This is a genomic window from Arthrobacter sp. 754, assembly GCF_040548695.1.
Taxonomy (GTDB): Bacteria; Actinomycetota; Actinomycetes; order Actinomycetales; family Micrococcaceae; genus Arthrobacter.
Genome location: NZ_JBEPSC010000010.1, coordinates 1 through 56,854 on the forward strand (window position 1 = coordinate 1; position 56,854 = coordinate 56,854).

A 56,854-nucleotide genomic window follows, 5' to 3' on the forward strand; every position below is an offset into this window, starting at 1 on the left:
GATGAATCCCAGCAGCCAGGGCAGCAGGAAGGTGTAGCCGGCGCGGGCGTCCGCCCCGCTCCGCTTTGACTTGCGCGGAGCGGGAGCGGACGGCGACGCCGAACGCCTGCTCAGGGTTGGGCTTTGAGTCACGAGTTCATTCCGTCAGTTGTGAAGGCCTGGCAGATAATCTGCTGATCAGGCGTTCTGCTTGATGAGGTCTTCAGCTTCCTTGAACCACGCGTCCGCAGCGCCGTCCACGGTGACCTTGCCGTAGTTCAGCTCAGAGCTGATGCGCTTGAAGGAGGCTTCAAGCGTGCCGAAACCGACGATGGGCGGCTCGGGAGCGTCCTTGAGATACTTCTCGATGGACTTCTCGTAGTCAACAACCAGTTTGTCGGTGCCCTCGAAGGTGGTGCCGTCACGCTGGGTCTTGGAGGCCGGAACACCGCGGGAGGTCTTGAAGATCTGGCCCACCTCGGGATCGTTCACCATGAAGTCGATAAAGCGGGCAGCCGCATCCTTGTTCTTGGTCTTGGCGCTGGCCACCATGAGCATGGACGGCTTGAGGAACAGGCCCAGATTGTCCTTGTCATCCGAGGGTACGGGAACGAGCTTGAGTTCCTTCGCGCCGCTGTCGGCAAGGTATCCGGCCATGAAGTTATCCCAGGTGACCTCCGTGGCGGTCACGTTGGAGCCGAACGGCGACTTCGGGGCGAGCTGGGTGGCGCGCTCCTCGGAGATTAGGGCCGGGGTGCCGCGCAGGCTTGCCGTGGTGTTCCACCACTTCTTCAGATCGTCCTTGCTGAAGCCGAGCTTGCCGTCCTCGGTGAAGGCTGCGATGTTGTTCTGGCGCAGCCAGACGTTGAACATCCACCACACGCCGGTGTAGTCGGTACCGCCGAAGAGTGCGCCGTTACCCTTGGCTCCAACCTCGGTCAGGAAGGTGTTGAACTCCTTGTAGTCCCAGCTGCCGTCCGGTTCAGCGATGCCCAGCGACTTAAGTTTGGCGGGGTCGTAGTAAACCGCGAAGGCGTTGGTGCTGGTGGGGATGCCGAAAGTCTTGCCCCTGATCTGGCCGGAGGGCAGCAGGGACTTATCGAAGGCGTCCGTGTTGATCTTGACGGTGCTGAGGTCCAGGAGCTGGTTCCGCTGGCCGTAATCGCGGAGGTAGGAGAGGTCCCACTGCATGACGTCGGGAAGGCCGCCGCCGGCTGCCTCGGTGGCACGCTTCTGCCAGTACCCGGCGAAGTCGGTGAAGTTGCCGTTGACTTTGATGTCTTTGTTCTTGGCTTCGAAGAGTTCAATGGCTTTGCGGGTGCGGGTGGCGCGGTCATCGTTGCCCCACCAGGTGTAGTTGATAGTGACCGGGTTCTCAGCCGAGCCCGTCGCTCCGCCGCTGGTGGTGCTGGCCCCTGTTCCACAGGCCGCCAGCGCTGCGGCGGACGCGGTGCCGATAGCCACCGTGGTGAGGAAATTCCTTCTGTTGATCATGAGAGCCTCCTTGCTCGTTTGTGCAAGCCGCATCGTTCCGATATTCACAACGTGTGCTGTGAGCTGGCTTACACATCTTCTGAATCGATACAATATCGGCAATTCCTGATTTGGGCAAGCGTTTTCCCAAACGCCTGTTTCCTGTAGGTTGGGTCCGTCCCCAAGACCCTCGACACGTTCTTCTGCACAGCCCATGCCACAACCACGCCACGACCGCGCCACGACAAAGGAGTCCCATGACCTTGCAGCAAAATTCCGGCCCCTCCAGCATCTGGAGCGAGGTGGAAGGGATCGCCTATGGCGGGGATTACAACCCGGAGCAGTGGCCGGTCAGTGTGCGGTTGGAAGACCTCGAGCTGATGAAGGAAGCGGGTGTCAGCTTCCTCAGCGTCGGGATCTTCTCCTGGGCTTTGCTGGAACCCGCCGAGGGCGAATATGATTTCGGCTGGCTGGACGAGGTCATGGACAACCTTTCCGGCGCGGGCATCAAGGTGGCCCTGGCCACTGCTACTGCTGCTCCCCCGGCGTGGCTGGTCCGCAAGCATCCGGAGATCCTCCCGGTGACGGCTGACGGAACCGTGCTGGGGCCGGGCTCACGACGGCACTACACGCCGTCGTCGGCCGTTTACCGCCGCTACGCCACGGGGATTACGCGCGTTATCGCGGAGAGATACAAAGACCACCCGGCGTTGGCCCTCTGGCATGTGGACAACGAGTTGGGCTGCCACGTCTCCGAGTTCTACGGCGAGGAGGATACCGCGGCGTTCCGCGCGTGGCTGGAGCGCCGGTACGGGAGCATCGAAGCCCTCAATGCCGCCTGGGGCACCGCTTTCTGGTCCCAGAACTACGGCTCATTCAGGGAAATCCTGCCGCCCGCCGTCGCACCTTCCACCCTGAACCCGGGGCAGCAGCTGGACTTCCAGCGGTTCAACTCGTGGGCACTGATGGACTACTACAAATCACTCGTTGCCGTCCTCCGGGAAGTCACGCCCTCGATTCCCTGCACCACCAATCTGATGGCCTCAAGCGCCACCAAATCCATGGACTACTTCGACTGGGCCAAGGACCTGGATGTCATCGCGAACGACCACTACCTCGTGGCCGCAGATCCGGAGCGGCACATCGAGCTGGCGTTCAGCGCGGACCTCACCCGTGGAATTGCGGGCGGCGACCCGTGGATCCTAATGGAACATTCGACGTCGGCCGTCAACTGGCAGCCGCGCAACCAGCCCAAGATGCCCGGCGAAATGCTGCGCAATTCGTTGTCGCACGTGGCCCGCGGCGCGGACGCTGTGATGTTCTTCCAGTGGCGGCAGAGCTTTGCCGGGTCCGAGAAGTTCCACTCGGCGATGGTGCCCCACGGCGGCCGCGACACGCGGGTGTGGCGCGAGGTGGTGGAGCTGGGGTCGGCACTGAAACAGCTCGCGCCGGTGCGTGGCTCGCGAGTGGAATCCAGGGCCGCCATCGTGTTCGATTACGAGGCATGGTGGGCCAGCGAGATCGACTCCAAACCGAGCCAGGATGCGAAGTACCTGGACGTCCTGCGTGCGTTCCACCGTTCCCTGTTCCTGCGCGGGATCTCCGTGGACATCGTGCACCCGTCGGCTTCGCTGGAGGGCTACGACTTGGTGCTGGTGTGCACTTTGTACTCTGTTTCCGATGACGCCGCCGCCAATATTTCCGCGGCCGCCCACGCCGGGGCGACTGTGCTGGTCACGTATTTCAGCGGGATCGTGGACGAACAGGACCACATCCGGCTTGGCGGCTACCCCGGCGCTTTCCGCGATCTGCTGGGGATCCGGGTGGAGGAATTCCACCCGCTGCTGGCCGGTGCCCGGCTGAAACTGAGCGACGGCGGCGTGTCCACCGTGTGGAGCGAGGATCTTCGCCTCGCCGGCGCTGAAGCGGTGCAGACCTTCACGGAATACCCGCTTGAGGGTGTGCCCTCGCTGACCCGCCACGCCGTTGGCTCCGGCGCAGCGTGGTACCTGGCGACGTTCCCAGACCCAGACGGCATCGAAACGGTGGTGGAGCGGCTGCTGGCGGAATCCGGAATCACTCCGGTGGCCCAGGCTGACGCTGGAGTGGAACTTACCCGCCGCCGCACCTCCGACGGCAGGTCCTACCTCTTCGCCATTAACCACTCGCGCTCGTCGGCGTCGGTGCAGGCCTCCGGGACGGACCTGCTGAGCGGAGAACCCTTTGCTGGAACGGTGGCCGCGGGCAGCGTTGCGGTGATCGCCGAGGCGTAAGGCTCTTCGGGTGGCCCCGGGCTTCTTATCCGGTCCGGGGCCATTCTCCTTTATCGTCGTACCCCCTTGGCAGGGTGTTTCCGTGGAAGCTTTGGGGTCAGCTCGCGATGTTTAGCGGTTCTGCCGCCGTGCTGAGGCGCGCGGTTCCGCGTGTTGGGAATCCGCCTGTTGTAGATCCGCCTGTTGGGTCGCTTCCGGTCGCAGGACCTCCGACGCCGACGATAATGTCAGACCCTCCGGGAAGACTGTTCCCATGGAAGCTTTTGGGGATCAGCTCGCCGCGTCCGGCGGTTCTACCGCCGTGCTGACGCGCCCGGCCCCGCCTGCTGCCCACGCCCCTGTTGGGGATCCGCCTGTTGGGGGCGCTTCCAGTCGCGGGGCGGTCGACGCCGGCAATATTGTCGTACCCTCCGGGAAGACTGTTTCCATGGAAGCTTTTGGGGATCAGCTCGCGAGGTTCGGCGGTTCTACCGCCGTGCTCAATCGCGCCGTCCCGTCTTGTACCCAAGCCCCTGGTGGCGCTGCTTCCAGTCGCGGGACGGCCGACGCCGGCAATAATGTCAGACCCTCCGGGAAGACTGTTCCCATGGAAGCTTTTGGGGATCAGCTCGCGAGGTTCGGCGGTTCTACCGCCGTGCTGACGCGCCCGGCCCCGCCTGTTGGGGGCGCTTCCAGCGGCGGTACCGCCGACGCCGGCAATAATGTCGTACCCTCCGGGAAGACTGTTCCCATGGAAGCTTTTGGGGATCAGCTTACGGAGCACGGCGGTAGCACGGCCGTGCTGACGCGCCCGGCCCCGCCTGCTGCCCATCCCCCTGTTGATGCTGCTTTCACCGATGGGACGGCCCCCGGCGCGCGGCTCGCCGCGTTGCTGGCCGCGGCGAACGCCGTCGCCGCCGCAGCGCCCGACCGGCTCTCGATGGCCTCCTACGCAGAAGCCGCCGATTTCGCCGGCACCGTGGAGGACATCTCCCGGACCGTGGAGTACCTCCAGATCCTCGCCGCCGGGACCGTGGACAGGACCCGCAACCAGGCCATCACCGCCGCCGCAACAGCACGCACCCACTCAGGCCGGGGATGGATCACCGGCTGGGACAACGGCACCGAAACCCTCAACGAAACCGACACCACCTGGCCCGCCGGACCCACAACGCCGCCTGTTCTATCCTCGCCGGCGGACGACGGGTGCGCGAACACCGCCGAGTTCCTCCGCGTCCGGCTCCGGATCGGCAAGAGCGAAGCCCACCGCCGGCTCCACCTCGCCCACGCCACGCTGCCCGCCACCACCCTCACCGGCGACACCACCCCACCACCACGCGAACACCTCGCAGCAGGACTCACCCCCACCACCGGCCCCGACACCGACGACGCCGCAGACGGCGCCTCGGGGCCCGCGCTGGCCTGCCCTGCCGTGTCCTCCCGGGCCGGGACCATCATCAGCCTCACCCTGGACCGGCTCCAACACCGCACCACCCCCGAAACCCTCACCCTGATCGAGACCGACCTCACCCGCACCGCCGCCACCACCGACCCGGACTTCCTCGCCCGCGTCGCCCGCCGCTGGTCCGACACCCTCGACGCCGACGGCACCGAACCCAGCGAAGAAGCACTCCGCCACACCCAGGGCGCGTTCATCCGCAAACCACGCCACGGCCTGCACCACCTCGAAATCTTCGCCACCACCGACCAATACGAACCACTCCTCGCCGCCATGAACGCCGCCACCAACCCCCGCACCACCACCCCCACCACCGGCGGCAGCAGCACAGACAGCGGCACGGATGACAGCACCGGCGGCCGCACCGCTGGCAGCACCGGCCAGGACGGCTGGGCGGACCCGGGCCCCGACATGGACCTGGACCGGCGCACCCGCTCCCAAAAACAACTCGACGGCATCATCGGCGCCATCAAAGCAGCACTCACCACCAACACCCTGCCCACCACCGGCGGAAACCGCCCCCAAATCCTCGCCACCATCCACTACCAGGACCTCCTCCCCCAACACCACAGCCCCGGCACCGCAGAACCCGCCAACGGAACCGGCACCGGAGAACCAACCAACGGAACAGGGAACTACGCCTTCACCGGCCCCGTCACCGCCGCCACCCTGCGCAAACTCGCCTGCGACGCCGACATCATCCCCGCACTCCTCGGCACCCACAGCGAAATCCTGGACCTCGGCCGCAAAACCCGCCTCTTCACACCCGCCCAACGCCTCGCCCTCACCGCCCGCGACCAAGGCTGCACCTTCCCCAACTGCACCATCCCCGCCCCCTGGTGCGAAGCCCACCACATCACCTACTGGTCACACAACGGCCCCACCAACACCAACAACGGCACACTCCTCTGCTCACACCACCACCACCTCATCCACAAAGAACAATGGACCATCACCACCCACAACGGCACCCCATGGTTCACACCACCACCCCACATCGACCCCACCCAAAAACCCCAACAAAACCACTACTTCAAACCACCACCCCCACCACAAGGGGACGTCGATGAAGCTCGGCCGCTGAGGTTATCGCCTTAGTAGTTCAGTGTCTTCCGATCGACAGTTCAGCCGCCGGCTACGGAATCAACAAACACGGCTACTGCGACGACATGCACTTCCGCGAGGCCAACGTCCGGTGTCGGCTTCTCCAGCAACACCGGCCGCGTGTAGCCGTGCGCCCACTCCCGGGCGTCTGCCCCGAGCACGTCATCGATCCAGACGACGGAGTCCCAGTCGGCTTCGCCGAGGGCATCCATCCTGGCCAGCCATCTGGTCACGGACCGCAGCTTGGGGGTCGGCTGGTCATCGTCGTCCGGTCGCAGGACAATCACGGCGCGCAGGGGTTCCACCTCAAGGTGCAGCTGCGACTCCAGCCCCGCCACCAAGTCCGCCGGCCAGGTCGACACCCAAGCGATCCTGCCCAGGGCTGCGAGCTTTCGGACCAAGGCGCTCTTTTCCGGATCGAGGGTCAACTTCGGACGGTCCCCGCCGTCGTCGGCCGGGCTGGCGACCGGGTTGAGGACCCCGTCGATGTCGAGCAGGATGATCGGCTTCATCTAGCCTCAGCCCACACCACGGTCAGAAGGTCACTGTGTGAGACGTTCCCGTGCCGCGTGCTCTACGAGGACGGGAACGAAGTCCCTGACTTTCCCGGCATCCAGCGCACGGTGCTGTTGCTGGACAACCTCCTCGATGATGTCCCTGCGCACTTCCGGAAACTTTTCGGCGAGCCGGTCAACCACGACTGTCAGCGCCCGCAACTCTTCACAAACTCCCATCGGGAGAGTGTCAGCCACTGGATCAATAAGATCAAGGCTTGACTAAGTAAGGCTGAGGCGCAGGAACTGCCGCCGGAATTCCTTAGGTCTTAAACAGCTCCGTCCCGCCGGGAACCCAAGGTTCCTGCCGGGACGGAGCTGCCACCCGCCGTCGGACGCTTCTGCGGAAGAGGTTTCCGCGGAAGGATCCGGAGCCGCGTGGGCGGTGCGGGGACGCGCTGTTGTGAGGACTACTTGCTGATAGCCGACTTCATTTCGTCGTGGGCCTTCTTGCCGGCCTCTTCAGTTGAGAGCCTGTTGAAAAGGACCTCGGAGGTGTAGCGCTTCACGATCTCCTGGATTGCACCGGCGCCCTTCGGCGGCGGAGCCGGAGCCTCGCCGAGTTCGCCCTTGATCTGATCGATGAACTTGACCACCTTGATGTCAGCGGGGGTCAGCTTGGGCTCAATGGCCGCCCGGACAGCAGAGTTGGGGTACACGCCGCGGTCTGCCAACAGCGCCGCTCCGGCCTTTTCATTGTTGGCCAGGAAGTCGATGAACTTCGCAGTCTCCTCAGGGTGCTTGGTGCGTGAGGATGCCGACCAGAACTGTGAAGCCTTGTACCAAAGCTGCGAGTCTGCCGCCTGTCCGGTCTTGGACGGGAAGCGCAGGATCTGCAGGTCGGCACCGGCTGCCTTCTCAAGCGCCGGCAACTGGTTGGACCACCAGAAGGCCAGGCCGTTCTTGCCGGTGGCGAGGCCGCTCTGGTCGAGCGGTGCAGCTTCGGCTTCCACCACTTCCGATGCCGACGGCACAGCCTTCTTCTCGCTGAGCTGCTTGAGGAATGCCCACCACTCGGCGATGTCCTTCGGTTCGAAACCAAGCTTGCCATCGGAGGTGTAGAGGGACTTGCCATTCTGCCTGAGCCAGACACCGAGCGAGGCTTCGTCCGTGCCGTAGGCGGCAGCGCCGTAGGTCCCCTTCGGGGACTTCTCGGTAACATCAGCGGCAATGCGCCCAAAGTCCTCCCATGTCCAGGTCTTGTCGTCCGGCAGCGCCACACCCGCCGCTTTGAACACTGCCGGGTTCGCGACGATCGTGGCAGCGTTGATACCCGCGGCGATACCGGTGAGGCCGTCCTCACTCCTGCCCGCGTTGAGCGCGGCCTCGTCCAGTTTGGACGTGTCAATCTTGTACTTGGAGAGATCCAGCAGGGCACCGCGGCTGGAGTACTCGGTGATGTACTTCTCGTCCATCTGAATGATGTCCGGCGCATCGTTGGCGGCAACCTGGGTGGCTAGCTTGTCCCAGTAACCGCTCCAGTCACCGTACTCGGGCTTGATCTTGATCTTGGGGTTCTCGGCCTCGAACGCTGCAATGGCTGCCTGGGTCAGCTGGGCGCGCTTGTCGCTGCCCCACCAGGAGAACCGCAGCTCGACGGTGCCATCCGCGCTCTGCGTCGAGGCACCCCCGCCGCAGGCACTCAGGGCTAGAACCGCGGCGGCTGCAGCTGCAACAACGCCCGTCGAGCGGAAGCGCCGTCGGGCGCTGCGGGAAGTTGTCTCCGACGGTTGACTGGCAGCAGACTCAGAGCGGGGGAAAAACGGCACTGGGTACTCCGATCTTCTTTGATCTTGTTATTTGGGTAGAAGCGAGAAAGCGCTTTCTTGATTCTGATACTACAAGTATGAAACTTGTAATACAAGAGGATATCGCGGTCGAAATTGACGTGGTAGCTGACGACCCGCGCGGGGCGCCAGGCCGACGTCGTTCGTCGACGCCCGAGTAGCTCGAGGCGCCCGATGCCGGGCACCGGGCCGCCGTCCTTCTGGCGCCCGACCCCAGGTGTCACGCCCGACGACGGTCGAGGCGCCGACGCCGGTTTTGTCGCCGCGCCGCCCCGCGCCGGCATAAATCCGAGGCCCGGGGTTTGGAACGGCCAACGGCCCGTCCTGCGGGACGGGCCGTTGGCGGGAGCAGTGAGCGCGGGACGAAACTGCGGGCCGGACCTATTTGATGCCGGTGGTGGCGATGCCCTTGATGAGGAACCGTTGGCCGAAGAGGAAGACCAGGAACACCGGAAGCAGGGACACGATCGACATCGCAAACAGCGATCCCCAACTGGTGGCGGACTGCGAGTCCACGAAGGCGCGCAGCGCCACAGGAACGGTGAACATGTCCGGGTCCGTCAGGTAGATCAGAGCGCCGAAGAAGTCGTTCCAGGTCCAGATGAAGGTGAAGATGGTGGTGGTGGCCAGGGCCGGGACCATCAGCGGCAGGATGACGCGCAGGAAGATCCGGGGGTGGCCGGCGCCGTCGATCCGGGCTGCCTCGTCGAGGTCCTTGGGGATGCCGCGGATGAACTGGACCATGAGGAAGACGAAGAACGCGTCCGTGGCCAGAAGCTTGGGCACCAGCAACGGCCAGAAGGTGTTCACCCAGCCGATCTGGGAGAACAGGATGTACTGCGGCACGATCACCACATGGAAGGGGAGCATGATGGTCAGCAGCATGATGCCGAAGAACAGCTTCTTGCCGGTGAACTGCAGCCGGGCGAAGGCATAGGCGGCCATGGAGCAGGAGATCAGGTTGCCCAGGATCGAGCCGATGACCACGATCGCGGAATTGAGCATGTAGTGCCCGAACGGGTGGGTCAGTGCCGACCAGCCGTCGGTGTAGTTGCTCATTTCCAGGCTGTTGAGCCAGAGTCCGGGATCGCGGAAGATCAGCTCGTTGGGCCGGAGCGAGGAGACCACCATCCACAGGAGCGGGTAGATCATCAGGGCTCCGGCGAGGATCAGGATGCCGTGCTTGGCCAGGGCTTTGGTCCGCTGTTTGCGGCTGAAGGCCAGGGTCCCGCGGGACTCGCGGGGCTTCCCGGGCCTGCGGCGGTTCGTTGGCTTGCCGGCGCCGGACGTGTTCTTGTCCGGGGCGGGCAGCGTCTGAAGCTTAGTCGTCATAGAACACCCAATACTTTGCAGCGATGAAGTTGATTGCGGTGAAGACGCCGATGATGACCAGCAGGAACCATGCCATGGCCGAGGCGTAGCCCATGTCGAACTGGCCGAAGCCCTTCTGGTAGAGGTACAGCGTGAAGAACATCGTCGAGTCCGACGGGCCGCCGTTGCCGCCCGAGACGATGAAAGCCTGGGTGAAGGACTGGAACGACCCGATGATCTGCAGCACCAGGTTGAAGAAGATGATCGGGCTCAACATGGGAAGCGTGATCCGCCAGAACTGCTGGAGGGTGCTGGCGCCGTCGACCTTGGCGGCCTCGTAGTACATGACCGGGATCTGCCGCAGACCGGCCAGGAAGATGATCATCGGGGCGCCGAACGTCCAGACATGGAGCAGGATGATCGAGCCCAGCGCGGTGCTGGGATCGGAAATCCAGCCCGGACCCTGGACACCAAAGATCGCCAGGACCTGGTTCACCAAACCCGTGGTGCCGAAGATCTGCTTCCAGAGGATGGCAACAGCAACGGAGCCGCCGAGCAGAGAGGGAAGGTAGAACACCGAACGGTAGAACGGCAGCCCGCGCAGGCCCTTGTCCAGGACCAGCGCGATCAGCAGGGCCACCCCCAACTGGAGCGGAACACCCACCAGGACGTAGGTGAACGTGACGCCCAGGGAGTTATGCAGGCGGGCGTCGCTGAACATCCTGGTGAAGTTGTCCAGGCCGGTCCATTCCGGCGGCTGGAGCAGGTTGTAGTCCGTGAAGGACAGGTACAGCGACATCAGCATCGGCCCGATGGTGATCGCTACCAACCCCACCAGCCAAGGCAAGAGGAAGATATACGCGGCCTTGTTGTCGCGGCCGTTGGCCTTCTTTTCCTCAGCGGTCATCGGCCCCTTGCGGCGCTTGAGCGTACTGAGTTCACTAATGGCGCTCATTGTGGCGACTCCGTTTCACGCATCAGGCCCGCCGGCGCCGGCAAGCATGCCGGGCTGGGCGTCCTGGGGATTGGTTTAGCGGCCATGTGGTCTCCTTTGGTCATCGTGGCCATCCACGTCTGGGTGATCGCCGGGGCGATCGGTGCAACGTGCCGCCAAGGTCGCAAGATCCTCCTGCCGGCTGCAGCGGGTTATCGTTGCGGCAGCGATACGGATATGCCACCGTCCAGCGGGACGTTGAAAAAGCGGCTCCGTACCAAAGTAAACGGTTTCTTGACTCGTGTACAGCCCTTTGTTAGTTTTTGAGAAAGCGTTTTCTAGATCATCCCCCCGAACTTCAGGCAGGCCCGTGAGCACAGCAGACCAGCCGGCCCGGCCCAGCGCCATTGCCGGTTATGAGGACTGGCCCCGCTATGTACAGGGCCAGCAGCGCTACGTCTCGGCCACCGCCGCCGCGCAGGAATTGTCGGAAGCCTTGGGTGTTCCGGCCGCAGGCCCCCCACCGGACGCCACCATCGACTGGACGGAAACGCACGACGGCGTCACCACCTCCCAGCTCAGCTGGCAGTTGGGGTTCGGCCCCCGCACCACGGGTTGGCTGGTGCGTCCGGCCGGCGTTTACGGGCCGCTTCCGGGCCTGCTCGCCCTGCACTGCCACGGCGGAAACAAGTTCGGCGGGGCCGACCGCCTGGTGGAGCTTCGCGAGGCGCACCCGTCGGCTGCCGAGGCCAGAGCTGGCCATTATGACGGCCGGGCCCTCGCCACGGAGGTGGCCAGGGCAGGCTTCGCCGTCCTGGCCCACGACACGTTTGCGTGGGGCAGCCGGCGGTTTGACCTCTCCCAGCCGCCATGGCGGACTGCCTCGGCACTTGAGGCGAGGAAGTCGCAGTGGCGGGAGGACGGCGTCGTACCAACCGATGCGGAACTGTACAACGCAGCGGCGGGCTTCCACGAGGACACCGTGGCCAAAACGGCCGGACTGCTGGGCACCAGCTTGGCCGGGATGGTGGCCCATGACGATCTCGCGGCACTGGAGATACTTGCCTCGCTGCCCGAAGTCGACGCGGCGCGACTGGGCTGCCTGGGCTTCTCCGGCGGAGGCGGCAGGGCACTCACCCTCGCGGCGCTGAGTCCGAGGATCCGGAACTACGTGGTGACCTGCATGATGACCACCTTTGACTCCCTCCTGCCGGCCTACCTGGATGCGCATTCCTGGCTGCTGCAGACTCCGGGGCTGTGGAAACTGGGCGACTGGCCGGAGCTCACAGCGAGATCCGGGGCGGACGGGTTCCTGGTGCAGTATGCCCTCGCTGACCAGCTCTTCCCGGAGGCTGGCATGCGCGATGCCCACAGGACCCTGGAGGCACTCCACCCGGACGGCTACATGGGGAGTTTCTGGCCGGGCGGACACGTCTTCACTGCCGGGATGCAGAATGAAGCCATCACCTACTTAGCCGCAAACCTGGGCGCCGGCAGCCCGGGCGCGCGGATCCAGTCAACCGTTCCAACAGCATAGGTACCCAAGGACCATTGATGACCCAGCAATCAGCCTTCACAACGGATGGCACCACAGCAGGCAGCACAGAACCGCGGTCGAACGTCGGGGCCGGTCCGGGCGAGCCTCCGGCTGCCCGTCCGCGGATCGCCCTGGTGGGTGTCCACGGCTTCGGCGAGCGGCACCTCGCCAACCTTGCCCGGCTGGAGGCCTCCGGCACCGTCGAACTCGTGGCCGTGGCCGATCCGCATCCGCCGCAGGACGGCAGCCTGGGCAGTTGCGTGGCGGTCTTCACTGCCCTGGACGAACTGCTAGCCTCGGGAACCGCTCCTGACGTGGTCATTCTGGCCACCCCCATCCAGACGCACGCGCCCCTGGCATTGGCTGCGCTTGCGGCGGGCTGTGACGTCTATGTGGAAAAGCCCCCCGTGGCCTCGCTGGCACAGTTCCAGGAGGTGGCGGCTGCGGCCGAAGCATCGGGGAGGCTGGTCCAGGTGGGTTTCCAAAGCCTGGGATCGCTGGCCCTGCCTGCCATAAACAAGTCCATTGCGGCCGGCGAAATCGGGGATGTCCTGGGCCTGAGCGCCCAAGGCCTGTGGCTGCGGTCCAAGGGGTACTTCAAACGGTCCCGCTGGGCCGGCAAGCGCAACCTGGACGGTACCGACGTCGTGGACGGGGTGGCCACCAATGCCCTCGCGCACGCCGTGGCAACCGGGCTGCACCTGGCGGGCGCCCACACAACTGCCGACGTCGCATCTGTGAAGACCGACCTCTACCGCGCCCACAACACCCAGAGCGACGACACCTCCGTGATCCGCGTCCGCACCGCCGCCGGGCAGACCCTGCTGTGCGGCCTGACACTCTGCGCGCCGGAGCAGCAGGATCCCTCGGTGACGGTCCACGGTACGCAAGGGGACATCACGTTCTTCTACACCGAGGACGAGGTGGTCACCACAACCGCCGCCGGCGAGCGCCGCGAGACCTTCGGGCGGACTGACCTGCTGGAGAACCTGCTCGCGGCCCGGGCCACCGGCGCTCCCCTGCTGTGTGGTCTGGCCGATACCGGCGCTTTCACGTCCGTGCTGGAAGCCATCCGAACTGCCCCGGACCCACAGGAAATCGGCGCCGAACACCTCAGCTGGGCGGGCGACGGCGACGACGCCCACCCCGTCGTCAAAGGCATCCCGGAACTGATCGAGCGGGCGGCCAAGGCTCAGGCCACGTTTGCCGAACTCGGGGTTCCCTGGGCCCGCGAGCTGCCGCCGGAACGGACTTTCGACATCGCTGGGCAGGCCGTGGCTGAGTACCAGGACGGCAGCCATATCCGCGCCGTGTCCTCGCCCCGCCCCTACCTCCACCCCGTCCGCACACTCGCCGGGACTGTCGTCACGGACCACCAGCCGCTGGACCACGTCTGGCATCTGGGGGTGGGAGTGGCCCTGCAAGACGTTGACGGGATCAACTTCTGGGGCGGCCGGACGTACACCAGGGCCGCCGGCGGATACATCTGGCGGCCGGACCACGGCAGTATTGTCCGCACTGGTGAGCAGCCGGGGCACGGCGGCGAACTGACCGAGACCCTCACCTGGAACGGCCCCGACGGCGCTCCCGTCCTGACCGAGGAACGCACCTGGACCTGGGCGCCGGCCGGTTCCGCTGTCTGGCGCCTGACGCTCGACTTCGCGCTTTCCCCCGCCGGCGATCACCCGGTAAGCCTGGGCAGCCCGGGTTCGAACGGCCGCGACCAGGGCGGCTACGGCGGATTCTTCTGGCGCCTCCCGGAATGTCCGGGCGCCACAGTATGGGCGCCTGGCTCCGGCGGTGTGGCTCTTAGCGGTGAGGCCGCTGTGCACGGAAGTGTCACCCCGTGGCTCGCGTGGTCGGGCAACTTTGGAGCTGGTTCGCGCGACCGGTCAGGAACGTCCAACCATTCAGGAACGCCCGACGGCGGCACTGACGTGGGCGCTGATGCCGGCGGCGCCGCGACGCTTGTGTTCGTCGCCGCGGAAGGCTCCAGGGACCCGTGGTTCGTCAGGGCGGAGGGCTATCCGGGTGTCGGCCAGTCGCTGGCGTGGGATGCGCCGGTGGTTGCTGAACCGGGGAGCCCGGTGCGCCGCAGCATCGCGGTATTCATTGCCGACGGAATCCTGGGCACGCAAGCCATAGAGACATTGATCAAGACACAGGGGGACCAGTCATGAGCCAGACCACCACCACCGCGGCCTCGCCGCTCCCATTGGGAACAGCGCTGGAGGCAACCCTCAGTGGGCGGACAGCACCGGCCTCCGCAGCCGACCGCGAGATCAAGCGCCGCCGCGTCCTGGACATCCTCGACGCCAGGGAACAGGATTCGCTGCTCCTGACCACCCACACAGCCCTGACCTGGTATCTGGACGGCAGCCGGGTCCACATCAGCCTGGCAGGCGATCCCATCGCCGCCGTGCTGGTGGACCGCGACGGCGATCACCTGGTGACCTTTAACAACGAGGCGGGCCGCCTGGCAGCCGAGGAGCTTCCACCCGGCGTCACCCTGCATTCGGTGCCGTGGTACGGGAACCTGCACGAGGCCGCTGCCGCCGTCGGACGTTCCACTGCCTCCGCAGGCACTCCCCTGGCGGAGGCCGCGGTGACAAACGAGCTCAGGGCGGCGCGGCAACAGCTGCTCCCGGCCGAGAGCGCCCGCTACACCCATCTCAGCGCGGAACTGGCAGGAATCATGACCGACGTGCTGTCCACAGCGGGGCCTGAGACCACGGAGTTCGAGCTGGCGTCGGCCTTGGCCGGCCGGGTGGTTGCCGCGGGCGCGGAGCCCCTGGTGCTCCTGTGCAACGGCAGCTCCCGGAGCGGGTTCCGCCACCCGCTGGCCACCCATGCGCCGCTCGGCCGCCGCGCCATGGCCGTGGTATGCGCCCGCCGGGACGGCCTGGTCGCCAACATCACCCGCTGGGTAAGGTTCGACGCCGGCACTCCCGAAGAGCTCGACGCCGAGGCCCGCATCGCAGCCGTTGAGGCGGACATCTTCGACGCGACAGTACCGGGCGCCCGGCTGGACAGCATCTTCGGGGAGATCAAGGCGGCCTATGTGCGGCATGGTTTTGGCGCGGAGCAGTGGGAGCAGCACCATCAGGGCGGTCCCGCAGGCTATGCCGGCCGCGACCCGCGGGTCACGGCAACGGCAACCGATACCGTGGTGATGAACCAGCCATTCACGTGGAACCCCTCGGGTCCGGGAGTGAAGGTCGAGGACACCGTTCAGGTCACCGAATCCGGGCTCACGGTCCTGACGGTCGACGAGCGCTGGCCCACCACCACTGTCAACGGCCTCCAGCGCCCGGTCACCCTCCAGCTTTAGGAACCCTCTGGCAGGTCCTGCGCCCTCTTTCCCAACCCTCTGGCAGGTCCTGACCCGAAACGCCAAACGCTCTTGCAGTTGTTACCTTACTGCCGGCATCAACTGCAAGAGCGTTTCGGTTTAAGCGACATCAAGTGCCAGAGCGTCTAGGGGAGGCGGAGCTCACCGTCCACGCGGCGCGGGATGCCCAGCGGGTTGCTTTCCCGCAGGGCCGGGTGCAGGACGGATTCCGGCGCATCCTGGTAGGCTACCGGGCGCTGGAAGCGGCGTACCGCCGTCGCGCCCACAGATGTGAACAGGGACGTGGTGGCCGGGTACGGGCCGCCGTGCTGCTGCGCCCAGTTCACAGCGACGCCGGTGGGCCAGCCGTCGAAGAGGACCCGGCCTGCGAGGCCGGACAGCTGCTCCACAAGGGCCGCGATGTCCTCCCCCGGCTGGGCGTGCACGGTGGCGGTCAGGCTGCCGGGAACCTCGGCCAGTACGGCGGAGAGCTCCTCCTGGTCCGAGTATTCGATCAGCAGCGTGGTGGGGCCGAAGCACTCCTCCAGCAGCTCGTCCGGGCGAGCCAGGACGTTGGCGGCGGAGGTGGAGAACACCACGGGCGCGGCGCCGTCGCGGGTGGCGTCCTGGTCCGCGGAGCCGCTGACGATGGTCACGTCGGGCAGTGAAGCGACGCTGCGCAGGCCAGCGGGGTACGCGTCGGAGATCCGGGTGGTGAGCATGGGCGCCGTCGGCTTGTCCTTGCTGGCCTCAGCCACTTCAGCGGCGAAACCGGTGCCCGAGGGGATGAACACCAGCCCGGGCTTGGTGCAGAACTGGCCTGCACCCATGGTGAACGAAGCGGCCAGTCCCGCCGCCAACTGGCCGGAGCGCTCTGTCAGCGCGGCCGCGGTGATGACCACCGGATTCAGGCTGCCGAGCTCGCCATAGAACGGGATGGGATCGGGCCGGGAGACTGCGAGATCGAACAGCGCCCGGCCGCCGGGGATGGATCCGGTGAACCCCACGGCCTTGATGGCGGGATCCTGCACCAGCGCGGTACCCACCTCGCGGCCGCTCACCAAGGCAAACAATCCGTCCGGGGCTCCGGCTGAACGAAGGGCTTCCGTGACCACCTCGGCCGTCCGTTCGGACAGTTTCAGGTGGCCAGAGTGTGCCTTAACGATCACCGAGGAGCCCACAGCCAGGGCGGAGGCGGTATCGCCGCCGGCCACGGAAAACGCGAAAGGGAAGTTGGAGGCGGAGAAGACAGCAACCGGGCCGATGGGACGCAGGATGCGGCGCAGGTCAGGTTTGGGTGGCGTGGCGGACGGGTCCGCGTGGTCGATGACGGCCTCGAGGTAAGAGCCTTCGGTGATCACGCGGGCGAAAAGCCGGAGCTGACCGGACGTCCGGGCCACTTCGCCTGTCAGGCGGGCAGTGCCGAGGCTGGTTTCGGAGTCCGCGATCTCCACCAATTCGGCCACGTTGGCGTCCAGGGCGTCGGCGACGGCGGTGAGCCAGGCTGCGCGGTCGGCGTCCGACGCGTTGGCCGAGATGGCGGCGGCCTGCGTTGCGGCAGCCGTGAGTTCTGAAAGTGAAAGGGTTGCAGTTGTCACTGAAAGTTCCTGTTCGTCGTCTACGGGTGGTCCGTGAAGCGGAAGCCCAGTCCCGGCTGGTCCGTGAGCGTCAGGCGGCTGTTGCTGACGCGCACCGGCGAGGGGCCGGCCAGGATGCCCAGCTGTTCGAAGGACGCGTCCTCCACGTCTTCTACCAGCGTGGGCTCCGCCAGGGTGAGGGCGAGCTGGCCCGAAAGTTCCGGCAGCAGGTGCGGCATCACGCGGATGCTGTTGGTCCGGGCGAGCTCCACGATCCGGCGGAAGGGCGTGATGCCGCCGACGCGGATGATGTTGGGCTGGATGATGTCCACCGCCTCCGCCTCAATGAAATCGCGGAATCGGTAGATGGTGTGCAGGTTTTCGCCGAGGGCGATGGGCACCGATGAATGCTTGCGCAGCCGGCGGTAAGCCCAGAGGTCGTCCGCGCGGATGGGCTCCTCCAGCCACTCCAGTCCAAACTCCGCGAGCACGTCCAGGGCTTTGAAGGTTGTGGGCAGGTCCCACCGCTGGTTGGCGTCGATCATCAGCTTGCGGTCCGGGCCCAGCACGGACCGGACTGCCGCCACACGCTCGGCGTCCTCGCGGATGTCCGGCTTGCCCACCTTGATCTTCACCGCCCGGTGCCCGGCGGCGACCCAGCGTTCGGTCTGGGCCACCAGTTCCTCGAGGCTGTAGTGCAGGTTCACGCCGGAGCCATACACTTCGGCGGACTCCTGCCGCTGCCCCAACAGCCCGGTGACCGAGGTATGCGCGCGGCGTGCCTGGAGGTCCCACAGGGCGAGGTCGACGCCGGCCATGGCGATGGTGGTCAGTCCCCCGCCGCCGGCCTCGTGCAGCCGCTTCCACAGCGCGTCCCATACCGCCTCGGGGTTGGCGGGAAGCCCGGTGATGAAGGGCGCGATGTCGTAGTCGAGGAGGGCTTGGACGGCCTGCGGGCCGATGGTGGGTGTCCACGAGAAACCGTGCCCCGCGCCGCCGTCGTCCGTCTGGATCTCCGTAACAATCACATGGTTTTCCGGCGCCTCCACTCCCCAGCTGCGCAGCAGCGGGACGGTCAGGAGCCGCGTGGTCAGGCCGGTGATCAGCGGTGCGGTCCTGACGGAATCGAGCGCGGGCGCACTCATCAGCGGCCGGCCAGCTCGTAGCCTTTGGCCAGAATGGTCTTCAGCTGGACGAGCTGCTCCTCGGTAGGGTCCATCAGCGGCGGACGGACCGAGCCGACAGCCATCCCGCCCAGACGCAGGCCGGCCTTGATCAGCGAGACGCCGAAGCCGGGGGTCTGGTCACGGAGGCGCACCAGCGGAGCGTAGAACCCTTCGAGCAGGGCGTTGCGGCGGTCCTCGTCACCGGAGACGTAAGCGTCGTAGTAGGCCTTGGCGATCTCCGGTGCCATAGCGAACGCGGCCGAGGAGTAGAGCGGAATGCCCAGTCCACGGTAGGCGCCCTGGGTGAGTTCAGCGGTCAGCAGGCCGTTGAAGAAGGCGAAGTCCTGGCGTCCCGTGGCGCGGACGGCGGAGACGATTTCCTGGGCCAGGCCCACATCGCCCAGGCCGTCCTTGAAGCCGATCACTTTTGGGTTGGCGGCGAGGCGGGTCATGGAGGCGGCGGTGAATTTGGCGTTGCCGCGGTGGTAGACGATGACCGGCAGGCTGCTGGCGTCGGCCACTGCCTCGATGTACGCAACGAGCCCGTCGGTGGGTCCGGTGACCAGGTACGGCGGCAGGACCAGCAGGGCATCGGCGCCTGCTTCCTCGGCGATCCGGGCGCACGCGATGGCGTGGCCCAGCGGCCCGCCGGCTCCGGCGACCACGGGAACCTTTCCGGCCACGACCTCGACGGCGGCAGTCACCACGGTGCGCACCTCTTCGATGCTCAGCGCGTGGAATTCGCCGGTGCCGCAGGCGGGAAAAACGCCGCCGGGACCGAACGGGAGCCGTGAACCGATGTGCTCCTTGAGGAGCTCCACATCAACAGCGCCTTCCGGCGTGAACGGGGTGACGGGGAAGAACAGTACGCCGTCGAATTTCATGATGTCTCCTTGGATCCGGCACCTGCTGTGACCAGGGTGGCGGAGGTCTCGTCGTTGAGGGTGGTGGTCGTTTTCAGTTCGGTCCGCCAGCTGCGTTTGGGCTCCCAGCCCAGCAGTTCGCGGGCTTTGGCGATGGAGAAGGCGGGGCTGGTGCCGGTCAGGCCGGCGGCCAGGGTTTCGCTTCCGGGCAGGAAGCGGGGCATCAGTTCGGCCAACGGTGCGGTGGCCAGTGCGTCTGCCGCCCCGACGAAGAAGGTTTCCCCGTTGGGGATGGAGTCCATCTTCTGCAGGAGCACGTCGAGGAAGTCGGCAACATCCCGGGCGTCCACGTAGTTGAACAGTGCTGGAGCGGACAGTGCGGGGTCCGCCAGGCGCTCGGCCAGGGTGTGGCCCTGCTGCGTGGGCGCGCCCTCCCACTCCTCCGGGGAGATGACGTAGCAGGGCCGGAAGGCTGCGTACCGGATCTTCCCACCCTGCGCCGCGGCGAACATCTGAACGGTCTGCTCGGCGATCAGCTTGGACAGCGCATAGGCGTTCCAGGGCTTCGGCGTGGTCCGTTCGTCCAGCGGGAAGCTGTCCGGCAGCCAGCCCGCCGGTGAACCGTAGCCCAGGACTGTGGGGCTGCTGGCTGTGACAATTTTGCCGATGCCCAGTTCGGTAGCCGCGCTGATCACTGCATACGCGAGCCGGGTGTTCGTGGCGAAAATGACGTCTTCCGGCGCGCTGAAAGGGACGGCGATCGCGGCAAGATGGATCACCGCGTCGGGCGAGGTTTGCTTCAGAAGGCGCAGGGCCTCACCCGGGGCCAGCAGGTCACCGGTTTCCTGCACGACGCCGGCTGGCAACTGGTCCGCCGGAAGCGCGTCACGGTCCACCGAGATGACTTCGTGGCCTGCTTCGGCGAGGCCCGCCACAACGCTGCGTCCCAGCCGGCCTGAGCCGCCGGTGACAAAAATCCTACTCATGGTGTTTCCTTCAGGTCTGGGGTCCGTGGACTGTCCGGGACGGACTCAGGCGCCGCGGCGGAGGTCGGCGCCGAGCTCCAGGTCTTCGATGCGGACGGGGAGGGAGGTCTCCAGTGAGCGGTTGCCGGCGATGCCCACCGAGACTGAGCGGAGGCCGTCGAGGTAGCCGGACGGTCGGCCCAGCGGGTCCTCGCCGGGGCCGTTGAAGAGGTCCGAGAGGAGGAGTTCGTCGCCGCCGCCGTGGCCGCCTTCGCCGTTGACGATGGGCACCTCGTAGGCTGCTTCCCAGTGGCGCTGGACCACCAGGCGTTCGCCGTTGCGGCGGACGGCGTCCTCTTCCTCGACGGGGGTCGCACTCGGGTCAACGACGGTCTTTTTGTCCGTGCTGTGCAGGACGGCGGCGCGCTCCACGACTTCGAGTTCGGCCCGGCCTTCGGTGCCGTTGACAGCGACCCGGTAGCCTTCCCACGGGCTGTGGGCGTTCAGGGAATAGCTCAGCCGCGGGCCGCCCTGGTACTCCACCACGAGCGCCAGGTTGTCCTCGATGGTGATCCCGCCGGTGAAGACGTCCTGGTCGCGGCGGTAACCGTCGTAGTGCTCGTTGTCGAGGAAGAGCGCCTTAAGCCGCTCATCCTCACGGAGGTCCAGCGCGAACGGGTCCTTTTCGGCGGCGGCGGGGGCGCCGGCGTCGGGCGTTCCACGCTCGGGACGGGGACCCAGGCCGCGTTCGGCGGCGTTCTTATCGCCATAAAACTTGAGCCCGCCGGACGCGAACACGCGCTCCGGGACGTCGTTGATCCACCAGTTGACCAGGTCGAAGTGGTGGGATGCCTTGTGGATCAGCAGGCCGCCGGAGTTCTTCTTTTCGCGGTGCCAGCGGCGGAAGTAGTCGGCGCCGTGGACGGTGTCCAGGACCCAGCTGAAATCGATCGAGGTGACCTTGCCGATCACGCCGCTCTGGATGATTTCCTTCAGCGCGCTGTTCCGCGGGGAGTACCGGTAGTTGAAGGTGACCACCACGTTGCGGCCCGTCTCCTCGACGGCTTTGGTGATGCGGCGGCAGCCCTCGGCGTCGATGGTCAGAGGCTTTTCGACGACGACGTCGGCGCCCGCCTCCAGTGCCTCCACGATGTAGTCCGCGTGGGTGTAGTCCGGCGTGGTCACCACGACGCGGTCGATGCTGTTGGCCCGGATGAATGCGGTGAGATCTGCGGGGTCAAAGGAAGCGACCGGGCCCGGCGCACCGAGTTCCTGGATGAGCTTTTGGTAGAACTCCACCCGGCCGGGGTTGACGTCGGAGAAGGCCACGAGTTCCGCGGTGTCCGAGTGCTTGCCGAGGATGGCACGGATGTACATCTCGGAGCGCCCGCCGGTACCGATGAGGGCGATGCGCGCCTTGCCTCCGCCTCCTGCCTGCAGCGGGCTGGACGCGCGGGCAGCGGTAGCAGAACTCGATTCGGCTGTATTGACCATGAGGGGTCCCTTTCGAAAAGCTCAAAACTCGGCCGGATGGCGGCCGTTCGTGGTGGTGCGCTGGGTCAGTTTCCGGAACTGTTGCGAGAAAGCGTTTTCTCGGTTCGTTATATGATTTGTACCAAGAGCACCACACCCGCGTCAACCCTTGCCCTCTCTACGAGTAAGCGCTTTCCGGGCCCGCGCCCCTGCCTTGTGCGGCGAACGCCACCGGCAACGCTCGGGGATTGTCCTCCCAAAGATAGAAATCGGTTTCCGATAGCGTTATATGCTTTTCCCACGACACCGCCATCTGCCGTGAACATTGCCAGCCCCCTGGCTGCAGACTGGCCCGGGGGACCTACGAAAGGCAGGCCATGGTCAGGAGATCGGCAACCGGCAGGATCGGCATCGCAGATGTAGCGGTCAAGGCCGGCGTTTCGCACGCCACGGTTTCCCGGGTGATGAATGGCAACTTCACGGTGGATCCGGAGATTGCAGCCCGGGTCAGGGCAGCCGCGGCGGAACTGAAGTACCAGCCCAACCCGGTGGGCCGCAGCCTGGCACTGGGAAAGACCGACACCATAGGCATCGTGGTTCCGGACCTGGCCAACCCCACCTTCCAGGCCATCCTCCGCGGCTTGAGCCGGGCGGCCGCGCAGGACGGCTACCGTGTGCTGATCGCCGATTCTTTTGAGGTGTCGAGCGAGGAGGCCATCCTTGCGGGTGAGGCGCGCCGCCGGTGTGACGGCCTGGTTCTGTGCGCCCCGCGCATGAGCGACGCCGAACTTGAGGAAATCGTCCCGTCCCTGCATCCGCTGGTTTTGATCAACAGGACCACCACTGCCGCAGGCGTCCCGAGCCTGGTGGTGGATTACGGGCAGGGCGTCCAGGACCTCGCCGGCCACCTCGTGGAACTGGGCCATACCCGCCTGGCTTTCCTGGCCGGACCGCCCCGGAGCGCCTCCAACGGGCTCAGGCTTGAGGGGCTGGAGGCCTTCAAGGCAGCCAACCCGCAGGTGGAGGTCCTGATGCTTGAGGGCGGCTCGGACTTCGACACCGGCCATGACGCAGTGGACGCCGTGCTGGACAGCGGCGCCACCGGCATCCTTGCGTTCAACGACCTGGTGGCCATGGGCCTGATGAGCGGGCTCCACGAGCGCGGGTTGGACGTTCCAGGAGACATTTCCGTCACGGGCTTCGACGACATCCCGTTCGCCCGCTACACCACGCCGACGCTCACCACCGCCGCCGTGCCCATCACGGAGCTGGGCCAGCAGGCATGGCACCAGCTGCGTGCGCTGATCCGCAAGGAAGAGAACGACGCCCCCGGAAGCAGGTACCAGCCGCGCCTGGAGATCCGGGCCAGCAGCGGTCCGGCCAAGGCGCCCCGCACGGCCACGCACGGCTAGAGCCCGCGCTCCATCCCGGGGTCCGGTCAGGCCTCCGCGGTCCGCCCGACGCCGGCCTCCCGGTAGTACCCCTCGATGTGGGCAGCCACCAGCTTGGCCGCCCGTTCGCCGTCGCCGTTCCGGATGGCTGCCAGGATTTCCCGGTGCTCAGCCCCCAGGCGGGCCGCCGTTGCGTCCCAGTCGGGGAGATGGCCGGTCAGCCGGGCCGCGTAGCCCTGGATGGACTCGCGCAGCGAGCCCATCATGGCGCTGACCACGGCGTTGCCTGCGGCATCGGCCAGGGCAAGGTGGAACCGGACGTCCAGGGCCAGGAAATCGTCTGCGGTTTTGTGCGCACGTCCGACGGCGTCCATCTCGTCCAGGAGCGCGGCTGCCTGTTCCAGCTCGGGAGCGTCAGCCTTTGCCCGGGCCGCCGCCCAGGACTCCAGAAGGACGCGCGTCTCCACGATGTCCGACACCGGCAGGTGCTGCGTGGCAACGTGGAGCCGCAGAGCCGAGCCAAGCGCCGCCGTCGGATCCGAAATGACCACCGTTCCGGCCTCGGGCCCGGATCCGACGCCGGCACGGGCGACCCCCATCGCCTCCAGGATGCGGATCGCCTCGCGCACCGAGGTCCGGGAAACCTTCAGCTGCTCGGCGAGGGTCCGTTCAGCGGGAAGCCGACCTCCGACCGCCAGTTTGCCCTCGGAGAGCTGGCCCTCGATCCAGTGCAGGACAAGCTGGTGGGTACGCATACGGCAATGCTACTTGATGTGGTTGGACCACATGGCTTACAGTGTGGTTAGACCACAGCAGCGGTTGCTCAGTGCGCCGGCCAGCCAACGGAGGAAGCCATGACCCACACGATCCAGCCGAACAACCCCGAGATCACCCCGGCTCCGGACGCCGCGGATCTCCCCGCCGCAGCGCCGGCACCGCGCCCGGCAGCCCCGGCAGTGCCCGCAGCCCTCAAGCGCCGTATCCCCAAGTACGCTGACCTTGCCCCGCTGATGCAGTTCAAGAAGCCGGAGTTCAGCAAGGAAGCAAGGCTCAAGCGCGCCAGCACCATCTGGGAACTGCGCGACATGGCCAAGCGCCGCACCCCGCAGGCACCCTTCGACTACACCGACGGCGCCGCGGAAGAGGAGATCACCCTGCGCCGCGCCCGCGAAGCCTTCCTGGACATCGAGTTCCGGCCCGGCATCCTCCGCAACGTCTCCAGCATCGACCTGACCACCGACATTTTGGGTAAGTCCTCGTGCCTGCCTGTGGGCATCGCCCCTACCGGCTTCACCCGGATGATGCAGTCCGAAGGCGAATACGCCGGCTCGCAGGCCGCCGAAGCCGCCGGGATCCCCTACACGCTCTCCACCATGGGAACCGCCTCCATCGAGGACGTGGCTGCCGCCGCCCCGAACGGCCGCAACTGGTTCCAGCTCTACCTGTGGACGGACCGCGACCGCTCGCTTGAACTGATCGAGCGCGCTGCCAAGGCCGGTAACGACACCCTGATGGTCACCGTGGACACCGCCGTGGCCGGGGCACGGCTCCGCGATGTTCGCAACGGCATGACCATCCCGCCGGCGCTGACCGTCAAGACCGTGCTGGACGCGTCCTACCGCCCGGCCTGGTGGTTCAACTTCCTCACCCACGAGCCGCTGACCTTCGCGTCCCTCTCCCGCTACACCGGCACGGTGGCGGACCTGATCAACTCCATGTTCGACCCCACCCTGACGTTCGAGGACCTGGACTGGCTGCGTGAAACCTGGAAGGGCAAGCTCGTGGTCAAGGGGATCCAGACCGTTGAGGACGCCCGCAAGGTGGTGGACCACGGCGCCGACGGCATCGTACTTTCCAACCACGGCGGCCGCCAGCTGGACCGTGCGCCCATCCCGTTCCACCTGCTCCCCGATGTCAAGGAAGCCTTAACCAAGGACAACTCGGACGCCGCCATCATCCTGGACACCGGCATCATGAGCGGCGCGGACATAGTGGCCGCCCTGGCTTTGGGCGCCGACTTCACCCTGATCGGCCGCGCCTACCTCTATGGCCTGATGGCCGGTGGCCGGGCCGGTGTGGACCGCGCGCTGCAGATCCTCGAGAAGGACATGGCCCGCACCATGGCGCTCCTGGGTGTCAGCAGCATCGCCGAACTGACGCCGGAGCACGTCCGCCTGCTCAACAAGTAGCGGCGGCTACTTCTTCCGGCCGAACTTGGGCAGGTTGGCCAGCAGATCGGCGGCCTTGGTGGCGGCGCGGCCCACGGTGCGGCCGATCTGCTGCGGCACCGTGTCGTCACTGAGCGGCGCCGCGGTACCGCCCGGAATAACGACGGCGGGGCTCAGTTCCGCGCCTTCGCGCTCCAGCACTGCGGCCAGGGCATCGTCGGCCGGGACGGGCGTGGCCACCGCATGCCCTTTGCCGGCCTCAGGCGACGCGGCGGGTGACGGGGCGGCGGCGGTGCCCGGGCCGACGTCGAACGTTTCCAGCCAGCTGGCGATACCTTCCAGGGGTTTGCGGTTCAGGGCGTAGTAGCGCTTCTGGCCCTGGGCCCGCATGCTCACAAGCTGTGCTTCGCGCAGGACTTTCAGGTGCTTGGAGATGGTGGGCTGGCTTGCCGCCAGTTCCTCCACCAGTTCCCCTACCGCCTTGTCCCCTGCGCGAAGGGATACCAAAATATCGCGCCGGGTTGCTTCCGCAATGACGGCAAATACGTCGTCTGTCACCATGTCTCCCACCCTAGCGACATATACGCCGCAAGGCATCAACTATTTCCTCTGCTGACCCGAAACCGGGACCCCGCAAGACCGGACTTCAGTCGAACCAGGGATCCAGTCCGTGCAGCGGGAAGACGGCTTTTCGCGTGGCCATGACGGACCGGTCCACGGCATCGTTGGGATCGAATCCGACTTCCCAGGAACGCCACCAGAGTTCAACGTCGTCGCCCATCAGCCGCGGCGCGTCCCTGCCGAATTTCGCGAGCACATAGGCGCGCCAGTCCTCCGGTACTTCGGTCCTCAGCGGAACGGGCCGCCCTGAGGCGATGGCGATCAGGTGGCTCCACGAGCGCGGGACGACGTCGGTGACGCTGTATCCGCCGCCGCCGGTGGCGATCCAGCGGCCCTCGCAGTGCCGGCCGGCAAGGTTGCCGATCGCCGTGGCCGCCTCGCGCTGGCCGTCCACGCTGATCCGCAGGTGGGCCAGGGGGTCGTGGCGGTGCGAGTCGCAGCCGTGCTGGCTCACGATCACCGCCGGATTGAATGCTCCAATGAGCTGCGGGACCACCGCGTGGAAGGCGCGAAGCCAGCCGGCGTCCCCTGTCCCGGACGGCAGTGCCACGTTCACGGCCGTGCCCTCGGCCTGCGGACCGCCGATCTCGTTGGCGAATCCGGTACCCGGGAAAAGCGTGAGCCCGGATTCGTGGATGGAGATGGTCAGGACCCGCGGGTCGTCCCAGAAGATGCTTTGCGTCCCGTCCCCGTGGTGGGCGTCGATGTCGATGTACGCGACGTTGGGGACGCCGCCGTCGAGCAGCCTCTGTATGGCAAGGGCGGAGTCGTTGTAGATGCAGAACCCGCTGGCGCGCTCCCGGGCGGCATGATGGAGGCCGCCGCCGAAGTTCACCGCATGGAGCGCGGTGCCGTCCAGGATGGCTGAGGCGGCAAGCAGGGATCCCCCGGCCAGTCTCGCGGCGGCTTCGTGCATGCCGGCGAACGCGGGATCGTCGTCGGTTCCCAGTCCGCGGGCTTCATCGGGCGTCGTCGGATCCTCGCTGACCCGGCGGACGGCTGCGACGAACTCGGGAGAGTGAACGGTTTCCAGTTCGGCATCCGAAGCCACCTCGGGAGCGGCAACGGTTACGTGTTCAAGGTCGAACAGGCCCAGGCTGCCGGCCAGCCGCGCGGTGAGGTCCATCCGCTCGGGCGCCATGGGGTGGCCGGGACCAAAGTTATAGGCGGTCATGGCAGAATTCCACACCACCGTCGTCGGAGGTGCGGGCTGGCTGAGACCGGGCAGATATGTCATCAATCACAGGCTACCCGAGCCTGCCGCCGCGCAACCCCGGCCATTACGCGGGCATTAGTGGTTTACTACTGGAGGAACATGTTTCAACCGAGGAAAAGCCACCTATGACGCAACGCCAGTCGGGGCCCCGGACGCCGGCCAGCTGGCACCCCGCCGCACCGGAGCACGAAGGCCTGTGGATGCTCGCACGGCTGCGCGACTTCATTGACGACATTGCCAACACGTCGCCGGCCCGGCTTGCCCTGACAGTCTTCGCGGCGGTCTGCCTGGTGTTCACGTTCATCCTTTCGCTGCCCGCCTCCTCGGCCACCGGCACGGCCACCCCGCTGCACCAGGCAATGTTCACGGCGGTATCAGCCGTGTGCGTAACAGGCCTGACAGTGGTTTCGACGGCGGCGCACTGGTCCTTCTTCGGCCAACTGATCATCCTCATCGGCATCTTCGTCGGCGGTTTGGGCACTCTGACGCTCGCCTCTCTGCTGGCCCTGATGGTGAGCAAGCGACTCGGCGTCCGCGGCAAGCTCATCGCGCAGGAAGCCATGAACAATGCGGGACGCCTGGGTGAAGTTGGTACGCTGCTGCGGATCGTCATCACCACGTCGGTGGTGATCGAAGGCGCCCTGGCATTGGTGCTCATCCCCCGCTTCATGACATTGGGCGAGCCGTTCTGGCAGTCGGTGTGGCACGGCATCTTCTACTCCATCTCCTCCTTTAACAACGCCGGCTTTACCCCGCATTCGGACGGCATCGTGCCGTACGAGACGGACCTTTGGATCCTGGTTCCGCTGATGCTTGGCGTGTTCCTGGGAAGCCTGGGTTTCCCGGTGGTTATGGTCCTGCAGCAGAACGGGCTGAACTGGAAGAAATGGAACCTGCACACCAAGCTGACCATCCAGGTGTCCTTCATTCTCCTGTTCGCGGGCACGTTCCTGTGGGGGCTCATGGAGTGGGACAACGTCCGGACCATAGCCCACATGGACCTTGGCGACAAGGTCACGCACTCGCTGTTTGCCTCCGTCATGACCAGGTCCGGCGGCTTCAACCTGGTGGACCAGAACCACATGGAGTCCACCACCATGCTGCTGACGGACGCGCTGATGTTCGCAGGCGGCGGCTCGGCCTCCACCGCCGGCGGCATCAAGGTCACCACCATCGCGGTGATGTTCCTTGCCATCGTTGCCGAGGCCCGCGGCGACGCGGACGTGAAGGTCTACGGCAGGACAATTCCCCAGGGAGCCATGCGGGTGGCAATTTCCGTGATCGTGGCCGGTGCAACACTGGTCTCCGTCTCGGCGTTCCTGCTCCTGCAGATCAGCGGCGCCTCACTGGACCGGGTGCTCTTCGAAACGATTTCCGCCTTTGCCACCGTCGGGCTGAGCACCAACCTCGCCGCCGAGCTGCCGCCGTCGGGCGTTTACGTCCTTACCGCCCTGATGTTCGCGGGCCGCGTCGGCACCGTCACCCTTGCTGCCGGCCTGGCCCTGCGCCAGCGAAGCCAGCTGTACCACTACCCGGAAGAGAGGCCCATCATTGGCTAATTCCCCAGGCGTCCCCAACCGTCCCGCCCACAACGCGCCGGTGCTGGTGATCGGGCTGGGCCGCTTCGGCTCGTCCACGGCCGAGCAGCTCGTGAAGCAGGGCCGCGAAGTCCTGGCGATCGAACGCGACCGGACGCTGGTGCAGAAGTGGGCGCCGCTCCTGACGCATGTGGTGGAGGCTGACGCCACCAACATCGACGCCCTGCGCCAGCTTGGCGCGCAGGAGTTCAGCTCGGCCGTGGTGGGAGTGGGAACCTCAATCGAGTCCTCGGTGCTGATCACGGTGAACCTGGTGGACCTGGGCATCGAGCACCTGTGGGTCAAGGCCATCACGCCGTCGCACGGCAAGATCCTCACCCGGATCGGCGCAAACCACGTGATCTACCCCGAGGCCGACGCCGGCGTCCGGGCAGCGCACCTGGTCTCCGGCCGCATGCTGGACTTCATCGAGTTCGACGACGACTTCGCCATCGTCAAAATGTACCCGCCGCGCGAAACCGTGGGATTCACCCTTGATGAGTCCCAGGTTCGTTCCAAGTACGGCGTCACCATTGTGGGCGTGAAGTCCCCCGGCGAGGACTTCACATACGCCCGCCCGGAGACCAAAGTGTCCGCGCGCGACATGCTGATCGTGTCCGGCCACGTGGACCTGCTGGAACGGTTCGCCGCCCGCCCGTAAGAGTGTGCGGTTGGGCCGGCCGCTGGATTACCCGAGCTGCCTGGTGATCTCGGCGGCCCGGGCCGTTGCCGCGCGCGCACCGGCAGTGATGATGGCAGGAAGGCCCTGCTCGTCGAAGGTTGCAATGGCGGCTTCGGTGGTGCCTTTAGGGCTGGTTACGGCTTTGCGAAGGGCTGCGGGGTCGGCGCCGGGCTCTGCCAGCATCAGTCCCGCGCCGGCCACTGTCTCGCGGGCCAGAAGGATCGACAACTCCGGATCCAGGCCCAGCTCAACGCCGGCAGCCGCCATGGCTTCGGCGAGGTAGAACGCGTAGGCCGGGCCTGAGCCGCTGATGGCCGAGACCGCGTCAACCTGTTCCTCGGGGACCTCCACCACAGTTCCGGCGCCGCGGAAGACGTCCTTGGCCTGCTTAAGCTGCTCGGGGGTGCAGTTGCTCCCCGCCGAGACCGAGATGACTCCCCGCCCGAGTTTGGCGGGGGTGTTGGGCATGCTCCGGATCACGGGCTGCCCGGCGGGCAGGGCGGCTTCCAGCTGGGCCAGGGAGACGGCGGCGGCAACACTGACGACGATGGTTGTTGGGGACAGTGAACTGCTGATTTCCCGGGCAAGATCCTGGATGCCTACCGGTTTGACGCCAAGAATTACGACGGCGGAGCCCTTGGCCGCCTGCTTGTTGTTGTCCGGCTCCTCCTCCCCCGCGATCGCGGTGATGCCGTGATGCCGTACAGCCAGTTCCGCAGCGCGCTCCGCACGCCTGACCGTGGCCACGATGTCCGCGGGGTCGGTTCCGGCATTCACCAGTCCGGAAAGGATGGCTTCATTCATGGATCCACAGCCGAGGAAGGCGATTCGGTTTCTCATGGGTCCATCATGGCAGTTCGGTTCGGACTGCCGAAACCGCATCCATACATCGGGAACCGGCAGCGGGAACTCGCAAAAAGGCATTCACAGCGGACTCCCATGTTCGCCGCAGGCTACACACAACTTGGCGGCCTAACGTAGTTATTACCTCATTGAGGGTGCGAGTGATGCGGCAAGCATGGGGATGTTTGCCCGAGGCGCCGGTGGTTGGCAGCAGGTTTCCCCCCATTTTCCTGCTGCCGACGCCGGCGCTTTCGCGTTAAACTGCCGGCCGCCGGTCACGCCGGGGTCAGGCTCGATCAGGCCGTTGCAGCCTCGATGGCCTGCCGAGGCGGGGCCACGTGAGCACTCCGGTTGAGCGGACCGGCGAAGACCAGCTGGTCGAGCCGGCGCAGGATCAGCCCTTCCCGCAGCGCCCACGGACAGATCTTGATCTTCTTGAATTTGAACATCTCCAGGGCAGCTTCTGCCACCAGGGCCCCGGCGAGCACCTGCTGCGCGCGGGCTTCGGACACCCCCGGCAAATACAGCCGGTCCTCGGACTTCATGGCTGAGATGCGCTGGGCCCAGACACCCAGATCCGTGCGGTTCAGCTCACGCTTAACGTAGGGCCCCGAGGCGCTGGGGGCCGCCCCGGCGATTCTGGCGAGAGAGCGGAAAGTCTTGGACGTGCCGGCAACCAGGTTCGCCCTTCCCAGGCCGTCGAACTGCTTCACTGCGGGGCTGAGGGTGGCCCGGATGTAGCGCCGGAGTTCCTTGACGCTCTTGGCCGTCGGCGGGTCCTCGGCCAGCCAGTCCCGGGTCAGTCGGCTGGCCCCAAGCGGCACCGACGTGGCGACCTCGGGCAGCTCGTCCTGGCCGAACGCCATTTCGAAGGAGCCGCCCCCGATGTCAAGGTTCAGGATGGGGCCCGCGCCCCAGCCGTACCAGCGGCGGACAGCAAAGAAGGTCATGGACGCCTCTTCGCTGCCGGTCAGTTCCTGGAGGGTGACCGTGGTCTCGTGCTTGACGTGGGCCAGCACCGCCGGACCGTTGGTGGCTTCGCGGATGGCGGAGGTGCAGAAGGCCAGCAGATCATCGGCTTTGTGCTTGGCAGCGAACTCCCACGCTTCCAGGACGAACTCGGTCAGCTCGTGCTGCCCCTGGTCAGTGATGCTGCCATCGGCGTCGAGGTACTGGACCAGGGACAGCGGCCTTTTATGCGAAGCAAAAGGTACAGGGCGCGCGCCAGGGTGGGCGTCCACCAGGAGGAGGTGGACAGTATTGGACCCGATATCGAGGACGCCTAGCCGCATCCTGCCATTATTCCCCGCAGCGGCCCGTCAAACCCAAACCGCACGGCAGATGTCAGTTGGCGGAGGGGTCTTCGGGGGCGCCCTCGGGCGTTTCATCGGCACGCTTGAAATCGCGCTTGATGTTGGCGACGCCCTCCGGGTTGATCTCGAAACCGTACGCTGCGCCGGGGTTGATCACCATGCCCAGCTCCTCGCCGACGTTGGCGATAATGGCCGCCCCTTGGGTCCCCAGGATGTTCGGGGCCGCCTCGAGGTACTGCTCATCCACCCGGCTGGGGTGCGAGAACACGGCAAGGACCGGATCGCCGTCGGCGTTCGCCAGGACCAGGGGCTCCACCTGGGATTCCTCGCCCTCGATCCCGTCCGTGCTGATGACGTAGACCTCGCTGTTAAGGAAGGACAGGATGACGTCTACCGGGCTGGCATCGGGCTGTCCGCCCGTCGCCAGCTTCTCTTCGAGGTCATTGAGCGGCGTGGTGTCGGCTGTTCCGGGCTGTTCAGTCATACCTCTACTCGACCACGTTGTGCCCGGCACCGCAATTCCACGCCTCGGGCTAGCTCTTGGCGGGGGCCTTTTTCTTTGCCGGAGCCTTGCGGGGTGTCGCGGTGCGCTTGACGGGGCCCTTGGCGCGCTTCTCGGCAAGGAGCTCAACGGCCTGTTCCCGCGTCAGTTCCTCCAGTGAGGTGGCACGTGGCACGGTGATGTTGGTGATGCCGTCGGTGATATACGGACCGAAGCGGCCCTCCTTCACCACAATGTTCTTCTCGGACACGGGATCCGGACCGAACTCTGCCAGCGGCGGGACGGCGGCGCGGGCGCCGCGCTGCTTGGGCTGGGAGTAGATCTCCAGGGCCTGTTCCAGCGTGATCGTGAAGATTTCCTCTTCGGAGCCGATGGACCGGGAGTCGGTCCCCTTCTTCAGGTACGGACCGAACCGGCCGTTCTGCACGGTAATGAGGTTGCCTTCGGCGTCCTCGCCGAGCGCACGGGGCAGGCTCATCAGCTGGAGTGCTTCGTCCAGCGTGACCGAGTCGACGGTCATCGATGCGAACAGCGATCCGGTGCGGGGCTTGGCCTTGACGGGCTTCTTCGGCGGCTTGGGCTTGCCGTTCTTGTAGTACTCAACGGGCTGGTTGGCGATCTGTTCCTCGGTCATTTCGGGGATGACCTCGGTGACGTAGGCGCCGTAGCGGCCGTTCTTTGCGACGACGGTGTGGCCGGTGTGCGGATCGGTGCCCAGGACGCGCTCTTCCGGAGCCGCGGTCTCCATCAGTTCGATGGCCTTGGCCGCCGTCAGTTCGTCAGGAGCAAGGTCCTCGGGAACATTGGCGCGCGAGTTCTCCACGATTTCGCCGGTCTTCGGATCAACCACGGCGGCAGAGCTTTCCAGGTACGGGCCGAACTTGCCCACCCGCAGCGTGATTTCATCCGTGATGGGAATCGAGTTGATTTCCCGGGCATCGATATCGCCCAGGTTGTTGACGATGCTCAAAAGCCCCGGATCGGAGTCTTCACCGAAGTAGAAGTGCTTGAGCCAGGCGGAACCCACAGCCTGGCCGTTGGCGATCTTGTCCAGGTCGCCTTCCATGTCGGCGGTGAACTCATAGTCAACGTAGTCGTGGAAGTGCTGCTCAAGCAGGCGGATCACGGAGAACGCGATCCAGCTCGGCACCAGCGCGGAACCCTGCTTCCGGACGTAGCCGCGGTCCTGGATGGTGGAGATGGTGGAGGCGTAGGTGGACGGGCGGCCGATGCCCTTCTTCTCCAGCTCAGCGGTGAGCGAGGCTTCCGTGAAGCGCGGCGGCGGGGACGTCTCGTGGCCCACGGCAATGATGTCCGACGCCGTCAGGGCATCATCCTTGGCCACGTTCGGCAGCCGTCGGGCTTCCTCGGAGTCGTCGTCGCCGCGGCTCTCGTCCTTGCCTTCTTCATAGGCGGCGAGGAAGCCGGGGAAAGTGATGACGGTGCCGGAGGCCGAGAACTCGGCGTCCCGGCCGTCAGTTGCCACGGCACCCAGGCGGATGGTGGCAGTGGAGCCCTTGGCATCACCCATCTGGGATGCGACGGTGCGCTTCCAGATCAGCTCGTACAGGCGGAACTCGTCGCCGGAGAGCTGCTTGGCAACCTGGGCGGGGGTACGGAAGGAGTCACCGGCGGGGCGGATGGCCTCGTGGGCTTCCTGCGCGTTGGCGGCCTTGCTGGAGTACACGCGGGGGGATGCCGGGATGTACTCGGGGCCGTACAGCTCGGAGGCCTGCCGGCGGGCGGCCGTCACAGCTTCGTCACTCAGCGCCGAGGAGTCGGTACGCATGTACGTGATGTAGCCGTTTTCGTACAGCCGCTGGGCAACCTGCATGGTGCTCTTGGAGCTGAAGCGGAGCTTGCGCCCGGCCTCCTGCTGGAGCGTGGAGGTGGTGAACGGGGCCGCAGGCCGGCGGGTGTAGGGCTTGGTGTCCACGGACCGGACGCGGAAGTCCGCATCCTGGAGGCCGGCGGCCAGGGAGGTGGCTAGTTCCTCATTCAGGTGGACGGCGTTGCGGGCCGTGAGCACGCCGTCGTCGTTGAAGTCCCTGCCGCTGGCGACCTTGGCGCCGTCAACGGCAGCGAGCTTCGCTTTGAAGGAACCGGATCCGGCGCCGAACTGGCCCGTCAGGTCCCAGTACGAGGCAGCCTTGAAGGCCATCCGCTCGCGTTCCCGGTCCACCACCATGCGGGTAACCACGGACTGGACGCGGCCGGCGGACAGGCCCCGCGCTACTTTGCGCCACAGGACCGGGGAGATTTCGTAGCCGTAAAGGCGGTCCAGCACGCGACGGGTTTCCTGGGCGTCCACCAGGGCCGAATCGACATCGCGCAGGTTGCCCATGGCGCGCTGGATGGCTTCCTTGGTGATTTCGCCGAACGTCATCCGGTAGACCGGCACCTTGGGCTTGAGTACTTCAAGCAGGTGCCACGCGATGGCCTCGCCCTCGCGGTCCCCATCGGTTGCGAGATAAAGTTCGTCGGCGTCTTTGAGCGCGGCCTTGAGCTCGGTGACCTTTTTGCGTTTGTCCGCGGAAACCACGTAGTACGGCTTGAAGTCGTTTTCGATGTCGACGGCGAACTTGCCCACCGACGTTTTCTTCAGTTCGGCAGGCAGCTCGGACGGCTGCGGCAAGTCGCGGATGTGACCGATGGAGGCCTCGACGATGAAGCCCTCGCCCAGGTACTTGGCGATGGTCTTGCTCTTGGCCGGAGACTCCACAATCACGAGTTTCTTGCCGGTTTTGGCCTTGCTTGGCACGGTGCTCCTACAGAAAAAGGTTGCTCGGGCAGATGAGCCCATACTCGCCTAGTTCACCATATTTTGGGCCATAGTGCGCATTCATGTGGAAAACGGGCGGCATTTCAGGGCAGCCCCGGCGCCGGGATTAAGGCCCCTGCGCAGCCGCCGAACCCCTACTCCGAAGGCTCCGCCGGCACCAGGAAACCGTCCCGCACCAGGTTGCCCACTTCGGTGAGCAGACCGCTCCGAAACGCGGCGCCGTCGAACCCGTCTTCCCCGCCAAGCAGCGCTTCCAGGGCTCCGATAATCTGCCCCACGGAGAGGTCGCCGTCGCACGCGGAAACAAAGCCGGCCAGCTCAGTGCTCAACAGGTTGGTGCGGCGCAGGCCCGCTCCCTGGCGCAGCAGGATCACGCCGGGGTGCTCGGCGCCGGGGCGCTGGTGGCGTTCCTCCGTGACGTCGTCGGCCACGAGCAGGTGCGCATCCGCCAGGCTGTTGGCTGCCAGCCAGTCGGAGCGTTCGACGGCGGCACCCAGGTGGGGACCGATGGGCTGCTCGATGGGATAGGTGATTTCCTCGAACCGGCTGATGCGGGCCGTTTCGGGCCCTGGAACGGCGGGCCGGCGGAGCCAGATCATCCCGAATCCGATTCCCGCCACGTTCCGGGACGCAAAGTCCGCAAGGTAGGCGGCGTAGGCGTCCTTGTAGTGCTGGCGGTCGCGGGCTTCGGAGGCGTCCTGCAGCCAGGTTTCGGCGTACTGCTCCGGGCCCACCTGCTCGCGCTGGATAAACCAGGCGTCCATGTCCGGACCAGCCCAGCTTTGCGGCCTTTCGGGCCAGGCCGCACCCGCTGGGATCTCCCAGTTGCCTAATAACTGGGCTGTTCCGCCGGGGGCCAGGACCGACGGAAGGTCCCGGACCAGCGAGGACACAATCTCATCACCGGGCAGGCCGCCGTCCCTGTAGGTGAACTGCCCGGACGCCTCCTCCCCCAGGGTCCGCGGCGTGATCACGAACGGCGGGTTGGACACCACCAGCTCAAACTCCTCGCCTGCCACGGGGTCCAGCAGCGACCCCAGCCGCAGGCTCACCCGGTCCTCAAGCCGCGCCGGGTCCAGGTGCAGGGCCTCGGCGTTCAGGAGCAGGTTGAAGCGTGTGAAGGCCAGTGCGCGTTCGGAGATGTCGGTGGCAGTGACGTGCTCGGCGTGGTGCAGGAGGTGGAAGGACTGGATCCCGCAGCCCGTGCCGAGGTCAAGCGCCTTGGCCACGTGCCGGCGGACGGTGGTCTGAACCAGGGTGGTGGACGCCTGCCCGATGCCCAGCACGTGATCGTGCCGCAGCACCCCGGCCTGCTGGTGCGCCGCGAGATCGCTCGCTACCCAGAGTTCGGCGCCGCCGCTGCCGTCCTCATTCGCGTCCCAGCCGTACGGCCGAAGATCCGCCTTGGCCTGCAGAAAACCGGACTCCCCGGTGCCGCCCCCCACAACGCCGGGTACGGGCTCAACCAGCCCCAGCTCCGCCAGTCCGTCGGCACGGATCCCCGGCAGGGCGGCGTCGAGCGTTGCCCGCGTCTGCGGTTCGGCCAGCAGCCAGAGACGGACGACGGCGGCGAGCGCCGCGGCGGCAGGGTCACCGGCGGCGGGCTCACCGGCGGCGGGCTTAGTTCCAAGAGCCCGCTCGGTCGCCAGCAGCGCCGGGATGAGCTGGTCCCGGTTCAGGGCGCGGTAGGCCGATTCCCCCAGGAGCCCGGCCACGCCGTCGAGCGTGTATTCCACGTTCCGCAGGTCCGCCGCGAGCGCGGCAAGCAGATCCGGGAGGTCGCTCCGGGGAGCATCTGGGGTGTTGCCGGCCGAAAAAAGCGTGGAGTCAGTCACCGGCCAAGTCTATTGGCCGGTGCCCCAACACCGTTTGCTATAGGTTCGCCTCCGCGTAGGCCTTCAGCGCGTCCCGGACAAAGGCCGCCCCTTCGGCGCCGCCGTAATTCCTGGCGAAGCGGGGGTCCGCCACGTACATTTCGCCGAGGCCGGTGACGTATTCCTTGACGTGGGCCTTGCTGCCGGAAGGGCTGCCGGAGGCACCGGCCGCATCCGCCGTCGGGGTCCCCGGGATGCCGGTAAGCCACTCGACGTGCCGCTTCGCGATCGCCTGCGCCTCCGCGCTGTCCGGGGCAATCCCCCCGGTGGCTGCGGCGATCCAGTCTTCGCCCAGCTTCTGCGAGCGCTGCTTCCAGGCGGCCTTCTCGTCCGCGCTCATGCCGCGCCACCACGAGTCGCCGCGGGCGTAGGCGTCCTTGCCCCAGCGCTCCTCCACTTCGTCCTTGTACTGCGTGTGGTCGAAACCGTTGAACATGTCCTCTGCCATGATTTCGCCACCTCCTTTCACTGCTTCGATGGTTTGCGTGACCGACGCGACCTGGCGGGCCAGCCTGTCCTGTTCCTGCTTGAGCCAGTCCAGATGGCCGGTGAGAGCCTTGGCGGCGTCCGTTTGGTCCTCGAGCACCTGGCTGATTACCGGCAGGCCCAGCCCGAGTCCGCGCAGGAGGAGGATGCGCTGGAGCTGCACCAGCGCGGCCTGGTTGTAGTACCGGTAGCCGTTGTGCCCGGTACGGCTCGGCTTGAGCAGGCCGATGTCGTCATAGTGCCGCAGCGTCCTGCTGGTGGTGCCGGCGATCCGGGCTATCTCCTGGATGGACCAGTCCATGCACTCCTCCTTCCTGCTTGCGCCGGCTTTTCCCGGGGCACGTACTTTGACGATAGATCTTGACGTAGCGTCAATGTCAAGAGACCAGCCGACGGCTCACGTACGCCCGGCTCTGCCCGGCGTATTATGGACGCATGCAACGTCAGCAGCGATTTATCAGCCCTCGGCCGCTTTCCGGCCGCACGGGCTTCCCATCGCGCGCCTGACTGGAGCTGCCGGGGTCCGTCCGGCTCAGCGGTTGAGGGTGAACTTCCCCTCCCCTATCTGATGCATCAAAGGACCCCTGACATGAAGACTTATCTTTCCCTCATCCAACTCAACGCCGCGCTCTCGCTCAGAGACCTGTCCGATCCCGGCGCCGGCCCGCACGCCATGCAGCTGCTCCTGGCCGATGTGGTGGCCGGGCTGGAACGGCTCTGGGGCGTGCCGTCCCGGACGCACCGGCTCAACCCGCTCGTGGCCACCGCTGACAACTACGACCGGCTGGGATACTCGCCCGACGACGTCACCCGGGATTCGCGCTATTCCCGCCACGTGAGCCCCACTGTCATGCTCCGCAGCCACACGTCCGCCGGCATTCCGGCGCTGCTGGACTCGCTCCGCGGGGAGCTGGGCCGCTACGACGAACTGCATGTGCTGCCAGGCCTGGTGTACCGCCGCGATGCGATCGACCGCACCCATGTGGGCGCACCGCACCAGGTGGATCTGTGGCGGCTGAAGGCCCGCGGACTGCTGGGCCCGCCGGATCTCGACGCGATGATGGCGGCGGTCGTGGAGGCGGTCCTCCCCTCAGCCGTGCATCCGGACCTGGAATGGCGCTCAACCCCGGCCCGGCACAGTTACACAGCCGCCGGCAGGCAACTGGACGTCCTGGTGACGCAGCCGGACGGACGACGCGAGTGGCTGGAACTGGCCGAGTGCGGACTGGTGGCCGCCACGGTCCTGCGCGGGTCCGGCATGGATCCAAGACGCTGGGCCGGCCTGGCACTGGGGATGGGCCTGGACCGGGCGCTGATGCTGCGCAAGGGCATCACCGACATCCGCCTCCTCCGGTCGCGGAATCCGGACGTCCAGTCCCAGATGCTGGACCTGGAACCGTACCGTCCTGTCTCCGCCATGCCGGAAATCCGTCGTGACCTCTCCCTGGTGCTGGACTCCGAAACCGATGCCGACGTCGAGCTCCTCGGCGACCTGGCCCGCACCGCCCTGGGGGCAGACGCGGACGTCCTGGCGGCGCTGGAGGTCAAAGCCGTGACGCCGACGGCGGAGCTGCCGCCGTCCGCCGTCGAACGCCTGCGGATACGTGCCGGGCAGGTGAACGTGCTGCTGCGGCTGGTGCTGCAGCCGCTGGACCGGACGCTGACCGACCGCGAGGCCAACGTGTTGCGGGACAGGGTGTACGTGGCGCTGCACCGTGGGGAGGTGCTGGAGCTCATCGCCGGCTGAACACGGGGTTGTCCGGCGGGTAGGTTGGAGGCATGGCTTTCCATCCTCTTTCCCTCCCGCGCGCCCTCTCCGGGGTGGCTGCCGCCGCCGCCCTGCTGGCCATGTCCGCGTGCAGCGCCCAGGTATCCGTTGAGAACGCGGATGTGCCGTCCTGGAAAGCAACAGCGTTGCCCTCAGCCAGCGGCATCGTGGCCGAGGACGCCGGCAAGATCCTGAACGCCAAGGCGGTGGAGCGGACGGCGAACGTGCCTGCAGGCTCCTACACCCTGACCTTGGTCTGCGAGGGAGGCGGCAAGGCGTTCCTCGCAGTGCGGTCGGCAGGGAAGGAACTGGCCGACCTCGGTGCGGCCTGCAACGGCACGAAGGAGTCCGTGAAGCTCACCCTCCGGGAGGCCGCACCGCTGGAGTTCAGCGCCTCCAGCCTGGACGCGCCCCTGATTTACGCCTACCGGCTGGCGACGGCGGAATAGCTCCGGACGCCTGCCCTCGGGTAGGGGGCATGCAACTCTGGCCTGACGCCCCGAACGGGCCTACAGTCGGAAGATGGCCGCACTGCAGGGGGCGTTTATGCTCCCACATGCAGTATCTCTTCCGGGCCACCGCCCGCCCCGGAAGCTGCCTCCGCGCACCCGGGCGAGGGCCGCCGTCGCACTTTGGACAACCGGCGCCCTGGTGGCCGGCGGTGCGCTGGCCGGGTGTGAATACATGTACGACGACGGCTGGCGGCCGGGCCAGGACGCCACCGCGGCGCCCCCGGCCACCCAGGCGGCACCGTCCCCGGAGTGGTGGCGGGACGATCCCGTTGACGAGGCCCACCTGGAGGACTGGCTTCAAGAGTCCCAGATGGGCGGGGGGCCGGAGGTGGTGCACCGGGGCTTCGGACTGTTGCAGGCACTGGAAATCCATAACGGGGCAACAGCGGTCCTGCCCGAGGGAACCTACGTCCTGGCGTTGGCCTGCCGGAGTCAGCGGCGGGTGAACTTTACCGTCCGCAACGCTGAGGCCACCCTGGTGAACCTCAGCCTGCGCTGTGGATCAAGGCGCGAAAACGTGATCTACCTGGCGGATGAGTCCGCCCTGACCTTCCGGGTGGAGGCATCGTCCGCCGCCAACTTCGCCTACCGGATCATCCGTTCCTGATACCCGCTGAGGGGGCTTGTTATCTGGACCCCTTAGGCGGCGCAGCCTTCGGGGCAGCGCAGCGTCTCGGGGCTGGCCGCGCACTCGGCACAGTACAGCGTCAGTGTCCGGCAGCTGGGGTTTGAGCAGTTCTCGAACTTGCTGGTGGGTGCGGCGCAGCGGACACACTCGCCGATGGTCTTGGCGTCCTCGCTGAATTCCAGGTGCATGCGCTTGTCGAAGACGTAGAGCGAGCCCTCCCAGAGACCGTGGTCCTTGAAGGTCTCGCCGTAGCGGACGATGCCGCCGTCGAGCTGGTAAACCTGCTTGAAGCCGCGGTTGACCATCAGGCTGGACAGCACCTCGCAGCGGATTCCGCCGGTGCAGTAGGTGACCACCGGCTTGTCCTTGAGGGAGTCGTACTTGCCGGAGTCGAGTTCCTTGATGAAGTCGTGGGTTGTGGCCACATCCGGGACGATCGCGTCCTTGAACTTGCCGATCTGGGCCTCAAAGGCGTTGCGGCCGTCGAAAAACACCACGTCTTCGCCCGCCTGTTTACGGGCGTCCACGAGTTCATGGAGCTCTTCGGGCTTGAGGTGGGTGCCGCCGCCCACCACACCGTTCCCGTCGACCTTGAGTTCACCGGGGGCGCCGAAGGAGACGATCTCGTCCCGGACCTTGACGCTGAGCCGGGGGAAGTCCTCTGCGCCGCCGGCGGACCACTTCACGTCGATGCCGTGGAAGCCCTTATATTCGCGGGTGGTTTTGACGTACTGCTTGACCGCCCCGATCTCTCCGCCCACAGTGGCGTTGATGCCGTCCTTGGAGATCAGGATGCGCCCGGTCAGCCCGAGTTTTTCGCAGAGGGCACGCTGCCAGAGCCGCACCGCGTCCGGGTCAGCAATGGGGGTAAAGCCGTAAAAAAGCACAATTCGGTTCAAAGCCACGTATTTAAGGGTACTGGCTTTGCCGGCACCGGAACTGTTCGTGGTGCCTGGCACTGCTGGGCGGCCGGGCCGGGCCGGCTGTGGGGAGTGGCGCCGGGGACCCGTCCGTCCGCTCCCACCGCACTCATCACAATTGCATAAGCAACTCAGATCCGGGTACGTAACCCCTGTTACTTGTGACGGGGCTGGAATACCCTCATCACATGAGTCCGGACGCCTTGGTTGGAAACATCACGAACCTTCTTGAAGTCTGGGTAGCCGGTTGGGCCGGTTGCCGCGGCTACCAGACCTCAGTTGAAGGCCGCTTCCCCGCAGCACTGCGGGCCGACACCACCGGGGACTGGGAATACTTCGCCCACGACCCGTCCGACGCCGAGTTCGCAGCACTGGCCGCGAAGACCGCTGAAGCCCCCACCAGGGTGCTGACCATCCTGACCAACGACGTCCTCCGGTACAGGCAGCTGGCCGAAAAGCACGCCCTGAACGTCACGTCCGCTTCGCAGGCCATGATGATCGTGGACATGGAAACCCAGGACACCGAAGATCCCTGGCTCTCAGACGATGAGCTTCAACTGGTTACCTCAGAACTCGACGGCGTCCACCATGCCGTGGTCCGTTCCGGGGACACCGTGGCAGCCAGCGGAAGGGTCTTCGTCGTGGACGGAACGGCTGTGTTCGACAAGATCGTCACCGAGCCCCAGTTCCAGCGCCGTGGCCTGGGCAGCTTTATCATGAAGGCGCTGGCGGCCCAGGCCATCGGCCCGGATGTGGAGAACGGCCTGTTGCTGGCTTCCCTTGACGGCCAGAAACTGTACTCCCACCTCGGCTGGTCCACGGTCTGCCGGGTCCTGATGCTCTCCACCTCCAATGAGGGCACCGACCTCTCCGTGGGCTGATTCGCGGCCGGTTCCGCTGGCCGATTTTTCCGTGGGTGAAAGAATGTTGGGGTGAACCCCCATGACTCCCTGATTCCCTTGCTGGGCCGCGGCCCGGACCCGGAGCAGCTGCGTCATGTCCGCACGATTCCCGCGCGCAAGGCGGTCCACGAGCCCTGGCCGGAGTGGGCCCACCCGGATCTGGTGTCCGCCTACGGCTCGCTGGGCATTCATGAGCCCTACCGGCACCAGATCCAGGCCGCGAACCTCGCCCACGGCGGCGAGCATGTGGTGATTGCCACCGGCACTGCCTCGGGAAAATCCCTCGCCTACCAGCTGCCGGCAATTGACGCCATCCACCGCTCCGAACTCCGTGTCCTGGCCGAACCGGGCAAGATCCACGACGACGGCGCAGTGACCCTCTATCTTTCGCCGACCAAAGCCCTCGCCGCGGACCAGCTCGCCGCGATCCGGTCTTTGAAGCTGCCCACCGTCCGTGCCGAGACCTACGACGGCGACACGGATCCCGCGTCGCGCCGCTGGATCCGAGACCACGCCAATTTCATCCTCGCCAATCCGGACATGCTCCATTTCGGCATTCTTCCCAACCATGCGTGGTGGGCAGGCTTCTTCAGGCGGCTGCGGTACGTAATTGTGGATGAAGCCCACAGCTACCGCGGAGTGTTCGGCTCCCATGTTGCCAACCTCATGCGCAGGCTGCGCCGGATCTGTTCGTACTACGGTGCCGGAACCTCCCATCCCGGGCCGGTGTTTATCGCCGCCTCCGCAACCGCTTCAGAGCCGGGCACGTCCTTCGGACGGCTGATCGGCGCACCTGTCCGGGCTGTCGCCGAGGACTGCTCGCCGCACGGATCCACGACGGTGGCTTTCTGGGAGCCGGCGCTCATGGACCTTAAGGGCGAGAACGGGGCGCCACAACGCCGCACCGCCGTCGCGGAAACGGCCGATCTGCTGGCCAACCTGGTCTCGTCCAGGATCCGGACAATCGCCTTCATCAAATCCAGGCGCGGTGCGGAGACGATCTCGTCCATCACCAAACGCCTCCTGGACGAGGTGGATCCGAGCCTTCCCCAGCGTGTGGCCGCCTACCGCTCCGGCTACCTCCCGGAGGAGCGGCGGGCGCTGGAGAAATCGCTGAGATCCGGCGAACTGCTCGGGGTCTCGAGCACCTCAGCCCTGGAGCTGGGGATCGACATTTCCGGACTGGACGCCGTCCTCGTCGCCGGTTGGCCGGGCACCAGGGCGTCGCTCTTTCAGCAGATCGGCAGGGCGGGTCGCGCAGGACAGGACGCCATTGCGGCTTTTGTGGCCAGCGATGATCCGCTGGACACCTACCTGGTGAATCATCCTGAGGCAATCTTCGACGTCTCGGTCGAGGCGACGGTATTTGATCCGTCCAATCCGTACGTGCTCGGTCCACATCTCTGTGCGGCCGCAGCGGAACTGCCGTTGGGACCGGCGGAGCTTGGCCTTTTCGGCGGCACCGCCGAGAAGCTGCTGGGGCAGTTGGTTGAACAGGGCTACCTGCGGCGCCGGCCGGCGGGCTGGTTCTGGACACACTCCCAGAGCGCTGCGGCCATGGTGAACCTGAGGGCCGACGGCGGCGGACCGGTGAGCATCGTCGACGCGGATACAGGCTCCCTGCTCGGAACCATGGACTCGCCCCAGACGCACTACCAGGCACACACCGGGGCGGTCTACGTCCATCAGGGTGACAGTTACGTAGTGGAGGACCTGAACGAGGATGACCACTGCGTGGTGGTCCGGCGGGCCAATCCCGACTACTACACCACGGCACGGGACGTGACCCAGATCGAGGTCCTCGAAACGGAGCGGGCAGCGCAGTGGGGCGACGTTGCGGTGCACTTCGGTGACGTAAAAGTGACAACACAGGTGGTTTCCTTTCAGCGCAAGGCCCTGATTTCGAACGAAATCCTCGGAGAGGAGCCGCTGGAACTGGGCGCCCGCGACCTTTTCACCAAGGCTGTCTGGTTCGTGGTGGAGAACCGTTCGCTGACCGGTGCCGGACTCATCGAGGCGGAGTTTCCCGGCGCTCTCCATGCAGCTGAGCACGCAGCGATCGGCCTGCTGCCGCTGGTGGCTTCCAGCGACCGCTGGGACATCGGCGGAGTGTCCACTGCCATCCATGCAGACACGGGTGTGCCCACCATCTTCGTCTATGACGGGCACCCCGGCGGTGCGGGATTCGCCGAACGCGGATTCGACAAGGCCAAGGTGTGGCTGACCGCCACGAGGGACGCCATCAAAGCCTGTGAGTGCGAATCCGGCTGCCCGTCCTGCGTCCAGTCCCCCAAATGCGGGAACAAGAACAATCCGCTGGACAAGGCTGCGGCCATCACGCTCATCAATGTCCTCCTCAAGGATGCGAGCGAACTGCCCCCTCCCGGCACAAACCCTTTCCATGGCGCAAAATCCTTCCAGGGCACTGAACCCTGGCAGGGCACGGAACTCCTCCACCCCACAGGACTCACTCAGGGCGGCGGTCCGGCCCGGGCCTGACCGCTGGCGGTACCGAGCAAGGTCCGGGCGGTCAGCTCAGTGCGCACCTCCATGGTCTGGCCTGCCCCCTCGCTGCAGCTCACGAGCGCAGCATCGTGGCGTGCCGCCACCGCAGCCGCAACCGCGCAGGGCTCCCCCGAGGTGAGGCCCCGCAGGGCATCGGCCGCGGCAAGGGCGGCGAGGTCCGCCGCTGCAGCTGCCCTGCTGGCCATCACCGCGGACTGTGCCAGAAGCAGCATCAGGACCATGGCCATGATGACAACCAGCGCCAGTCCGGCAGCCAGAACGGTTCCCGAGCCTCGGTCCGGATGGTCCGCGAACCTGCTGTTCACATCCCTGCTGTTCATGTCCCTGCCTCCACCAACGATGGGGCCGGAGGTGAGCCCGTTGCCGGCTTTTCGCTGCGCGTGGTGGCCTTGGCCGTCAGCGTCCAGGGAACGGTGGCCCCCAGCGGGCCACCCACCCTGTCAGCAACAGTGACACTGAGCCACTCGCCGTCGGCCGCAACGGACGCGGTGGAGGATGCCCCGGCCAGGGTCCTGACGATCCCGTCCACTGCAGCAGGGTCCTCACCACGTGCCAGGGCCCTGGCACCGGCACGGGCGGCTTCCTCCAGCCTGAGCTGGGTAACACCGCCGGCGGCTCCGGCCAATAGCAGTGCCAGGAGCAGAAGGACCGCCGGCAGTGCCACCGCCAACTCGGCCGTCACTGCGCCGCGGGCATTCCCCGGTCCACGGCTGCCCCTGCCGGACCGGTCAACCGAAGTTGAGCCGCGCCGGGCTTGACGGCGACGATCCGCAGGCGGCGCTGCCGGCGCCCAACTCATGGCAGGGCCAGCGCCGTGCGGATCAGGGTCAGCAGGAACCCGCGTACTTCATCGCTGCGGAGGATGAAGACCAGCAGGCCGGCAAAGCCCACAGCGGCGAGCGTTGCGATGGCATACTCTGCCGTGGCCATGCCGGCCTCTGACGCCGGGAGCCAATGGCTGCGCTTCCCGGCCCTGTCCGCAACGGCGTGAATCTCCACCACGTTGCTGCCTTCTCCGCCGGTCGGCTGCGCCATCTGACCAGGCTCGGTGCTGGTTGACCGGATGCTGGTTGACCGGGTGCTGGTTGATGGGACGCTGGTTGGATCCGCAGGTGATGCGCCCGGGCCCGATAATCCCGCGCTCATTCCTGCGAGCGTTAGCTGCGACTGGGAGTGGCATGTGCAAATTCGGTTGACGATGGTCATGGTGTTCCCCTCTGTGTTCCGGCTGAGTTGCCGGCTGATCCGACTCTTCCCGGCCCGGCCACCGCCTGTAAGGGCCCGCATTCGATAAGTGGAAAACCGGGCAAATCGTCCGGATGTGGAGGAAAGGACGAAGAGAAACCCCGGCCACGCATCACCGCTGATTCAGTGCAGTGGAACTACGCTTTGACCGCCGGGGCCGAGAGGCGTATCCGTCAGGCCATTCAGCGCAAGTACGGAATCAACGCCCCGGCGCTCGATACGACGCCTCCCTGGGAGGAAGACAGACAACGGGCGAAGTGACCTCGCTTGCCAGGCATCGCGACCCCTTAGGACCCGGAGGGCACCAGGGCCAGGAGGACCGGGACTACCCCCAGGCAGATGAAGGCCGGCAGGGAGCACAGCCCCAGCGGAATGACGAGCTTCACTCCGAGTGACGCCGCCCGCTTTTCAGCAGCCCGGAATCTTTCCCTGCGGAGCCTGGCGGCCTGTGCATAGAGGATCGCCGAAGATGGCGCACCTGTCAGGGCTGCAAACCCCAACGCGTCCCGCAACTCCAGGATTTCTGGAAACCGCACCTCGGAACTTCGCCATGCCGTCTCCCAGTCGGCTCCAATTGCGAGCGCCGAGACCACTGGCCGCAACGCCTTGCCGTAGTCGGGGGAGGCCGAAGCGGCAACGAGTTCAAGGGAGCGGCCGATCCCTGAACCTGCATCCAGCATTGCGGCTACGAGTTCCAGCATCATGGCTGGGTCATGCAATCCGAAATGTTGGCTGCCGTGCGCTGCCGGTGCGCCTGCACTCCGTCGGCGGCCGTCCGCTCCCCTGCCGTCGAGACCGGCGCCGGGATACCCGTCCGGCCCGCGCACGTGGCCTTGCTGCCCGCGAAGGCGGAGCAACCGCAGCCTCACCCGGCCGGGTGCCGAAAAGGCCAACCATGCGGTGGCAGCCAAAACCACGATGAGTGCGAGCCCGGGCCACCATGTCCCGGTCATGCAGGTCCCTCCCCGGCGGCTGTCCGGACCAGACGGGCAGACCAGATCCTTCCGGCGACTGTCAGCGCTACTCCGGCGCCTAATGCCGCGACGCCCAGCGGCGTCCCCACCAGGATGGCCAGCGGATCCACCCCCAGGGCCATTCCCAGGCCCAGACCCATCAGCGGAAGCCAGGTCAGGAGGCTGACGGTCGCTTTTGGTCCGGCAAGGGCCGTCTGCCGCGCAGCCTCGGCGTCGTCCTCCACCTCGAGTTGCGCAGCGAACCGCGCCAGCACATCGGCGAGGGGACAGCCGCTCGCTTCGGCAATGTCAAAGCATGCGGCAAGCTCACACCAGATGCGCGGTTCCCTGCCGTCGTAACGCGGGAAAGCAGCCTGGACGGAATTCCTGATCGCCGCGGCCACCGGCGACCCCCGGAACGCGGCTGCCCTGACGGCAGCGAGCATCGCCAGCGACCCCGGACCCAGGCTGGCGCCGGCTCGCCAGGACCCTGACCGGCCGGCGGACTTGGCCGCGCATTCCCGCACCCGGGCGGCAGGCCCCGGTCCGTCGGAGCCGGATTCAGGGCGGCCAGCGTGGACCAGCCAAAGTTCGTCCCAGAGCCGCGCCGGAGTACGCCCGCCCTTCAGCAAGGCGGCCAGCTGCTGAACCAACAAGGTTAACGAGAGGCCGGCCTGCTCCTGACCGGTGCGGCGCGCTGAACGGGCGCTCCGGCTGACCCGTCCCACAGCGACGCCACCCGGAGTGCCGCTGCCCCTGCCCGACAGCCCATGCCTGAGACGGCCCGCAGTGGCGCGGCCCGGTTCTGTTATTCCCACTGCTCTCCGGAAACGGCCCGCCGCCCCGCCCGGCGGCCGGAAGAGCAGGACTGCCGCGAGCACGAGAAGGGCGGCCAGCAGAACGCTCACACGCCACCGTCCCGCCCGACAGCGTCGCAACCAGCGGAGTCCACACCAGCAGCGTGCAAACCAGCAGCACCCAAACCAGCGGAGTCCAAACGAGCAGCGCCCAATTCGGGGGACATCCCCAGCCGCCTGCACAGCGCCTTCCAGCCGGGCCCGGCGCTGAGCCCGCCCCGTACGCTTTCCAAGGCCGGCACGACAGAAAGCCCGCCGGGACAGTCCTGCACCAGGCCCACGCAGGCGACGCGTCGCCCCACCCGGGACCGCTCCACATGGATCACCAGATCGAGGGCGCTGGCCGCCTGAAGCCGGACGGCGTCCGAACCCAGGCCAGCCAAAGCACCCAGGGCAGTCAGCCGGGCAGGGACGGAGGTGGCCGCGTTCGCGTGGATGGTTCCCCCGCCGCCGGTGTGGCCTGTATTCATCGCCGTCAGGAGTTCCCGGACCTCGGCGCCGCGGCATTCCCCCACCACCAGCCTGTCCGGCCGCATGCGAAGCGCCTGCCGGACGAGCTCGCCCAGATCCACTTCGCCGCCGCCTTCCAGGTTCCCGTGGCGGGACTCCAGGGACACAATGTGCGGATGGACGGGGTTCAGTTCCGAAGCATCTTCTATGAGGACGAGCCGTTCGGCCTGGGAGCACAGCCCCAGCAGGGTGGACAGCAACGTGGTTTTGCCCGAGCCGGTTGCTCCGCTGATGAGGAAGCTCAGCCGACGCTCGACTACTCGTTCCAGGACGTCCTGCAGGACGGTCCCGAACATGCCACTTTCACGGAGCTCATCCATGGAGAACACCTGCTCCCGCCGGATCCGGACGCTCAGCAAGGTGCCGGCGGTGGAAATGGGCGGCAGCACCGCGTGCACACGGTAACCGCCCTCGAGCCTGACATCAACGCACGGGGACCCGTCATCCAGCCGCCGGCCGCCGGCTGCTACGAGCCGGGATGCCAAGGCGCGCACCTGCGCCTCACCGGAAAACGAGATCCCGGCCGGTTCGATTCCCCTCCCCCGGTCGATCCAGATTGAGTCAGGGCCGTTGACGAAGATGTCGGTGACCTGGACGTCCCGTGTCAGTTCCTGGAGAGGCCCGAGCCCGTTCAGCTCCGCGCTGATCCGTTCCACCGCGGCGAGCGACCCAGCTGTCCCCAGCAGCCGTCCTGTGGCCTGGACTGCCGCAGCCACGCGGGAGGCGGTGACGGGCCCCGCGTCCGCCATGACTGATTCCCGGACCGTCTCCAGCAGGGCAGAGTCCAGGACGCGGGGATCCAGGACCCGGGCCTGGCGGCGGCGCTGACCTGCAAGATGGCCGGCGGACGGTGCCGGAAGAGGCTGCCGCGCGCTCATGCCAGGACCCCGACAGGTATCTCTTCGTCGAACAGGTCGAGCACCGCAGCAGCAAAATGCCTGACACTGCGCCGTTTGCCCAGCTCAAGGAGCCGCCCGTTCTCCCCGGCGGCAACAACCCCGCGCAGCTCCGGAACACGCCCCTGCACCGGCAGCCCGACGGCGTCGGCGATCAGCCCGCTGTCCAGCGCTGCGCCGGCCTTCCCCCTGACCAGGAGGGCCGCCTCAATCGGCGGAAGTTCCTGCAGCAGCCGTGCCGTTGCCACAGCGGCTTTCAGCTGCGCCGGGACGACCACCAGGATGCGGTCGCAGTCCCACGCAAAAGTATGTACCGGCTCCGCCCCGCGGCCTATGTCCACCACCACCAGCTCATACCCCCGCCGTGCGGCGTCAAGCACGCCGCCGGTGGTGGCGGCGTCAACCGACGCCGGACGTTCGCGGCTGCCAGGCCAGGAAAGGAACGAGAACCCGCCGGCGACCGGGAGGGAATCGGAGAGCTGACCGGGATCGATGCTGCCGCTCGCGTCCGCAAGGTCCGGCCAGCGCAGCCCCGGAGTCTCCTCAGCGGCAAGCGCCAGTTCCAGGCCGCCACCCCAGGGATCCCCGTCCACGAGCAGGACACGCACACCCAGCCCGGCCGCTGCCTGGGCGATCCAGATGGCGGCGGTGGTGGCACCGGCTCCGCCGCAGCCGCCGGTGATTCCGAGCACCAGCCCGCCGGCCTCGGGCGAACGCGATCTGCTAAGGTACTCTGCCAGCCAGGCCGCGGCGTCCGGAAGCACGGCCACGCGCTCGGCGCCGAGGGCCGCGGCAAGATGCCAGAGACTGTCCCCTTCGCCATTCAGTCCCACCAGCACAGCCGGTGCCCGGCGGCGCGGGGGCAGCTCGCGGATATCGCTCCCCACCAGGACGGCTGCAGCGGAGTCCCAGTATTTGGCGGCCTCAGCCGCATCCTCCACGACGCGCAGCTGGCCCCCGGCGGCGGCGACAATCTGTTCCACTTCGCCCTGGAGAAAGGCGTAGCCGGTCACCAGCAGCACCTCCGCGGACCTTTGCTGCTCAGGCAGCCAGGCACCGGGAGCCTGCCCGGACATGGGGACACTGCCCACCCGTAACGGTGGGCGGGCCAGCCCGGACGGCGGCAGCTCGGACGGGGATGGCGGTTGCTGGTGCCTGCTCATGGAGCAACTCTCCACCGGGCCGCAGCAGGAGAAACAGGGGGCAGCTGCCCTATGTGGACAAACCGCCGCACTGGACTGTCGCTGCCACAGGGCAGAATTGGACCTATGTATCTGCTGCTCGCCGCCCACTCCAACGGCGCAGCCCTCCAGCAGCTTACGCAGGCCGGCGCTCCGCACCCTGACCGGCCGGAGCCGCGGCTCATCAGCGGCGGCGAGCTGCCCGGCGTCGTGCGTCACCTGGAAAGCCGGCCGCGCGAGGCGTCGCCGCGGTGGATCTGGCACCGGACCCAAGACTGGTACCCCGCGCTGCTGGCGGCAGGAGTGGAGCTGGAACGCTGCTATGACCTGAGCCTGAGCAGCAACATCCTGGCCTATTCACAATTCACGGCCCACACCGAGTACGCCCGGAACGCCGAAAAGGTCACCCTGGACGATCCCCAGCAGCCGCCCCGTTCCCTCCAGCCGCCGCCCCCGCCGGCAGACCAGGGCGCGCTCTTTGACGCCCCCGCCCGGGGGTCTGCGCCGCGCCTCACCCTGGCCGATCTGCGTAGCGAATATGCCGCCCAGCAGGCGGCCCTCGCCTCGGTAGACGCGGAGGAGAACAAACGGAAGCGGCTCCAGCTTCTGCTTGCCGCCGAATCCGCGGGCGCGATGATTGCCGCGGAGATGCAGCACGCCGGCGTCCCCTGGCGTGAGGACCTGCATGAGCAGATCCTGACCGAACACCTGGGCCCGCGCCCGCCGTCGGGGCACCGCCCCGCGAAGCTGGAGGCGCTGAACACGGAACTGAAGGGCCTGCTGAATTCGCCCGGGCTGAACCCCGATTCGCCGCAGGAAGTGATGCGCGCCCTGCACCGCAACGGCATCGAGGTCAAAAGCACACGGCAGTGGGAGCTGAAGGAATCCAGCCACCCCGCCATTGCACCGCTCCTCGCCTATAAGAAACTGTCCCGGCTGCACACGGCAAACGGCTGGGCCTGGCTGGATGCCTGGGTGAGCAACGGACGCTTCCAGCCCGAGTACGTGGTGGGCGGCGTGGTGTCCGGACGGTGGGCCTCCCGGGGCGGCGGCGCGCTGCAGATCCCGCGCCAGATCCGCGGCGCCGTGCACGCGGCCCCCGGCCACAAGCTCATCGTCGCGGACGCCTCCCAGCTGGAACCCCGCGTACTGGTGGCGCTGGCGCAGGACTCAAAAATGGCGGAGGCCGCCCGGGACAAGGACCTTTACGCCGGCATCGCCGCACAGGGCTTCGGCGGCGACCGCGCCAAGGCAAAGGTGGCCCTGCTGGGCGCCATCTACGGTGCCACCACTGGTGAATCCGGCCGCCTCATGCCCCAGCTGGCGAGGACCTACCCGCGTGCCGTCGGATTTGTGGAACAGGCCGCGCGCGACGGCGAGGCCGGCGGCACCGTGACCACCAGGCTGGGACGCAGCAGCCCGCCGCCGTCGGAAAACTGGTTCCGGAGCCAGCAGTCGTCGTCGGCCGAAGAACAGCGCCGGGCCGAATCGATTGCCCGCTCCCGCGGCCGCTTTACCCGCAACTTCGTGGTGCAGGGCTCGGCGGCGGACTGGGCTGCCTGCTGGCTGGCGGACTTACGACGGCGGTTGCGCGCCCTGCGTGCCGAGGGCTCCGTCAACGCGGAGCTGGTCTTCTTCCTCCACGATGAGGTGATGGTGCATGCACCTGAGGCCTGCGTCGCGGCCTGCATCCGGGCCATCGAAGACGCCGCCAGCGCGGCCAAGGAACTCCTGTTCGGCCCCATCCCTGTGGAGTTCCCGGTCAGTGTCGCCGTTGTGGACTCCTACGACAACGCAAAGTAACAGTTACTCAGTTAGTGCGAAGTAACCTACCCGGGAGTAGCTGGCCGAGCCGTTGCGGGCGAGGTTACAGTCAATGGAGCGACTGATGCAGACGGCGCAGCTACAAGTGCAAAGACGCACAAGCAGGGGAGGTCCGGCACATGGCGGGCAAATTCGAAATTCATCGTGTAAGCAACGGCTGCTACCGGCTGAGGCTTACAGACTCTCAAGGGAACACCGTGGCGGTGTCACCCGATTACAAACACCTCAACGCACTCAAAGACGGGATCAAGGCTTTGCGCGAAAACGCGGCCACCGGCATTGTTGTCGATCTTCGCCAGCAGCCACAGCCCCACCGGCCTTAAAAAACCACCCGGTGCACACGGGACCGGTCCCACGGTACGGACCAGCCCAACTGCTCGAAGAGGCCGTCCAGGATTATCCCCGTGAAGCCCCAGACGAGCACGCCGCTAACCGCGAAGCCGGGGCTGCTGTATGTTTTGCCGTCCCGGCTCACCGTAGCCGTCACCCGGTTGGCCGGGTCCAGCAGGTCACGGACCGGGATCCGGAAGACCTGCGCGGATTCGCCGTAGTCGACCACGCGCACGGGCGACGGCGACGCCCACCACCCCAGCACCGGTGTCACCAGGAAGTTGCTGCGGGCGAGCCCAAGCTCCTGGAGGGTGCCCAGAACCTCCACCCCGGCTGAGTCCAGGCCCGTTTCCTCCTCCGCTTCCCGCAGGGCGGCGGCAACCGGTGTCTCGTCTGCGTCGATGGTCCCGCCAGGAAAAGCGACCTGGCCGGGGTGCGAGCCCAGGGTGTGGGCGCGTTCCAGCAGCAGGACGTCAAGATCGGCTGCGGCGAGCGGTTCGCCGGAGGTGGCCGGAATATCATCCAGGACCCCGAAAAGCATGAGGACGGCGGCCTTGCGGGCGATGGTCTCGTCCACGGTCAGCGCCGCCCAGTTGGTGTTGGGGGCGGTGACGCCACCGCTTTCCGATCGTTGGACCAGCTTGATCAGGTCCTGGCGTGCGCTCATGGCAGCCGCCTTTGTGATTCCATCCGGATTTCCGCGGCCCGGTGCGTTTCGGCGAGCAAACGCCCCAGGAGGGGTTCGCTGCCTGGGGCCAGCTCATATTTCAGCAGCTTCGCCGCTTTGACCGGATCAGTTTCCCCGATCCCGTAGCTGGGGCACCAGTTGGCCACCGGGCACGCCCCGCACGCGGGCTTCCGGGAATGGCACACCCGCCGGCCGTGGAACACCACCCGGTGGGACAGCATGGTCCAGTCCTTGGGTTCGAACAGCTCGGCGACGTCGAATTCGATCTGCACCGGGTCTTCGGATTCGGTCCAGCCGAAGCGCCGCGCCAAGCGGCCAAAATGGGTGTCCACGGTAATCCCCGGGACGCCGAAAGCGTTGCCCAGGACCACGTTCGCCGTCTTCCGCCCCACCCCCGGCAGGGTCACCAGATCCTCAAGCCGGCCGGGGACTACGCCGTCGTACTCGTCCACCAGTCGCGTGGCGAGCGCCAGCAGGTTCCGGGTCTTGGCCCGGAAAAACCCGGTGGGCTTGATGATGGCCTCCAGCTCGGCGGGGTCTGCCTCCGCTATGTGCCGGGCATCCGGGAAGCGCGAAAACAGCAGCGGCGTGATCGAGTTCACCGTGACATCTGTGGTCTGTGCGGAAAGGACCGTGGCAACCAGGAGCTCGAAAGGGTTCCGGAAATCAAGCTCCGCGTGGGCGTAGGGGTACTTCTCCGCCAAAACCCTGTTGATCCGCCGCGCCCGGCGCTTCAAGGCCAGCAGGGACTCGGCTGTGGCCATGCGGGAGGCTAGCCGCGCTCGATGTTGCTGAGGTCGCGGAGCACGCCCACCCGGCCGTCCGTGTGCTGGACCAGGAATTCGTGACCCCGGTCCTCCAGTGCCAACACCCAGCCGCCCGGCTCGATCACAAAGGCAGGCGCCCCCGTCCGGGGATCCACGGCTGTGCGGTGCTGGGCCACAGCGAACCAGAAGGCTTCGTGCGCAGGCTGCTCGTCGGTTTCCTCCGGCCGGCTGGCCGGATCGACCGTGGCGCCGATGGGCTCCGCACTCCGCACCTGAGCGGGTGTCACCTGCTGGTGCACCGCCGTCGCGGCGGGCTCGGACGCAGACTGGCGCGCGGAGGCCGCGGCCACCGGAACGTCGCCGGCCATCGTCTCCTGGGCGGAGTCAGGCTCCGGGGCCGCCGGGGCCTGGGCCGTTGCTGGGTGGGCCGCCGCTGAGCGGGCCGTTGGTGAGGGAGCCGTCGCAGATGCGCCAAGTGCCGGTGAAGGTGAGGGGACGACGTCGGACGCCTGCGTTGCCAGGCTGGGTTCGCCGGCGGCGGTCCAGTCGTTGACCTCCGGGGCGGAGGAGACGGCGGCGGGGGCGGCTGTCGCTGCGGTTGCCCCCGCAGAGGACGCAGCGGCAGAGGACCCAGCGGAAGCGGAGGCGGCAGGCGCAGTGGACCGCGATTCGGCGGAAGCGCCCGGCCGGGATGCCGCAGCGCCCTCGGCAGGCTTGGCTTCCTTGGGCGTGTGGGGCCTCGGCAGCGGAGCTTCGGCATCACGCGCCACGATGTGGGACGGGGTTTCGTCGCGGCCCAGGAAATCCCCTGCGAAGTATGGAATGAACCGGCCCAGCACTGTCGCAGCGAACAGGACAACAGAGCCGATCAGGCCAACCAGAAGGCTGGGGACATATGCCGCGGCCGCGGAGACAAAGAAGAACGCCAGCGCGAAGGACGCCACCACGGAGGCGAACTGGTCAACAGAGAGCGATCCGATGCGGACCTTCGTGGCGGGGGCGAGGCGGCGTGCAACGAACAGGGCCGTCACTATAAGGGGCAGCAGGATGCCGAGGCCCAGGAAGAACAGGCTGCCTGCGTTCCAGAGGTTGAACCGGCCAAAGAAGACCGGCAGCAACGAGGCCACCAAAAGAATCAGGGTGGCGGCGAACACCGTCAGGTCCCGCACCGTGAAGTGGCCCAGAACGGCCTGGTTGGTGGTTCCGGGCTTGCTGCGCGCCGGCCGCTGCGCTCCTGCTGTTGCCCCGTCTCCGGAGGTGGCGCCGGACCTGCTCCTTGCTGCGTTGCCAAGTTTCTGGCCGAAGCTTTGCTGGTTCATTCTGTTCTCCTTAGCGTGGCTCCGTGGAAGTCACGATTCCAACTCAGCCTAGCCAACAGCATGGCCGATCACTAGCTGATCGGCGGCGGGAGGGACCTGCGGAGCGGCCCCTGGTAACCATTCACCGCTAATTAAATGCCGTTCAGGGCACATGTGTGACACCGCACACACACGGGCACCCTCGAAGTATTAGGGTTGATTCCGGAACAGCTCTTCGCGGAATATCCGTGACGGGCTGTGCCTGCCGCGTACGTGGCAGGCACGGTCCCGTAACGGCAGAGCCGCCGTAAAGATCGATGAATGATGAGGTTCAGCATGTCCCAGAACAGCTCCGCCGCCACGGCATCCAACGACGCTTTTGAAAACCTGCTTCAGGAAAACCGCGCGTTTGCCCCTACCCCCGAGTTCGCTGCCGACGCCGTTGTCACCGCAGCCGATTACGCGGAGGCCGACGCCGACCGCCCCGCCTTCTGGGCCAGGCAGGCCCGTGAACTCCTCACCTGGAGCAAGGATTTCGACCAGACCCTGGACTGGTCCAACCCGCCGTTCGCCAAGTGGTTCGTCGGCGGCGAGGTCAACGCCGCGTACAACGCTTTGGACCGGCATGTCGAGAACGGCCTGGGCGACCGGGTGGCGATCTATTTCGAAGGCGAACCCGGGGACACCCGCACCTACACCTACGCCCAGCTCACTGAAGAGGTGAAGAAGGCCGCGAACGCCTTCGAATCCCTCGGCGTCGCCAAGGGTGACCGCGTCGCGGTGTACCTGCCCATGATCCCGGAAGCGGTCATCACGCTCCTGGCATGCGCCCGGATCGGCGCTGTGCACTCCGTGGTGTTCGGCGGTTTCTCCGCCGAGGCCCTCCGCTCCCGGATCGACGACGCCGAAGCCAAGCTCGTGGTCACCGCCGACGGCACCTACCGCCGCGGCAAGCCCAGCGCCCTGAAAACCGCCGTGGACGACGCCCTCTCGCATGTGGGAGACGGCAGCGGCCACACGGTGCAGAACGTCGTGGTGGTCAAGCGCAACGGCCAGCACGTGGACTGGCATGACGGCCGGGACCACTGGTGGGACGATACCGTCGGGGCGGCGTCCGCCGAGCACACCGCCGTCGGTCATGACTCCGAGCACCCACTGTTCATCCTCTACACCTCCGGCACCACCGGCAAGCCCAAGGGCATCCTGCACACCACCGGCGGATACCTCACCCAGGGCGCCTACACACACAAGGCCGTGTTCGATTTGCACCCGGAGACGGACGTGTACTGGTGCACGGCCGACGTCGGCTGGGTCACCGGCCACTCGTACGTCGCCTACGCACCGCTGATCAACGGCGCCACCCAGGTCATGTACGAAGGCACCCCGGATTCCCCGCACCAGGGCCGCTGGTGGGAGATCATCGAAAAGTACAAGGTCTCCATCCTCTACACCGCCCCCACCGCCATCCGCACGTTCATGAAGTGGGGCCGGGACATCCCGGACAAGTACGACCTCTCCTCGATCCGGGTCCTCGGCTCCGTGGGTGAATCCATCAACCCCGAAGCGTGGATGTGGTACCGGAACGTCATCGGCGCCAACGCGGGCAAGAACGGCGAGAAGAAGGAACACCCCGCCCCGATCGTGGACACCTGGTGGCAGACCGAAACCGGCGCGCAGATGATCGCCCCGCTGCCCGGCGTCACCGCCACCAAGCCCGGCTCCGCCCAGACCCCGCTGCCCGGCATCGCCGTGGACGTCGTGGACGAAATGGGCGAGTCCGTGCCCAACGGCCACGGCGGCTTCCTGGTGATCCGCGAACCCTGGCCCGC

The 56,854-nt window shown here is 66.7% G+C and carries 48 protein-coding genes and 1 pseudogene (1 of these 49 cut by a window edge); 17 read left to right on the plus strand and 32 right to left on the minus strand.

What is annotated here, in order from left to right:
• Both ABIA70_RS21095 and ABIA70_RS21100 read right to left on the minus strand, forming a co-directional pair.
• Nucleotides 1–132, minus strand: a pseudogene (locus tag ABIA70_RS21095) (ABC transporter permease); the annotation flags it as partial.
• A gap of 45 nt (nt 133–177) precedes the next feature.
• The gene (locus ABIA70_RS21100; RefSeq protein WP_354149546.1) at nt 178–1,473 is read right to left on the minus strand and encodes an ABC transporter substrate-binding protein; all 1,296 of its coding nucleotides are present in this window, start codon (nt 1,471–1,473) and stop codon (nt 178–180) included.
• Nucleotides 1,474–1,709: 236 nt separating this feature from the next.
• Between ABIA70_RS21100 and ABIA70_RS21105 the strand changes: the two genes are divergently transcribed.
• Nucleotides 1,710–3,725, plus strand: coding sequence for a beta-galactosidase (locus tag ABIA70_RS21105; RefSeq protein ID WP_354149547.1), 2,016 nt, complete (start codon nt 1,710–1,712; stop codon nt 3,723–3,725).
• Between the two features lie 730 nt (nt 3,726–4,455).
• Nucleotides 4,456–6,261, plus strand: coding sequence for an HNH endonuclease signature motif containing protein (locus ABIA70_RS21110; RefSeq protein WP_354149548.1), 1,806 nt, complete (start codon nt 4,456–4,458; stop codon nt 6,259–6,261).
• Nucleotides 6,262–6,287: 26 nt separating this feature from the next.
• Here ABIA70_RS21110 and ABIA70_RS21115 read toward each other — a convergent pair whose 3' ends face one another.
• From ABIA70_RS21115 to ABIA70_RS21135, 5 genes are all read right to left on the minus strand, one after another.
• Nucleotides 6,288–6,779: an HAD domain-containing protein gene (locus ABIA70_RS21115; protein ID WP_354149549.1), complete on the minus strand. Its 492-nt coding sequence runs from the start codon at nt 6,777–6,779 to the stop codon at nt 6,288–6,290.
• Nucleotides 6,780–6,809: 30 nt separating this feature from the next.
• The gene (locus ABIA70_RS21120) at nt 6,810–7,001 is read right to left on the minus strand and encodes a three-helix bundle dimerization domain-containing protein (protein WP_354149550.1); all 192 of its coding nucleotides are present in this window, start codon (nt 6,999–7,001) and stop codon (nt 6,810–6,812) included.
• Nucleotides 7,002–7,231: 230 nt separating this feature from the next.
• Nucleotides 7,232–8,590: an ABC transporter substrate-binding protein gene (locus ABIA70_RS21125; RefSeq protein ID WP_354149551.1), complete on the minus strand. Its 1,359-nt coding sequence runs from the start codon at nt 8,588–8,590 to the stop codon at nt 7,232–7,234.
• A 399-nt stretch (nt 8,591–8,989) separates the two neighbouring features.
• Nucleotides 8,990–9,940 (minus strand): carbohydrate ABC transporter permease, encoded by a 951-nt coding sequence (locus ABIA70_RS21130; RefSeq protein ID WP_354149552.1) that lies wholly within the window; start codon nt 9,938–9,940, stop codon nt 8,990–8,992.
• Complete coding sequence (locus ABIA70_RS21135; protein WP_354149553.1) at nt 9,930–10,874, minus strand: carbohydrate ABC transporter permease; 945 nt, start codon at nt 10,872–10,874, stop codon at nt 9,930–9,932. Before ABIA70_RS21135 ends, ABIA70_RS21130 begins: the two co-directional genes overlap by 11 nt.
• Nucleotides 10,875–11,223: 349 nt before the next feature.
• Between ABIA70_RS21135 and ABIA70_RS21140 the strand changes: the two genes are divergently transcribed.
• The 3 genes from ABIA70_RS21140 to ABIA70_RS21150 are packed head-to-tail and all read left to right on the plus strand — an operon-like array spanning nt 11,224 to nt 15,721.
• Nucleotides 11,224–12,390 (plus strand): acetylxylan esterase, encoded by a 1,167-nt coding sequence (locus ABIA70_RS21140; RefSeq protein WP_354149554.1) that lies wholly within the window; start codon nt 11,224–11,226, stop codon nt 12,388–12,390.
• A gap of 17 nt (nt 12,391–12,407) precedes the next feature.
• Nucleotides 12,408–14,570 (plus strand): DUF6807 family protein, encoded by a 2,163-nt coding sequence (locus ABIA70_RS21145; protein WP_354149555.1) that lies wholly within the window; start codon nt 12,408–12,410, stop codon nt 14,568–14,570.
• Nucleotides 14,567–15,721, plus strand: a complete 1,155-nt coding sequence (locus tag ABIA70_RS21150) for a M24 family metallopeptidase (RefSeq protein ID WP_354149556.1) — start codon at nt 14,567–14,569, stop codon at nt 15,719–15,721. The genes ABIA70_RS21145 and ABIA70_RS21150 overlap by 4 nt, the downstream gene beginning before the upstream one ends.
• Before the next feature lie 146 nt (nt 15,722–15,867).
• Here the strand turns inward: ABIA70_RS21150 and ABIA70_RS21155 are convergent, their stop codons facing one another.
• From ABIA70_RS21155 to ABIA70_RS21175, 5 genes are read right to left on the minus strand one after another with little or no spacing between them, the layout of a single operon-like run.
• On the minus strand, nt 15,868–17,319 hold the full coding sequence (locus tag ABIA70_RS21155; RefSeq protein WP_354149557.1) for an aldehyde dehydrogenase (NADP(+)): 1,452 nt from the start codon (nt 17,317–17,319) through the stop codon (nt 15,868–15,870).
• A 20-nt stretch (nt 17,320–17,339) separates the two neighbouring features.
• On the minus strand, nt 17,340–18,443 hold the full coding sequence (locus ABIA70_RS21160) for a mandelate racemase/muconate lactonizing enzyme family protein (protein WP_354149558.1): 1,104 nt from the start codon (nt 18,441–18,443) through the stop codon (nt 17,340–17,342).
• Nucleotides 18,443–19,348, minus strand: a complete 906-nt coding sequence (locus ABIA70_RS21165) for a 5-dehydro-4-deoxyglucarate dehydratase (RefSeq protein ID WP_354149559.1) — start codon at nt 19,346–19,348, stop codon at nt 18,443–18,445. The genes ABIA70_RS21160 and ABIA70_RS21165 overlap by 1 nt, the downstream gene beginning before the upstream one ends.
• Nucleotides 19,345–20,313 (minus strand): NAD-dependent epimerase/dehydratase family protein, encoded by a 969-nt coding sequence (locus tag ABIA70_RS21170; RefSeq protein ID WP_354149560.1) that lies wholly within the window; start codon nt 20,311–20,313, stop codon nt 19,345–19,347. The genes ABIA70_RS21165 and ABIA70_RS21170 overlap by 4 nt, the downstream gene beginning before the upstream one ends.
• Nucleotides 20,314–20,358: 45 nt before the next feature.
• Nucleotides 20,359–21,786: a Gfo/Idh/MocA family protein gene (locus ABIA70_RS21175; RefSeq protein WP_354149561.1), complete on the minus strand. Its 1,428-nt coding sequence runs from the start codon at nt 21,784–21,786 to the stop codon at nt 20,359–20,361.
• A gap of 356 nt (nt 21,787–22,142) precedes the next feature.
• Here ABIA70_RS21175 and ABIA70_RS21180 point away from each other — a divergent pair, with 356 nt between their 5' ends.
• Nucleotides 22,143–23,177 (plus strand): LacI family DNA-binding transcriptional regulator, encoded by a 1,035-nt coding sequence (locus tag ABIA70_RS21180; RefSeq protein WP_354149562.1) that lies wholly within the window; start codon nt 22,143–22,145, stop codon nt 23,175–23,177.
• A 26-nt stretch (nt 23,178–23,203) separates the two neighbouring features.
• On the opposite strand, the gene ABIA70_RS21185 is transcribed toward ABIA70_RS21180, so the two are convergent.
• Entirely contained in the window at nt 23,204–23,911 is a 708-nt protein-coding gene (locus tag ABIA70_RS21185; RefSeq protein WP_354149563.1) for a FadR/GntR family transcriptional regulator, read from the minus strand.
• A gap of 99 nt (nt 23,912–24,010) precedes the next feature.
• On the opposite strand from ABIA70_RS21185, the gene ABIA70_RS21190 reads away from it, so the two are divergent.
• Nucleotides 24,011–25,345, plus strand: a complete 1,335-nt coding sequence (locus ABIA70_RS21190) for an alpha-hydroxy acid oxidase (RefSeq protein ID WP_354149564.1) — start codon at nt 24,011–24,013, stop codon at nt 25,343–25,345.
• Nucleotides 25,346–25,351: 6 nt separating this feature from the next.
• Here the strand turns inward: ABIA70_RS21190 and ABIA70_RS21195 are convergent, their stop codons facing one another.
• Both ABIA70_RS21195 and ABIA70_RS21200 read right to left on the minus strand, forming a co-directional pair.
• Nucleotides 25,352–25,885 carry an ArsR/SmtB family transcription factor gene (locus ABIA70_RS21195; RefSeq protein WP_354149565.1) on the minus strand — a complete coding sequence of 178 codons (534 nt, stop codon included), beginning with the start codon at nt 25,883–25,885 and terminating at the stop codon, nt 25,352–25,354.
• Nucleotides 25,886–25,970: 85 nt separating this feature from the next.
• Nucleotides 25,971–27,182 (minus strand): acetoin utilization protein AcuC, encoded by a 1,212-nt coding sequence (locus ABIA70_RS21200; protein WP_354149566.1) that lies wholly within the window; start codon nt 27,180–27,182, stop codon nt 25,971–25,973.
• Between the two features lie 104 nt (nt 27,183–27,286).
• Here ABIA70_RS21200 and ABIA70_RS21205 point away from each other — a divergent pair, with 104 nt between their 5' ends.
• Together ABIA70_RS21205 and ABIA70_RS21210 are read left to right on the plus strand one after the other, a co-directional pair.
• Nucleotides 27,287–28,720, plus strand: coding sequence for a TrkH family potassium uptake protein (locus ABIA70_RS21205; RefSeq protein WP_354149567.1), 1,434 nt, complete (start codon nt 27,287–27,289; stop codon nt 28,718–28,720).
• 40 nt (nt 28,721–28,760) lie between these two features.
• Nucleotides 28,761–29,399: a potassium channel family protein gene (locus ABIA70_RS21210; protein WP_275213474.1), complete on the plus strand. Its 639-nt coding sequence runs from the start codon at nt 28,761–28,763 to the stop codon at nt 29,397–29,399.
• A gap of 27 nt (nt 29,400–29,426) precedes the next feature.
• Here the strand turns inward: ABIA70_RS21210 and proC are convergent, their stop codons facing one another.
• The 6 genes from proC to ABIA70_RS21240 form a co-directional block, all read right to left on the minus strand.
• Entirely contained in the window at nt 29,427–30,260 is an 834-nt protein-coding gene (gene proC / locus ABIA70_RS21215; protein WP_354149568.1) for a pyrroline-5-carboxylate reductase, read from the minus strand.
• A gap of 299 nt (nt 30,261–30,559) precedes the next feature.
• On the minus strand, nt 30,560–31,555 hold the full coding sequence (locus tag ABIA70_RS21220; RefSeq protein ID WP_354149569.1) for a Ppx/GppA family phosphatase: 996 nt from the start codon (nt 31,553–31,555) through the stop codon (nt 30,560–30,562).
• Between the two features lie 52 nt (nt 31,556–31,607).
• A complete protein-coding gene (locus tag ABIA70_RS21225) occupies nt 31,608–32,060 on the minus strand; it encodes an SseB family protein (protein WP_354149570.1) in 453 nt (150 codons plus the stop codon).
• A 49-nt stretch (nt 32,061–32,109) separates the two neighbouring features.
• Nucleotides 32,110–34,839 (minus strand): type I DNA topoisomerase, encoded by a 2,730-nt coding sequence (gene topA / locus ABIA70_RS21230; protein ID WP_354149571.1) that lies wholly within the window; start codon nt 34,837–34,839, stop codon nt 32,110–32,112.
• Nucleotides 34,840–34,994: 155 nt separating this feature from the next.
• Entirely contained in the window at nt 34,995–36,695 is a 1,701-nt protein-coding gene (locus ABIA70_RS21235; protein WP_354149572.1) for a DUF7059 domain-containing protein, read from the minus strand.
• A gap of 37 nt (nt 36,696–36,732) precedes the next feature.
• Nucleotides 36,733–37,521 carry a MerR family transcriptional regulator gene (locus ABIA70_RS21240; RefSeq protein WP_354149573.1) on the minus strand — a complete coding sequence of 263 codons (789 nt, stop codon included), beginning with the start codon at nt 37,519–37,521 and terminating at the stop codon, nt 36,733–36,735.
• A 288-nt stretch (nt 37,522–37,809) separates the two neighbouring features.
• On the opposite strand from ABIA70_RS21240, the gene srmL reads away from it, so the two are divergent.
• From srmL to ABIA70_RS21255, 3 genes are all read left to right on the plus strand, one after another.
• The gene (gene srmL / locus ABIA70_RS21245) at nt 37,810–38,967 is read left to right on the plus strand and encodes a PheS-related mystery ligase SrmL (RefSeq protein WP_354149574.1); all 1,158 of its coding nucleotides are present in this window, start codon (nt 37,810–37,812) and stop codon (nt 38,965–38,967) included.
• A gap of 32 nt (nt 38,968–38,999) precedes the next feature.
• Complete coding sequence (locus ABIA70_RS21250; RefSeq protein ID WP_354149575.1) at nt 39,000–39,437, plus strand: DUF6023 family protein; 438 nt, start codon at nt 39,000–39,002, stop codon at nt 39,435–39,437.
• A gap of 73 nt (nt 39,438–39,510) precedes the next feature.
• The gene (locus tag ABIA70_RS21255; protein WP_354149576.1) at nt 39,511–40,107 is read left to right on the plus strand and encodes a hypothetical protein; all 597 of its coding nucleotides are present in this window, start codon (nt 39,511–39,513) and stop codon (nt 40,105–40,107) included.
• A 32-nt stretch (nt 40,108–40,139) separates the two neighbouring features.
• On the opposite strand, the gene trhO is transcribed toward ABIA70_RS21255, so the two are convergent.
• A complete protein-coding gene (gene trhO, locus ABIA70_RS21260; RefSeq protein ID WP_354149577.1) occupies nt 40,140–41,033 on the minus strand; it encodes an oxygen-dependent tRNA uridine(34) hydroxylase TrhO in 894 nt (297 codons plus the stop codon).
• 203 nt (nt 41,034–41,236) lie between these two features.
• On the opposite strand from trhO, the gene ABIA70_RS21265 reads away from it, so the two are divergent.
• Both ABIA70_RS21265 and ABIA70_RS21270 read left to right on the plus strand, forming a co-directional pair.
• The gene (locus ABIA70_RS21265; RefSeq protein WP_354149578.1) at nt 41,237–41,929 is read left to right on the plus strand and encodes a GNAT family N-acetyltransferase; all 693 of its coding nucleotides are present in this window, start codon (nt 41,237–41,239) and stop codon (nt 41,927–41,929) included.
• Between the two features lie 51 nt (nt 41,930–41,980).
• Entirely contained in the window at nt 41,981–44,449 is a 2,469-nt protein-coding gene (locus tag ABIA70_RS21270) for a DEAD/DEAH box helicase (RefSeq protein WP_354149579.1), read from the plus strand.
• Here the strand turns inward: ABIA70_RS21270 and ABIA70_RS21275 are convergent.
• The 7 genes from ABIA70_RS21275 to ssd all read right to left on the minus strand — a co-directional run bounded on the left by ABIA70_RS21275 (nt 44,422) and on the right by ssd (nt 50,013).
• On the minus strand, nt 44,422–44,796 hold the full coding sequence (locus ABIA70_RS21275) for an Rv3654c family TadE-like protein (RefSeq protein ID WP_354149580.1): 375 nt from the start codon (nt 44,794–44,796) through the stop codon (nt 44,422–44,424). The genes ABIA70_RS21270 and ABIA70_RS21275 overlap by 28 nt on opposite strands.
• Nucleotides 44,793–45,158 carry a TadE family type IV pilus minor pilin gene (locus tag ABIA70_RS21280; protein WP_354149581.1) on the minus strand — a complete coding sequence of 122 codons (366 nt, stop codon included), beginning with the start codon at nt 45,156–45,158 and terminating at the stop codon, nt 44,793–44,795. Before ABIA70_RS21280 ends, ABIA70_RS21275 begins: the two co-directional genes overlap by 4 nt.
• A 113-nt stretch (nt 45,159–45,271) precedes the next feature.
• Nucleotides 45,272–45,541 (minus strand): DUF4244 domain-containing protein, encoded by a 270-nt coding sequence (locus ABIA70_RS21285; RefSeq protein ID WP_502917245.1) that lies wholly within the window; start codon nt 45,539–45,541, stop codon nt 45,272–45,274.
• A gap of 467 nt (nt 45,542–46,008) precedes the next feature.
• Nucleotides 46,009–46,674 (minus strand): type II secretion system F family protein, encoded by a 666-nt coding sequence (locus ABIA70_RS21290; protein WP_354149583.1) that lies wholly within the window; start codon nt 46,672–46,674, stop codon nt 46,009–46,011.
• The gene (locus ABIA70_RS21295) at nt 46,671–47,582 is read right to left on the minus strand and encodes a type II secretion system F family protein (protein WP_354149584.1); all 912 of its coding nucleotides are present in this window, start codon (nt 47,580–47,582) and stop codon (nt 46,671–46,673) included. Before ABIA70_RS21295 ends, ABIA70_RS21290 begins: the two co-directional genes overlap by 4 nt.
• Nucleotides 47,579–48,919 carry a TadA family conjugal transfer-associated ATPase gene (locus tag ABIA70_RS21300; protein ID WP_354149585.1) on the minus strand — a complete coding sequence of 447 codons (1,341 nt, stop codon included), beginning with the start codon at nt 48,917–48,919 and terminating at the stop codon, nt 47,579–47,581. The genes ABIA70_RS21295 and ABIA70_RS21300 overlap by 4 nt, the downstream gene beginning before the upstream one ends.
• Nucleotides 48,916–50,013 (minus strand): septum site-determining protein Ssd, encoded by a 1,098-nt coding sequence (ssd, locus tag ABIA70_RS21305; protein ID WP_354149592.1) that lies wholly within the window; start codon nt 50,011–50,013, stop codon nt 48,916–48,918. The genes ABIA70_RS21300 and ssd overlap by 4 nt, the downstream gene beginning before the upstream one ends.
• A gap of 192 nt (nt 50,014–50,205) precedes the next feature.
• Here ssd and ABIA70_RS21310 point away from each other — a divergent pair, with 192 nt between their 5' ends.
• Together ABIA70_RS21310 and ABIA70_RS21315 are read left to right on the plus strand one after the other, a co-directional pair.
• Nucleotides 50,206–51,921, plus strand: coding sequence for a bifunctional 3'-5' exonuclease/DNA polymerase (locus ABIA70_RS21310; RefSeq protein WP_354149586.1), 1,716 nt, complete (start codon nt 50,206–50,208; stop codon nt 51,919–51,921).
• Nucleotides 51,922–52,061: 140 nt separating this feature from the next.
• Entirely contained in the window at nt 52,062–52,265 is a 204-nt protein-coding gene (locus ABIA70_RS21315) for a YegP family protein (protein WP_354149587.1), read from the plus strand.
• On the opposite strand, the gene ABIA70_RS21320 is transcribed toward ABIA70_RS21315, so the two are convergent.
• Genes ABIA70_RS21320 through ABIA70_RS21330 form a run of 3 tightly spaced genes read right to left on the minus strand, consistent with a single transcriptional unit; the run spans nt 52,262 to nt 55,046 of the window.
• The gene (locus tag ABIA70_RS21320; protein WP_354149588.1) at nt 52,262–52,939 is read right to left on the minus strand and encodes an NUDIX hydrolase; all 678 of its coding nucleotides are present in this window, start codon (nt 52,937–52,939) and stop codon (nt 52,262–52,264) included. The two genes, ABIA70_RS21315 and ABIA70_RS21320, sit on opposite strands and share 4 nt — an antisense overlap.
• On the minus strand, nt 52,936–53,724 hold the full coding sequence (gene nth / locus ABIA70_RS21325; RefSeq protein WP_354149589.1) for an endonuclease III: 789 nt from the start codon (nt 53,722–53,724) through the stop codon (nt 52,936–52,938). Before nth ends, ABIA70_RS21320 begins: the two co-directional genes overlap by 4 nt.
• 8 nt (nt 53,725–53,732) lie before the next feature.
• A complete protein-coding gene (locus ABIA70_RS21330) occupies nt 53,733–55,046 on the minus strand; it encodes a hypothetical protein (protein ID WP_354149590.1) in 1,314 nt (437 codons plus the stop codon).
• Between the two features lie 315 nt (nt 55,047–55,361).
• Between ABIA70_RS21330 and acs the strand changes: the two genes are divergently transcribed.
• Nucleotides 55,362–56,854 carry the 5' portion of an acetate--CoA ligase gene (acs, locus tag ABIA70_RS21335; protein ID WP_354149591.1) on the plus strand. It continues 526 nt past the right edge of the window, so only the first 1,493 of its 2,019 coding nucleotides appear in the window; the start codon lies at nt 55,362–55,364; the stop codon falls past the right edge of the window.

Excerpts from the sequence above, each read along its gene's own strand:
- ABIA70_RS21100 (WP_354149546.1), bottom strand. The coding sequence starts at position 1,473 with ATGATCAACAGAAGGAATTTCCTCACCACGGTGGCTATCGGCACCGCG.
- ABIA70_RS21105 (WP_354149547.1), top strand. The coding sequence starts at position 1,710 with ATGACCTTGCAGCAAAATTCCGGCCCCTCCAGCATCTGGAGCGAGGTG.
- ABIA70_RS21110 (WP_354149548.1), top strand. The coding sequence starts at position 4,456 with ATGGAAGCTTTTGGGGATCAGCTTACGGAGCACGGCGGTAGCACGGCC.
- ABIA70_RS21115 (WP_354149549.1), bottom strand. The coding sequence starts at position 6,779 with ATGAAGCCGATCATCCTGCTCGACATCGACGGGGTCCTCAACCCGGTC.
- ABIA70_RS21120 (WP_354149550.1), bottom strand. The coding sequence starts at position 7,001 with ATGGGAGTTTGTGAAGAGTTGCGGGCGCTGACAGTCGTGGTTGACCGG.
- ABIA70_RS21130 (WP_354149552.1), bottom strand. The coding sequence starts at position 9,940 with ATGACGACTAAGCTTCAGACGCTGCCCGCCCCGGACAAGAACACGTCC.
- ABIA70_RS21135 (WP_354149553.1), bottom strand. The coding sequence starts at position 10,874 with ATGAGCGCCATTAGTGAACTCAGTACGCTCAAGCGCCGCAAGGGGCCG.
- ABIA70_RS21145 (WP_354149555.1), top strand. The coding sequence starts at position 12,408 with ATGACCCAGCAATCAGCCTTCACAACGGATGGCACCACAGCAGGCAGC.
- ABIA70_RS21150 (WP_354149556.1), top strand. The coding sequence starts at position 14,567 with ATGAGCCAGACCACCACCACCGCGGCCTCGCCGCTCCCATTGGGAACA.
- ABIA70_RS21160 (WP_354149558.1), bottom strand. The coding sequence starts at position 18,443 with ATGAGTGCGCCCGCGCTCGATTCCGTCAGGACCGCACCGCTGATCACC.
- ABIA70_RS21165 (WP_354149559.1), bottom strand. The coding sequence starts at position 19,348 with ATGAAATTCGACGGCGTACTGTTCTTCCCCGTCACCCCGTTCACGCCG.
- ABIA70_RS21170 (WP_354149560.1), bottom strand. The coding sequence starts at position 20,313 with ATGAGTAGGATTTTTGTCACCGGCGGCTCAGGCCGGCTGGGACGCAGC.
- ABIA70_RS21175 (WP_354149561.1), bottom strand. The coding sequence starts at position 21,786 with ATGGTCAATACAGCCGAATCGAGTTCTGCTACCGCTGCCCGCGCGTCC.
- ABIA70_RS21180 (WP_354149562.1), top strand. The coding sequence starts at position 22,143 with ATGGTCAGGAGATCGGCAACCGGCAGGATCGGCATCGCAGATGTAGCG.
- ABIA70_RS21185 (WP_354149563.1), bottom strand. The coding sequence starts at position 23,911 with ATGCGTACCCACCAGCTTGTCCTGCACTGGATCGAGGGCCAGCTCTCC.
- ABIA70_RS21190 (WP_354149564.1), top strand. The coding sequence starts at position 24,011 with ATGACCCACACGATCCAGCCGAACAACCCCGAGATCACCCCGGCTCCG.
- ABIA70_RS21195 (WP_354149565.1), bottom strand. The coding sequence starts at position 25,885 with ATGGTGACAGACGACGTATTTGCCGTCATTGCGGAAGCAACCCGGCGC.
- ABIA70_RS21200 (WP_354149566.1), bottom strand. The coding sequence starts at position 27,182 with ATGACATATCTGCCCGGTCTCAGCCAGCCCGCACCTCCGACGACGGTG.
- ABIA70_RS21205 (WP_354149567.1), top strand. The coding sequence starts at position 27,287 with ATGACGCAACGCCAGTCGGGGCCCCGGACGCCGGCCAGCTGGCACCCC.
- proC (WP_354149568.1), bottom strand. The coding sequence starts at position 30,260 with ATGAGAAACCGAATCGCCTTCCTCGGCTGTGGATCCATGAATGAAGCC.
- ABIA70_RS21220 (WP_354149569.1), bottom strand. The coding sequence starts at position 31,555 with ATGCGGCTAGGCGTCCTCGATATCGGGTCCAATACTGTCCACCTCCTC.
- ABIA70_RS21225 (WP_354149570.1), bottom strand. The coding sequence starts at position 32,060 with ATGACTGAACAGCCCGGAACAGCCGACACCACGCCGCTCAATGACCTC.
- ABIA70_RS21240 (WP_354149573.1), bottom strand. The coding sequence starts at position 37,521 with ATGGACTGGTCCATCCAGGAGATAGCCCGGATCGCCGGCACCACCAGC.
- srmL (WP_354149574.1), top strand. The coding sequence starts at position 37,810 with ATGAAGACTTATCTTTCCCTCATCCAACTCAACGCCGCGCTCTCGCTC.
- ABIA70_RS21250 (WP_354149575.1), top strand. The coding sequence starts at position 39,000 with ATGGCTTTCCATCCTCTTTCCCTCCCGCGCGCCCTCTCCGGGGTGGCT.
- ABIA70_RS21255 (WP_354149576.1), top strand. The coding sequence starts at position 39,511 with ATGGCCGCACTGCAGGGGGCGTTTATGCTCCCACATGCAGTATCTCTT.
- ABIA70_RS21265 (WP_354149578.1), top strand. The coding sequence starts at position 41,237 with ATGAGTCCGGACGCCTTGGTTGGAAACATCACGAACCTTCTTGAAGTC.
- ABIA70_RS21275 (WP_354149580.1), bottom strand. The coding sequence starts at position 44,796 with ATGAACAGCAGGGATGTGAACAGCAGGTTCGCGGACCATCCGGACCGA.
- ABIA70_RS21290 (WP_354149583.1), bottom strand. The coding sequence starts at position 46,674 with ATGACCGGGACATGGTGGCCCGGGCTCGCACTCATCGTGGTTTTGGCT.
- ABIA70_RS21300 (WP_354149585.1), bottom strand. The coding sequence starts at position 48,919 with ATGAGCGCGCGGCAGCCTCTTCCGGCACCGTCCGCCGGCCATCTTGCA.
- ssd (WP_354149592.1), bottom strand. The coding sequence starts at position 50,013 with ATGTCCGGGCAGGCTCCCGGTGCCTGGCTGCCTGAGCAGCAAAGGTCC.
- ABIA70_RS21310 (WP_354149586.1), top strand. The coding sequence starts at position 50,206 with ATGTATCTGCTGCTCGCCGCCCACTCCAACGGCGCAGCCCTCCAGCAG.
- ABIA70_RS21315 (WP_354149587.1), top strand. The coding sequence starts at position 52,062 with ATGGCGGGCAAATTCGAAATTCATCGTGTAAGCAACGGCTGCTACCGG.
- ABIA70_RS21320 (WP_354149588.1), bottom strand. The coding sequence starts at position 52,939 with ATGAGCGCACGCCAGGACCTGATCAAGCTGGTCCAACGATCGGAAAGC.
- nth (WP_354149589.1), bottom strand. The coding sequence starts at position 53,724 with ATGGCCACAGCCGAGTCCCTGCTGGCCTTGAAGCGCCGGGCGCGGCGG.
- ABIA70_RS21330 (WP_354149590.1), bottom strand. The coding sequence starts at position 55,046 with ATGAACCAGCAAAGCTTCGGCCAGAAACTTGGCAACGCAGCAAGGAGC.